Origin of the sequence: Rhodopirellula islandica, from assembly GCF_001027925.1 — a bacterium.
GTDB lineage: Bacteria > Planctomycetota > Planctomycetia > Pirellulales > Pirellulaceae > Rhodopirellula > Rhodopirellula islandica.
In genome coordinates this window covers 1-57671 of the sequence record NZ_LECT01000007.1, presented here as the reverse complement: position 1 = coordinate 57671, position 57671 = coordinate 1, and the positions used below count along the sequence as shown (strand labels likewise).

The window sequence follows — 57671 nt, the reverse complement described above, 5'->3', positions numbered from 1 at the left end:
CAAGCCCATGTTTGATTGTCACGAACCCCAAAGGTCGTTCGACCAACTTGAGGTTCTTCATTTTGTTCTGTGGTGACCGGGTCACCACACTTTCCCATCAGCCGTTGTGGCTGACGAGGCCTTGTTGGCCAGGGATGCAAAACGGGCCGGCTGCAGAAAAGCCGTTCCAATTGTTGTTTGTTGTGTAAGTGCAGGAAAAGAGGTTGTTGTTGTGAGTGTTCAAAAAGTTCGCGTGGAGCGAAAAATTGGTGATTCGGTACTGTCGTTCGAGACAGGGCACATCGCCAAACAAGCCGCCGGCAGTGTGCTGGTTCAATATGGCGAAACCGTTGTGCTGGTTGCAGCCGCATCGGGCACGCCGCGTCCGGGAATCGATTTCTTCCCTTTGATGTGTGACTACCGCGAGCGTTTGGCTGCGGCTGGTAAATTCCCGGGTGGCTTCCTGAAACGCGAAGGCCGTCCAAGCACCAAAGAGATCCTCAGCTCGCGTTTGATGGATCGCCCGATCCGCCCCCTGTGGCCCGAAGGCTACAAAGATGAAGTTCAAGTCCAAGCTTGCGTGATCGCCAGCGACTTGCAAAACGATGGCGACGTGTTGGCCATGATCGGTGGAGCCACCGCTCTGCACATCAGCCCCCTGCCATTCAAAGGCCCTCTGGGCAGCGTTCGTGTTGGCAAGGTCGACGGCAAATTGGTCGCCTTCCCAACCGCTGATCAACTCGAACAAAGCGAGTTGGACATGATCGTCAGCGGCAGCCGTGACATGGTTGCCATGATCGAAGGCTTCGCCAACGAAATGCCTGAAGACGAGATGATGGAAGCGATTGGATTCGCTCACGATGTCATCCGCGAAGTCATCGACCTGCAGGAAGAGCTGTACCAAAAGGTCAACCCAGAAAAGACTCCTTACCAAGCTCCCGAAGACGATGGGTTGCTCCAACGTCTGACCGACACCTACTACAACGACTTCAAAGCTGCCCAGCAAACATCGGGCAAGCAGGCTCGCGCCGAAGCCGTTCGTACCGTTCGTGATCGGGCCATGGCAGACGTCATTCCTGATCCCAACGCTTCGGACGCCGTTTGCAGCAACCGCTTCAAATCGGTCTGGCACGACCTCGAAGAAAAGGTCGTTCGTGACCTGATCCTCGCTGGCACCCGACCCGATGGTCGCGACCACAACTCGCTTCGCGCAATCCACTGCGAAACGGACTTGTTGCCACGCGTTCACGGTTCGGCTCTGTTCCAACGCGGCGAAACCCAAGCCCTGATCACGATCGCTTTGGGAACCAGCCGCGACGAACAACGCGTCGATGGTCTGCAAGATGAGTTCAGCAAGAAGTTCATGCTGGACTACAACTTCCCTTCGTACTCGGTTGGCGAATGCCGCCCAATCCGTGGTCCTGGACGTCGCGAAATCGGACACGGTTGCTTGGCTGAACGAAGCGTGTCTCCAGTGCTTCCTTCCGCCGATGACTTCCCCTACACGATTCGCGTGATCAGTGACATCACTGAATCCAACGGCAGCTCCTCGATGGCTTCCGTTTGCGGTGCGACCCTCGGCCTGATGGCTTCCGGTGTGCCAATCAGCAACCCTGTCGCTGGGATCTCAGTCGGCTTGGTCCAAGACGGCCCTGACAACTGGTGCTTGATCACCGACATCCTCGGAACCGAAGATCACTTCGGCGACATGGACTTCAAGATCGCTGGTACCCAAAACGGGATCACCGGCATTCAGTTGGACCTGAAAGTCACAGGAGTCACCAACGACATCATCCGCGCCACGCTGAAACAATCGCGTGAAGCTCGGATCGAAATCCTGAAGAAAATGTTGACGACCATTCCGCGTCCTCGTCGCGAAATCTCGCCAACCGCACCACGCTTGCTTCGCACCAAGATCTCGCCCGACAAGATCGGTGCTTTGATCGGCCCTGGCGGCAAAAACATCCGTGGAATCCAAGAGTCCACCGGTGCGGTCATCGAAGTCGATGATGAAGGCACCGTCTTGGTCGCCAGCAGCAACAAAGAATCGGCGCAAGAAGCCATGCGTCAAGTCGAAGCCTGCACGGCCACCGTTCAGATCGGCAAGATCTACGACGGAACCGTCAGCAGCATCAAAGAGTTCGGTGCGTTCGTTGAAATCCTTCCCGGTCGCGATGGACTTGTTCACATCAGCGAAATGAGTGGCGGATACATCAGCAGCCTGGATCAAGTGATCGCCGTCGGCGATGCCATGAAGGTCCTGGTCATCGATGTCGACGAGCACGATCGCGTGAAGCTCAGCCGTCGCAAAGCTCTCGAAGAGCTGGGCGAAGAAGATCCCTTGGCCACTGAAGGTGAAGGCGGCGGCGACGGAGAAGGTGGCGGCGACGGAGAAGATCGCCCACGTCGTCGACGCGGCAGCAGCAGTGGAAGTGGCGGAAGCGGTGGAGGCGGAGGTCGCGGACGCGGCCCACGTCGAAGCGGCGGCGGACGCGACTGATCACTTCGCTCGCGAAGTCTCACTCAATGAATCTCAAACCCCGGCATCGAATTCGATGCCGGGGTTTTTCATGCGCAGGCCTGAACTCGTACTCCACCACATCGCCCGCGCCCCAGCGAGTCGCCGCCACCCCAAACCACGCCTACCCACACGCAGAGGTCGTGCAGTTTTGAAGGGCTGTGCTCGTCAAGTCTTGCACACCTCGCCCGTTGAAGAGGTCGTGCAGTTTTGAAGTACCGTGTCGCCAAGCGTTTATTATCACCCTCCCTTGGGACGTTCGAAAAATAAATGGTGGCGGGCGTCTGGGGATCGCCCCGGATGGGGCCGTCGTGGGAGTTGGGGGCGTCCCTCGCTCACGCGTCGGGTTGTGATGGGTGGTTGCTGCAGAAACCCGCCAAAACCCAGCACCAGAAAACTGCACGCCCGTTGAAAACGGGAGGGGTCGGAAAGCGAGCGTTCAGCGAGCTTTCCGGGGGAGGGCAATTCACGCCGCGTCCCATGCCCGTCCTTCACCCGCGCGTACGCCTGAACGGCGTCGCTCGACCTGGTATATCGCTCTCCCCAAACTTCGTTTCGGGAGAGGTGCGACCTGTGGAAATCCGCCGAAAAGCGGAGTCAAAAATCGTTTCGCCCTCTCCTTCAGAGAGGACCGAGCACGCGTTCCGCGATGCCTAAACCGATGCGAAAAGGTTCTCTCAATGCCCGGGCGATGACTTCAAGTACGCCATCAAATCCACCAACTCACGCTCAGTCATCAGCTCTAAAAAGTTGTTGGGCATCAACGATCGCTGCGACACCTGCTGGATCTCCACACGGTCGACCGGCACCTCCTGAGTCTTTCCATCCGACGTGGTCAGCCGGATGACCTCGTCATCTTCACTGGCCACCAATCCGACCAACACACGGCCGTCATCCAGCAACAAACTCTGCGTTCGGAACGCTTGATCAATGTTCCGATCCGGAAGCACCACGTCTTCCATCAAACGCTCCACACTTCGCGTGATCGCTCCGTCCAACTGAGGCCCGACCAACATCCCTTCGCCGTGCAGTTGATGACACGTCTGGCACTGCTTCGTGAACACAGCTTTCCCTCTCGCCACATCGCCTTCCAGTTCGCGCACGGACGCCAGCAACACGTTCAGCTTCTCCGTTCTCCCTGCATCAAACACGATCCCTTCCGTCAGCTCTTCCAGCTTGCCTTGCAAGCTTTCATTCAACCGCGGCCCAATCGCTTGCTGAACATCCGGATCGACCAAGACGACTGCGGCGAAGGCCCCCGATTCCATGGCGGAAAACAGTGGATCCATCTCGCCACCGTTTCCAATCCAATCCAGAACCAACTGGCGTTGCTGCGATGCGTTCAGATGCGGCCCTAACTTTCCCAGCGATTCCGTCGCATCCCATTGCTTGCTCAAAACGGTCTCCACCAGCGACTCGGCCAACTCCACCTGCACCAACTCGGTCGCCACAAATTCAGCCAGTGTTCCAACACCAGCCTCCCCGTTCAATTTCGCGAGCGTGTTGGCGACTCGCAATCTCGTCAGCACACCGTGGCGTCTGTCCAACAAGACTTGCTTCAGGTCCCCCTTGAGTTCGCTCAGTTTCAGACGCTCCACCCACCCGAGAATTCGCATCCACTTGGTGGCTGACTCCGAAGGACCAATCCGCTCGGGACTGAATCCTCCAGTCGCCAACCAGGCATAAGCGGTCCCCGAGTCACCGTCGACCACTTCGATGCGAATCGTTCGCTCTGCCAACTCGCGGGTGTCCCAAACGACTCGCCGAGCAACGTCCGACCGAGGTGGTAAAACCTGCTTCAACACTTCACCGGTCTTGGCGGAACGAAGCCGAACCAAGTTCTGCCCAGGGTTGGGCTGGCCTGGAGGAGCGTTGTGGCCCGCCAACCAGAATTCAATCTGCTCCGGCGCTGCAAACCAATCGCTTGCGAAAGTTCCGGTGTAGGACTCCCCAAGCGGAAAGCTGCTCATCAACTCCGCAAACTCATCACGCTCCGCGTTCGAACTTGCCACGGAAATCAAACGCGACTCAGGAGACCAGCTCTGTTCGTCAGTCCCAAACCAAGCCACAGAAACGTCGCCGGTTGCCGTCAAATCATTCCACTCGGACTCGACCAACCCCAACGCCCAGGTTCGAATGGAAGGCGGGACGTTCTCCGATTGAAATCCTCCTGCGTCATGAATCAGCCGCAACCACTCAAACGCCCGGTCCGTGTTGTCACCGGCGACGTGCCTCGCCAATTCCACACATGCTTCCATCTGGGTTGGCTCGGCCAACGACACAGCATGACTCAACAGGGCTTCCTTGGCTGCCTGCTTGTCAGCCTCCTGCGATGCCACCTGCAGATAGGCCAAAATCGGCTCCACCACTTGGCTTCGCTTGATCCCCAGCATGACCGAAGCGGTTTCGGCATCGGGCACTGCTTTCCAAAACGAATCGTCCTCGGGCGTTCGCTGCAACAAATCTCGAACGGCAATGCGAATCGTTTGCCGTCCAACAGAATCCGCTTGATGGACTCCCGCCAAGGCTTCGATCAAACGCACCACGTCCGAAGCGTCCCCCCGCCGGCCGATGCACTCCGCTGCCATCCGCACGACGTGTGCATTGCTGTGGGTCAGGTACCCACGGACTTCTTCCAACGATAGACGCTTGCGATTGGGCTCCAAACTCATCCGGATTTGCGAGACCAGCTGCTGCTCATCACTGAACAAGTCATGCCCCTTGGTTCGTTGGCCCGTGTAGCGAATTTGCCAGATCCGCCCGCTGGTTCGATCACGTCCTGGATGCTCCAGCGGCACCTCGTAGTGCCCGATGATCTTGTTGTAAAAATCAGCCACGTGAATGTTGTTTTCCTCGTCGACTTGAATGTCCACCGGTCGAAACCAAGGATCATCGCTGGTTAAAAAATCGGGCAGAGCCCGGCCTTTCGCGGTCGCACCCACGAACTCGCGTTCGTTCCAATTCAGTCGTGAGGTCATCACGTTGCCGCTCAGGAAGCGACCTCGAAGAGGTACGATCGGCGAATCCGGCGGAAAGTACTGAAGACCTGAAATCGCGGTGCTGCCATGCAAGTGATCCATCATTGGCGGCAAGAACCCAAGCCCATCGTCCGGCCTCCCAAAGCTCGGGTAGCAAGCGCCGGCGACCAATTGACTGATGGGTTTGCTATGACAATCTGCCGAATACCAATTGCCCCATTCATCGCGAGTCATCCCAAACGGATTGACCTGACCCCGCGTGTGCAATTCCACCCGACTTCCATCGGGGCGAAATCGAAAGGTGTTCCCCGAGTGCATCGTGACAACGTGCCCGTCTGCACCCGCGACACGGCTTTGATTGTTGAAACCATGGCAGGCATAAATCCATCCATCACCACCATCCCGCAAAGAATTGATCATTCCGTGCGTGTCGCGTGATGTATCAAACGGCCCCAGAATGACTTCTCGTTCATCGCACTTCCCGTCACCATCGGTGTCACGGAGGTACCAGAGGTTCGGAATGCTAAAGCACAAACACCCCTCCCCGTACGGCAAGATCCCCATCGGAATATTCAACCCATCGGCAAAGGTCGTGATCGAATCGGCGGTTCCATCGGCGTCGGTGTCTGCCAGGATTTTGACTGAGTCAGGACCTTTCTCGTTCGTTGCGACTGGGTAGGGATACGCGACGCTGTCTGTCACCCACAGACGTCCGTCGGAGCCAAACGCCATGTTCAGTGGTTTGGCGATCTGGGGCTCCGACGCAAACAGCCGAATCTCAAAACCAGGCGGCAAATGAAACCCCGCCAACTCCTCTTGTGGTGTGCGATGCTCCGTCGACCTCACCCCTTCGCCGTACACCTCCGCCCGAGTCGCTGGCTCAATGGCGCCCACCGGGACAGCCTGCAGGGGAGTCGAGACCGGATCCAACTCATCTCCGATGGCAGGGTGCATCCCCGTCAAAAAACCACTCAGCAACACGCCCCAAACGATCATGCCCCACACGGCCGCTCGGAACTTCCTCCACTCTCGAACTGGGGTGGAACGCTCGATTCTTCGGCGACGACAAGGGCTCATGGCATTGAACAGTCAAGGGGGCGGATTCCAGCAGAAAACACCATACCCCAACCAAATCATCGGATGGTCGTTTACAATGAGAAACCTTCCAACCTCTCGCCCTACCGCAAGCTCAGATCACGATGCCAAAGTTCATCCTTGTCGCCTTGACCGCCCTTTTGTCGCCTCTGTTCGCAGCGGGCGTTTCTCAAGGAGACGAAGCCACTCAACCGTCCGAGAAGAAACCGCTTCAGGTGCTGCTCGTCGCGGGCGGTTGCTGTCACGACTACACCACCCAAACCAAGATCCTCCAAGAAGGCATTGAAGAGCGAATCAATGCCAAGGTGACGGTGGTCCTCAGTGACAACACGACCACCCGCGCGCGGTTCGACATCTACGAATCGGATGACTGGGCCGATGGGTACGACGTGGTGATTCACGACGAGTGCTCCGCCGATGTCACTGAAAAACCCTACGTCGGTCGCATCCTGAAACAACACCTCGACGGCGTTCCAGCAGTGAACCTTCACTGCGCGATGCACAGCTATCGTTGGGACGACTTCCGCAAACCCGTTCAGGACGGTGCCGACAACGCTGGCTGGTACGAAATGCTCGGACTTCAATCGACCGGTCACGGCCCTCGATTTCCGATCGATATCAAACACCTCGAGCAACACCCCATCACCGCCGGCATGGAAGACTGGACCACGATCGACGAAGAACTCTACAACAACATCCGCGTCTTTGACGGCGCCTCGGCACTGATCCAAGGCGTGCAAGAAACGCAGCCCAACAAGAAACAATTGAAGAAGAACCCCAACGCGAAACCGCAGGAAGCCACCGCCGTGGTTGCTTGGACCAACGAATACGGTCCCAACAAAACCCGGATCTTCAGCACATCGCTCGGTCACCAAAATGAAACCGTCGCCGATGCCCGCTACATGGACCTCGTCTCACGAGGCGTCCTCTGGGCTGCTGGCCAACTCGAGGAAGATGCCACCGCCTCAGGGAAGTGACTTTCTCGATGGTTGAGTTTGAAAATCCGACGTTCCTTGGATGAGCCAACACGATGCTGCGACGTCTCGCTCTAACCTTTCTCGCGTTTGGCATCGGCTCCTTGTCGGTGCAAGCCCAGCAACGCTTCTTAGGCCAAGGCGTGATGTCCGGGGAGGTCACGTCGACCAGCGTGTTGCTGCAAACACGCCTGACAACTCAGGAAGGACTGGACGAAACCGGCGACCTTCCCGGTCAAACGGGAACGGTTCGTTTCGAATGGTCCACCTCCCCCAACTTTGAATCGTCGCAATCAAGCGAACCTCTGTCAGCCAATCGCGACAACGACTTCATCGCTCGCCACAAGGTGTCCTCGCTCAAGCCGGGAACGCGTTACCACTTCCGAGTGCTCGCTTCCTCGCCGGAGGGCGAACAGCCACTGGAACCGATCGGTCATTTTCAAACACTTCCTTCCGAGGTTTCCGAAGCCCCCATTCAGTTCCTGGTCTTCAGCTGCATGAACTACAACAAGTTCCTGCATGGAAACCAAGCCCGAGCCTCAGGTCCGCTGACCGCCACCGACGAAGACAAACGATTGGGCTACCCTGCGCTCGTTCAAATGCGAGAACAGTCCCCCGCTTTCTTCGTTGCCACCGGCGACATCGTTTATTACGACAACCCGTATCGCAATGCCGAGACGTTGCCCGAACTGCGGCAATGCTGGCACGAGCAATTTCGCTTCCCGCGGTTGATTGACTTTTTAAAAGAGGTCCCAGGCTACTGGTCCAAAGACGATCACGACTTTCGCTTCAACGATTCCGACCATGGCAAAGATCGGCTGCCACTTCCTCAAACCGGCATCGACGTTTTTCGAGAGCAGTTGCCAATTGTCCCCGCCGGCGATCAAGAATCGCCGACCTATCGAACGTTTCGTGTCAATCAGCACCTTCAAATTTGGCTGACAGAAGGCCGTGACTACCGCTCGCTCAATCGCATGAAAGACGGTCCCAAGAAAACACTGTGGGGTGAAGAACAAAAGCAATGGCTTCAGGACACACTGAAGGCCAGCGATGCGAAATGGAAACTGTTGATTTCGCCGACTCCATTGGTCGGCCCGGACGACGCCTATAAAAAAGACAACCACGCGAATCTGAAAGGCTTCCGGCACGAAGCAAATGAGTTCTTTGAGTGGTTGGAAACCAACAAAATCGAACGCTTCATGACGATCTGCGGCGATCGTCATTGGCAGTACCACAGCATCCATCCCTCGGGTGTCCAAGAATTTGCTTGCGGCGCCTTGAATGACGAAAACTCGCGAATGGGAGTCCCACCGGGATCGCCCAAAGGGACCGATCCAGAAGCGTTGATCGAGCAGCCATTCCTCTCCCCGGAACCCAGCGGCGGCTTCCTTTCGGTCACCGCGGGCGAGAACCTGTTGATCGAATTCTACAACGACGAAGGCCAGCGACTCTACGAAGCTCGCCCCTGAGCACGACCAATGAGCGTCCCAAACGAGTCCCGAGTTGCTGCGGCCCAGTGCAATCGCACCCGTTTAAAAATAGCTATCTAAAAAACAAACTCGGCTATGGGATTCCGGCCGGCTCAGTGGAAACTAGCTGAACAGAAACGCCTCCTGAAGACGCTTTCGACCCCACTAAGCGATGAGCAGCAGCATGAAATCCCGGATTGTTTTGATGGCGATGTTGGCGTGGACCACGCTCCAACCCGCCTTGGCACAAGCCCCAACCAAGCCTCACCCAGCGACCTTGCCTCACCCCCAGGTTGACCCAGCGCTCGAAACCATCCACGCCACCATCTCGGATGGCCCCTACCAAGCGAACTGGGATTCGCTGGAGAAGTACCAAATCCCACAGTGGTACAAGGATGCAAAATTCGGCATCTTCATCCACTGGGGTGCCTACAGCGTTCCTGCATACGGCAGCGAATGGTACCCACGCCAGATGTACATCAATCGCGACCGCCGTGGCGACAACTTCTTCCAGCATCACGTTGACACTTACGGTCCTCAAAAGACGTTTGGATACAAGGACTTCATCCCGCAATTCAAAGCGGAAAAGTTTGACGCGCAAGAATGGGCGCAACTCTTCAAAGACACGGGAGCCCGCTACGTCATTCCGGTTGCCGAACATCACGATGGGTTCCCGATGTACGACTGTGCGTTCACTCGCTGGGACGCCTCCGAAATGGGCCCCAAACGCGACGTGATTCAAGAACTCTCCGAAGCCGTTCGTGCGGAGGGCATGAAGTTTGGCGTTAGCAGCCACCGTGCCTTCAACTGGATGTTCTACGTCCGTGACGAATCCTTCGACAACGCTGATCCAAAGTTCGCGGACCTCTACGGTCGCCCGATGCCGTTCTTGTTCGAAGACAACGCCTGGGACTACCAGCACAACTTCACACCCCAGGACAAGCAATTCAAAGACGACTGGCTCGCTCGATCTTGCGAATTGGTGGACAAGTATCAACCCGATGTCTTCTGGTTCGACTTTGGCATCACACCCAAGCACAGCGATTCAACCCACGAGAACAATTCGTACGCCGAGCACCTGCAGAAATTCGCGGCTTACTACTACAACAAAACCTCCGGCGATGACTCCGATCTTGGAATCATCAACTACAAATTCAATGCGTTCCCCGAATCCGCTGCGGTGCTGGACAAAGAACGTTCGAAAATGGCCGAGATCCGCAAACCGTTTTGGCAAACCGACACCGCCGTCAGTTCCAGTTCCTGGGGTTACACTCAAAACCAACGCTACAAGACACCTGAGCGCTTGGTGAACGACCTCGTCGACATCGTCAGCAAGAATGGTTGCTTGTTGTTGAATGTTGGCCCCCGCGCCGACGGCACGATCCCAGAAGAGGATCAAGCCATCCTGAAAGCGATCGGCGATTGGTTGAAGGTCAACGGCGAAGCCATCTACGAAACGACCTACTGGAAAACGTTTGGCGAAGGGCCAACTTCGGTCTCCGAAGGCCACGTGTCGGAATCCAAAGACAAACCGTTCACCTCGGAAGACTTGCGATTCACCACCAACAACAACGCATTGTACGTGCATGGCCTGAAGTGGCCTGACAGCAACCAGGTCACAATCAAGACACTGGCCGCAGGCAGCGAACTTTATCCAGAGGAGATCGCGTCAATCGTCTTGCTTGGGGCCGAAGAACCACTGGAATGGGAACGCAACGCATCGGGCGTCACCGTTTCACTTCCCCAGGAAAAAGCGTCGAAATTTGCTTACGTCCTGAAGGTCACCCACTGATGCCCGAGTCGACCGCGTCTCAACCAACTGAAGAGGCGAATGCTGCCTCGATTGGCAACCTGCTTCCGCCAATCGTGTTTGGCACCAGTGCGTTGGGCAACCTCTACCAAGCAATCGACCGCGACACCAAGCGGTCGATCGTTTCAGAATGGTTTGAACATTGTGAGGGCATCGTCGCGGCAGACTCTGCCGGCAAATACGGTGCTGGACTGGCATTGGAATGCATGGCCGATGCTTTGCGGTCACTGCAGGTCAAACCCGCACAAATCCTGATCAGCAATAAACTGGGCTGGCGCCGGGTGCCCCTGAAAACTCCGGAGCCAACCTTTGAACCGGGGGCATGGGTCGGGCTGGAACACGATGCGGTCCAAGACATCAGCTACAACGGAATCCTGCGATGCTGGGAACAAGGCTGCGAGCTGATGGCCCCCTACCGCCCGCAGTTGGTCTCGGTCCATGATCCGGATGAATACTTGGCGGCGGCGTCCAGCAAGGACGATCGAAAACGACGTTGGGACGACATTCTGGGTGCCTACCAAGCCCTCAGCGAATTGCGTGACCGCGGTGAGGTTCTGGCGATCGGGGTGGGCTCGAAAGATTGGCAGGTCTCCGAAGCCTTGACCCGTGACTTCCCTTTGGACTGGGTCATGCTCGCGACCAGCCTCACCGTTCGGAATCATCCGCAACCCTTGCTGGACTTCGTTGAAACGCTGCGGCGACAGAGCATCAGCGTGATCAACTCAGCCGTTTTCCATGCTGGATTCCTAACCGGTGGCAACCACTACGACTACCGAAAGGTCACGGGAGAAACCGCCGAAGACCAAGAGTTGCTCGAATGGCGGCGGCAATTCCAAAGGCACTGCGAACAATTCAATGTTCCCCCGGCCGAAGCCTGTGTGGCCTTTGGCATGTCACCTCCGGGTGTGGTTGCGACCGCGTTGAACAGCAGCCAGCCCAACCGGATCGCTCAGAATGTTCGGCTCGTATCGGCACAACCGCCTGCCGAATTCTGGGCATCGATGAAACACGACGGATTGATCAACGTCTCGTACCCCTTTGTGTGAATCAAGCCGCTATCATTTGCTGGACACTCGCCTTTTGGGAAACGTTTTCTGTCTTGTGGAAGGTTAGCGGATGGGCGTGCTCCCTTCGGCGAACCCTTTGTGGAACACCAGGCAACGGGTGCCACTCCGCCAAAACGAACTCATTGCCGAACGGATACTCACCCCACGCCTCTGAATGAGGCGTGGCGGTTGCTTTCATCGTCCCTCCAACTTCTGCTCAAAAAACTCATGCCCGAACCAACCGTCGCCGAATCGCAAAATTCAGTTGAAGTGGTTCCCAAGAGTTATCTGGTCGCGTTTGTGCTGACGACGTTTTGCTTCGCCCTGTGGGGATTCGCAAACGACATTACCAACCCGCTGGTGGAGGCGTTCGGCCGCATTTTCAATCAGAGTAACTTTGCCAGCTCCTTTGTGCAGTTCGCGTTTTACGGCGGCTACTGCTTCATGGCGTTGCCCGCCGCTTTGTTCATCAAAAAGTTCTCCTACAAAACCGGCCTGTTGGTTGGCCTGGCATTGTATGCCCTGGGCGGATTGGCGTTCATTCCTGCGGCCAGCGTGGGTGAATTCATGCCATTTTTGATCGCGTTCTTCGTGATGACATGCGGCTTGAGTTTCCTTGAAACCAGCGCGAACCCCTACATCCTTTCGATGGGCCCTGCCTCAACGGCGACCCAACGTTTGAATCTGGCTCAATCTTTCAACCCACTCGGATCCATCGTTGGCATCCTGACTGCCAAGTACGCCATCCTTTCCAATATCAATGCATTGGATGGTCCCGAACGAGCGAAGCTACCCGTCGAGCAGTTTGATGCAATGAAGTTCTCGGATCTGGCGATCGTCCGTGGTCCCTACGTGGCGATTGGCTTGGTCATCGTGACCATGTTCGTGTTGATCCTGGTCAAAAAGATGCCGCACAACCAAGATTCCGACACGTCGCTGGACATCGTCGGAACGCTCCGCCGGCTGTTCGCGAACTCACGCTATGTTGGCGGAGTCATTGCCCAAGCCTTTTACGTTGGCGCCCAAATCATGTGCTGGACCTTCACGGCACAGTACGGCAAAGCGGTTTACATGGCTGAAGGGTTGTCCGCCGGAGAGGCAGCCGCGTCCGCTTCGTCGTTCACGCTCTACTCCATGGTGCTGTTTGCTGTGGCCCGATTTGTCTGCACGTTCTTGCTGAAGTATGTCCAACCCGGGGCCTTGCTGTTGGTGTTGGCCACCGGTGCGATGGGGCTGCTGGTTCCCGTGATGCTTGTCGGTGGGCAAACCGGACTTTGGGCCTTGGTCGGCGTTTCGGGCTGCATGTCCTTGATGTTCCCAACGATTTACGGCATCGCCCTGGACCGCGTCGGCGATGATGCCAAATTGGGTGCCGCCGGGTTGGTGATGGCGATCGCCGGCGGATCCATCATGCCGCCGCTGCAAGGCTACTTGATCGACACATGGTCACTCAATTTGTCGTTTGTTCTGCCCCTCGTCTGCTTCGGCGTGATAGCGATTTACGGCTTGTTCACGGCCAAAGCCAAGGCCCCGCTCGAGATTTCGGCCGCTTGAACCAGCCAAACAGGGTTAGAAAATTTCATCTCAGTGTGTGACACTGGAGGGGCAACCTTTTCGGAAATGAGCTGGCAGGGCAGATCGACTCGTTCGACACCCTTGGCCAGCCGTTCCTCCAACCCGCTCACCAAACACGCTGATCATGTCGATCCAATGGTTCCCCGGCCACATGCACAAGGCTCGCCTGGAAATCCAGGCCGCTTTGCCCAAGGTCGACGTGGTGATGGAGATCATCGACGCTCGGATTCCCTATTCGAGCGAAAACCCAATGCTGGCCGAATTTCGCGGCGACAAAGCCAGCTTGAAGGTGCTGACCAAATCGGACTTGGCCGATCCGCGTCTCACCGAGGAGTGGCTGGACGCTCTGAACAGCTCCAGCTCCACCCGCGCTCGCGCGGTCACCACCGATGACGTGCCCACCATTCGGCGATTGAAATCCGCCTTGATCGGGATGTGCCCCCACCGCAAAGGACGCCTAATCAACGCGATGGTGATGGGCATTCCAAACGTTGGCAAATCAACGATCATCAACTTTCTAGCGGGTCGAAAAGTCGCCAAAACGGGCAACACACCCGCCGTCACGCAGCACCAACAAAAAGTCGACATCGGCGACGGTGTGATCCTCTGGGACACCCCCGGAATGCTCTGGCCCAAAGTGCACAACGTCAGCAGTGGGTACCGGTTGGCACTGATCGGTTCGATCAAAGACACCGCGATGGACTACACCGATGTGGGATTCTTCGCCGCCCGATACTTGATGGATCAATACCCTGATCGCCTGGCCCAACGTTTTGGCCTGGAATCCATTGCCGAAACCGAGATGGCCGTGATCGAAGACATCGGTCGTCGGCGAGGCTGCCTGGGCCGGAACAACCGAGTCGACCTGGAACGAGCGTCGCGGATCTTGATCCAAGAGTATCGAACCGGAGGCCTGGGCCAACTCACGCTGGAAACTCCTGCGACAATGCAGCGAGAACGAATCCTCACAGAGAAAGTGGTGGCCGAAGCGGAAGAAGCCGCCCGCCTGAAAGACGAAAAACGCAAGAAACGATTCAAAGCCAAGCAAAAAGCTCAACGCAAGTCGCGAGAAATGGATGCCTCACGACGAGAGCGCCGGCAGTAACCACTGCCGAAACATCATTGCTCGACCAGCATTCCGCCGATTGGTGTCACGACCAAGAACCAGCGAAATGGTTTGGCGACGACTCGCTAGTGGTCTGTGAGGACTTGTTTTTAGGGTAGTGGACGAGGCGACGAGTCCTGAACTGGCGTCAAAACCAAGGACTCGTCGCCTCGTCCACTACGAACAACCCTAACTTTTAACTTTGACAGACCACTAGTTTTTCGCGAACAGTTCGTGGAAGAACACCCGCATGGCGTCCCACGAACGCAGGTCAGCCTTTTCGTTGTAGGCCGCGCCTTTGCTGTTGTCGTTGCCAGCCATTGGCTGCGTGAACGAGTGGACCGCGTGGGCATAAACGTTCATCTGCCAATCGACGTCATGTTCGTTGAACTCCGCGATCATGGCTTCGATTTCGGCCTCAGGAACAAAGGGGTCGTCGGCGCCATGGCAGACCAAAATTTTCGCTTGGATGTTGCCGCCGTCTTCTGGGGTCGGTGAATCCAACCCTCCATGGAAACTGACGATGCCCTGGACGTCCGCGCCACTGCGAGCCAGTTCGATCGCTCCTGTTCCGCCGAAGCAATACCCAATCGCAGCCAACTGATCTGTGGCAACGTTGTCCGCTTTGCGAAGTTGGTCCAACCCCAAATTCAGGCGACGTCGGTAAAGCTCTCGATCACTTTTGTACTTGCCCGCAAACTCAGCCGCCTCGGTCGTGTCCTTCGGCCGATCGCCACGGCCATAGATATCCAGTGCAAAGGCGATGTAGCCCAGTTCAGCCAACTGACGGCAACGCCGACGTTCATAATCCGTCAGCCCCATCCACTGATGGACCACCAACACGCCCGGTTTCCCCGCGTCAGACTGTGTTCCCGCAGGACGAACCTTGGTGTCGAATGCCAGGAACCCTTCCAGCACCACGTCGCCGTCGTTGTAAACAATCGTTTGTGTCTGCACTTCTGCGTTGACGACCGAAGCCGACCCAACCGAACCGGCAAACAGAACTCCAGCGAACAACAACGCCGAATACGAGACTCGAAGGGGACTGGCTTCACAACGTCGGAACAGCATGGAAATTCCTCAACAGGTGCAGTGGGTTTGAAAATCAAACGACACCTGTGATTGTAAAACCAAACCTACCCCGTCGAACAGAACGTGTGGCGAACCGTTCCTGGTCGCTTTAACCTTCAATACCGCCGCACGCGAGCGACCAAGACCATGCCGACACCGGACAACACCACGTTGCCGATCCAAACCCCATACGGCGGCATGTCACCCGCCTTGGCCTGGTCCAGCCCCAACAAATAGAGCGGGTAATAAACCAGAATGGTCGGCAGAAAACACATCCCAAACGTCGTCCAGTAATCACTGGTCTTGGCAAGGATGGCAAGCGGAGCTCCCACCAGCACAAAGAAGAAACAGGTGAACCCTTCCGCCCACCGACGCCATGGCTCCGTCTGCAAACGCGTCAGACGATGGCGACTGGCCTGCAGATTCGACTGAATCAACGCCGATTTTTCACCCCCAATTTCAGAGGGCCGTGAGGTCAACAATGAAAACCCGGTGAACGCGGCCAACTCCCCAATTTTCGCGTGCGTGCGTTCCCGTTGCCGAAGGCGTTCATTCCGAATCAATCGCAACGGCAACTCACTGGGACTCCGCGTTGAAATGTCATCTTCTTCCAACGCGTTGCCCAACGGAATTTCGAAACGATGCTCCCCAGGAATGAATCCCTGCAGAGCTTTGCCACGAATCATTTCGCTGTCGACCAGTTTTAGAACGAGAGACTGCGTCTCTTCGTCCATCATCAACTGACCTTCACTGGCGGTCACGGTGAACGCATCGTCGCCTTTGCCACGCACGGTCACACGCGGCGAAATCATGCGGCGATCCACAATCTCGCGGACATGAATCGAGAAACCATGATCCGAAGTGTACGAGTGATCGGATTCCAACAACCGATAGGCGATGTCTTCGATCGAGAGCAACACGACTCGTTTGACGCCAGGCTTTCCCCACGAAACCGCCATGTCGCTGCAGTACACCGCGACCGGGCTGAGCAAAGCAGCGAACACGATCGCAGGCTGCAGCAACCTCAGTGGTGAGATCCCCGATGCTTTGACCGTGGAAATCTCTCCATCAGCGGCCATCCGTCCATAGACGCAGCAAACCGAAAACAACGCCGTCGCCGGAACCGCGTGCTGCAGTGAAATCGGGATCGCGAAAGGCAACAGTTGCAGGACCGCCATCGGCCCCAAACCCTTGCGAATCAATTCGCGTCCGACCGCAATCAGCAGAATCAGGGTCGTCAACACGAACAGCGCAACGATAAAGATCCGGAGGATCTCGAAGAGAATCGTGCGAGTCAGACGGGTTGGAATCACTGGTTCTGAATCAAGTCGGCGGAAGCGTACTCTTTCAAACTTCAGAAGTAGCAAAACGACGGCGCCGCTGACAGATCAGCTCTGTACACCCTTCATCCCCTCCCACCAGCCTCTCGTCGGCGATCGCTCAGCTTCCTCCCTGGCGGAATTGCGGGCAAATCGCCCCTGCTGTGCGTGAAACGCCATCCACCCCGCTCGTTTCACGCAATTTCTCTCCGCCGCTCTCCCTCGTTTCTGACAAATCCATCGCGAGAGCCGAATAGCCGTGTGCGGTGGGCTTCAACCTTTCCCTTCTTCCAAGCAGAATCTGTTGTCAGATCCAGGTCGATCTCAATTCTGCGATCCACCACAAGCTGGCTCGCAAGTTTCACCGCTCCACCTGGCCGCCACGTCCTTTTCACCTTCCATCTGCATGTATTCAGAAACAGCCGGCACCCGCAAGACTCTCGGTGACGTCGATGTCCTCTATCACGACGGCATCTACCATCTTTTTCATCTCGTCCTTCCCAACCACGACTTCATCGCACACGCCGTCAGTGACAACTGCTTCTCGTGGCGACGTGTCGAGAACGCCTTGTTCATTGGCAACCCCGGCGGATGGGATGATTCCATGCTGTGGACAATGCATGTCAGCCCCAACCCGCACCGGCCCGGATCGTGGCGGATGTTCTACACCGGGCTGTCACGGCGAGACCACGGCGCGAAACAACGACTCGGGATGGCAGAAAGCGATGACCTGTATTGCTGGACGAAGGCCCCCGTTGCGTGGAAAGATCGGCGATCCGCTTTGCCGTACGATCTGCCCGGACGGCCGCCCCAGCCTCCGTTCAAACAAGACATGAAAAGCTGCTTCCCACTCAGTCCCGATCGCGAGCACTACGAGTCAGAGATTGATGAAGCTCGCAACTGGGTTTCCTGGCGAGACCCGTTCTATTACCACGAAAACGGACGCGGCTGGTTGCTGGCGGCAGGCCGAGTCAACCACGGCCCGATTGTTCGCCGCGGCTGTGTGGCGGTGATGGAAGAGGTGGAACCCAACCAGTTCCAACAACGACCTCCACTTCATCATCCCGGCCTGTACGACGACATCGAAGTGCCCAACCTGTTCAAGATCAACGGCGACTACTATCTCGTCGGCAGCATGCGGGAAGATGCCAAGATCCGGTATTGGCACACCGAGAAAATCGGCAAACCATGGCGGACCTACTCCGACAACGTGCTACTGGCCACCGGCAACTACGCCGGCCGAATCACGATTGATGACCATGGTGTTTTGCTTTGGAGCTTCTTCACGCCCGGCGGCGATGATCGGCAAACCGGAAATTTGATGCCACCTCCGAAACGCATCTCAAGATTGCCAAACGGCCAACTGGAAGTCCACACGTTTGAAGGCTTCGACTCCTTGGTCGATCGTTCGATCCAGGTCGAGCAACTCTCCCCCATCAAACCCGTCGCATGCCAGTCCGCTCGGACTTCCAAAGACAACTCATTTGACTTGGATTGCGAGTCTGGTTTCCAGTGCTTTGTTTTGGACGAAAACCTCAGCTGCTTTCGATTGAAATGTCATCTGAAGATGATGGACGAGGGCAAATGCGGTGTTGGGTTTCGACTCGATCGCGAAACGCATGACGGATACTACCTGTCGCTGGATCTGTTCAAAGGTGTCGCTCAATTGCGTGCCTGGGGCAGCGGGCCCGACGGCTCGGGCGAAGAAACGATGCAGTTCCAAAGCCTGCAAGCTGGATACTGGGAACGAGAAATCCGAGGCGAAGTCGAACTGCAATTGATTGCTTACGGCAGCTACATCGAGGTGTCCGTCGGCGGCCATGTGTTGCTCTCATTGGCAGACCAAACGTTCCACCAGGGTGCCGTCGGATTCAACCTGGAAAGCGGCAACCTGCGGGTGTCCCACCTGACTGTCGAGCGTTTCACCCCACCCATCCAATCGGATGAACATCTCGCCAACGGCTGACCCTCGTTTCGCGCGCTTCCTATCCCGAAGCGTGAGGTGGCCTGAGGCTTCTAGCTTCTAGCTTCTAGCTTCTAGCTTCTAGCTTCTAGCTTCTCGTGCTCGTGCTCGTGCTCGTGCTCGCCGTACGATGGGCTTCCAAGCCCGTCGAATGGAAAGCCCGACGCGTGAGCGAGGCACCGCACCACATCCCCACGCCAGCCCCGATTTTGAGATTTGCATTTTGCAATTTGCAATCCACCACTCATCGCTCGCCATCTGTCGCCGCTCCGCGGCTTTCCCGGCATGGGTTTGCAACCAAAACCTCGGATCAAAGCCCCGAGACTGACCGATGTCACCGCTCCGCGGTTGTTCGATCCCCCGGCCCCACACAACCAGTGGCGGAGCGACGGCAGTTGTTGCACCTCGTGATCCAGCATGCCCCCTCACTATTCCCGCCGTTTCGAATCCAGGCTGGCACCCTGGGCTCTGTTTTTGATCTCCGAGGGGAGTCTAAAGCACGAAGCAACTCGCCCTCCCCAGGGTGGGGAACTCAAGTAGTCTCACCCTCCAGTTCTTCGCTCAAAATTCACAGCTGGTCCACTTGGGCTAAACTCTGGATTGCGTAGGTTGATGCCTTGTTTTTCCACGCCCCCTCCTTGCTCGAAATTGCAACATGCCCACCTGTTTTTCCCCCCTCCTGAACAAATCGTTCGCGGCGGGGCTTTTGTGCCTCGTTTCCGCCGCTGGCCTGACAGCCACATCGTCCGCCCATGATGGTGACGAAAGCCACTCGCATGAGCACCCGCCCAACGAAAGCTTCTACACGACTCGAGAGAGTTCGCAGGTTCTGCCGCTGGCCGTGGAAGAAGACGCGTTTCAATTCGTCGTCTACGGTGACCGTACCGGTGGCGTTCCCGCTGGACTGAAGGTGTTGGAACAAGCCGTCCAGGACACCAACTTGTTGTCGCCCGACTTGGTGATGACGGTGGGTGATTTGATCCAAGGGTACAACGAGAAACCCGAGTGGATGCGGCAGATGGCCGAGTACAAAGAGATCATGAACGAACTGGATGTGCGTTGGTTCCCCGTGGCTGGCAACCACGACGTGTACTGGCGTGGCAAAGGTCCCGCACCCCAGGGCCAACACGACTCAAACTACGAAGAACACTTCGGCCCACTTTGGTACACGTTCCGCCACAAGAACGCTGGCTTTGTCGTTCTCTACAGCGACGAGGGGGACCCTGTCACCAACCAAAAGGCATTCAATGTCGGCAAGCTTCAACGGATGAGCGACAAGCAGCTCGAGTTTCTCACCGAAGCCCTGAAGCAACACAAAGACTTGGATCACGTGTTCGTCTTCCTGCACCACCCTCGCTGGATCGGTGGCGGCTACACCGGATCGAACTGGGACGCCGTCCATGGCCTGATGAAGGACGCGGGCAATGTTTCCGCCGTGTTCGCCGGCCACATTCACCACATGCGCTACGATGGCCCCAAAGATGGCATCGAGTACTACACACTGGCGACGACCGGTGGAAACCTATCGGCGGACATCCCCGGTGCGGGTTACCTGCATCACTTGAACGTGGTCACCGTTCGTCCCGATGACATCTCGGTCGCATCGTTGCCAGTTGGCGCGGTCATGGACCCAACCCAATTCACACCCGAGTTTGTAGACGAGATCAATCAAGCTCGCAAAGTACGTCCGATGATCACCGACAGCGAACTTCTATTGAACACCGATGGATCTGCCGCTGGACAAGTCACGGTGACGATCAAGAACCCTTCGCCACGTGACATGGATGTGACCGCGTCGGTCGGAATCGCGTCGCGAGATTGGCTCAGCTCACTGGATCACGACCACTTCACCTTGGCGGCTGGAACCAGCGAAACATTCACGGTGAAACTCCGACGTCTCGCCGACGACACCGCGACCTGGACGATCCCTCGGATCGAACTGGATCGTGTCATCATCGGCGACTCCACTCGCATTGAGCTGCCCAGCGTCTCGACGCCTGTCCAACTGCAATTGGCCGCCGTGCCAGCGGACTACTTCAGCGGTCAGAACAACCAGTGCCTGGAAGTGACCGGCGAGCGTTCCGCGATTCGCGTCGATTCGGAATCACTGGCGTTGCCCGACGGCCCGTTCACGCTGGAAGCTTGGCTGAACCCCAGCCAGACAGAAGGCATGCGTGGCGTGATCGCCAAAACGGAAAGAAGCGAATTCGCGATCTTCTCCGATGAGGGAGTGCCTCAATTTGACGTCAACCTGGACGGCAAGTACTACTCCGCCGGAGCCAAGGACAAACTTGCCGTGAACAAGTGGACTCACGTGGCCGGTATCTTCGATGGTGAAAATGTACGGATCTATGTGGGAGGCAAGCAGCTCGCGTCCGTCGCCGCCAAGGGCACTCGCAAGACCAACACTTACCCGTTGTACGTGGGAGCCGACACGGACAATGCCGGACAACCGACACGACCGTTCCTGGGCAAGATCGACGAGGTTCGGATCACGACCGGTGCTGTTTACACGGAAGACTTCGAACCGGCTCGCCGTCTGAAACCGACCGCCGAAACTCGATTGCTGCTGCACCTGGACCGAACCCTGGGACCCTATGTGCTCGACCACAGTCCCGCCGCGGGAATGGGAACTCTGGGTCCCAATTCGAAGTTCACCGCTCCCTGATTCGCTGAACGGTCGTGACGCAGGCCACGTCTTCGATGTGGCCTGCTGTCCTCGATTGCTGCAACCGTTGCAATCCGAAACAAGAGGTACCAAAGGGAAGGTCCTCTCAATCGAAAATCTCGGTCGAGCATGCTCGGCTGAGATTCGTTGCCCATAGTTTCCGTGGCGATGTGCCCCGATCGCTATTCCACAGCGATTCACACGGCAACTTCAAAGCGACAACCTATGACGACGACTTTCCAACCAAGTGTCGAGAAGTACCTGGCGGCACCTGAAGATCTGGACCAAGCGCTGACCACTCGGGAAGAGACGCTCAACCCGGATGAGATCCTTCGGCGGATCGACGACACACTCGGACTGATTGCCGAAGCAAACCAAATTGCCAGCGGTGCTTCGCCGGTCAAACAAATCGATGTCTCGGTCATCGTTCCCATTCACAATTGCCGGGAATTCATTCCCGAAGTGATTGATCGCATCGAAGAAGTCATGCCTCCGGCAACGGAAACCATCCTGGTCGATGACGGCAGCGTGGATGGAAGTTGGCATTACCTGCGTGGGTTGCCTTTGCGGCCCAACCGCACCATCCTGCGACGACTGCGTCATCATGGCCGCGGTTCCACCATCCGCATGGCTTTGCGTCACACCCGTGGCCACGTCGTTGCCATTCAAGACGCAGACATGGCCTACGACCCAGCCGATCTACTCGGCGCGATCTGGCCCATTCTCGAAGAACAAGCCGATGTCGTTTATGGTTCACGCTCCATGCGTCGCGGCGGATCACACCAAAACAACTTGCGTGGTGGACTGGGCAACCGAATGTGCCGCATCGTCAACCGCTGCCTGACCTCCTGCAGCAACATGACCACCGGACTGCACCTTTCGGATCTCGAAACCGGCCACAAAGTCTTCTTGGGCGATTTGATCCGCTCCTTGCCGTTGACTGAAACCGGACCTGGAATCGACGCCGAGATCACCGCCAAAGTTGCGAAGTCAGCGCTGACGATCATGGAAGTGCCCACGCACTACAACGCTGACCTGCGAGCCCCTGAATACTCCCGCAACGCTCGAACCGCGATGACAACTCTGCGCAGCTTGATCGCTCACCGCAACGGCAGATGAACCACTGCGGGGCGAACAATCACCCCGCCAGTCCTGTGACCTGTGACCTGTGACCTGTGACCCTGAGCCACTTGAATCAAACACTCGGTCCGGGCGGCCGGTTTTGGATGCTGAGTTCATCCTCCGCATCATCGCCACCGTATTCCAACACACTGTGAATGTGGTACGGCGACAAACGAGCTTCGCCTCCCAAGGCGACCAGATGGATCAAGAACGAGCAGCCGACAATTTCAGCGTCGCATTTTTCCAGCAGACGCAAACAGGCTTCCACCGTTCCCCCGGTGGCCAACAGGTCATCCACAATCAACACCCGTTGGCCGGGTTTGATTCCATCCACGTGAATTTGCAACTCGTCGGTGCCGTACTCCAGTTCGTACGCAAAGGAGTGCAAATCGAAGGGCAGCTTGCCCGGTTTTCGGATCGGCACGAACCCCGCGTTGAGCCGCATCGCCAAGGGCGTTCCGAAGATGAATCCTCGAGCTTCGGCGGCCGCGACCACGTCGATCTTCTGGTCGAGAAAAGGCTTCGCCATCTCATCGACCGCCGCATTGAGCGCATCCGGATGAGCGAGCAGGGGAGTGATGTCCCGAAAAAGAATGCCGGGCTTGGGATAATCCGGGATGTCACGAACGTGATGACGCAGATCCATGTGCTGATACGATTTTCGTTGAGAAACAAAGTCCAGCTGATCACACAATATTGATCAACCTGTTTGCCGCATCCTAACGAATCAACACGCACGTCTCACACCGGGCAACCCAATCGCCGCCCGGTCAAACAGCAACTTTCGCTAAATCGGCGTCCGACGAGCGTGCCAAAGCGAGACTCCTTCGAATCAAACCGCTGGATCCACTTCCGGTGTATCGAAAATGCGATTCCATTCAGTCGGCGCAACCACCCCAGAAGCCCCCTCTCGCTCCGCCGCGCGACGGCAAGTGATGCAATCCATCGCGTACGGAATGGCTCGGAGACGGTTCAACGGAATGGGCTTCCCGCAATCTTCACACTCACCAAATCGCCCTTCCTCGAACCTCGCGATCGCTTCTTCGATTGCTAGCAATTCGCGGCTTTCGACCTCAACCAACTGACTGTTCAGTTCGTCCTGGACCGTATCCGCGGCGGCATCCAGAGCGTCGCCGGTTTTCTGATTGTGAAGTTCCTGCAACAGGCTGAGATCGCCCTCCAAAGCCCTTCGAAGCGCATCCCGACGCCGGAGCAACGTGACCCGAAGCTTTTTCAGTGTTTCATCGCGAGACATTATTCACCTCTTTGGCTGGCAAAGTGACCGGAACCGACCCAACTACGGCACTGACTGTGACGCACGCCGAGCCATTCAAGTTCACTCAAATGGAGCGTTCCTAGCTGCACACCGAGTCAAACCCCGGTTTCATTAGGGTAGATCGAGGAAAAGCCTTCCCTTCCACTAAAGGGACCTTTTCTACGTTTTCAGGGCGCCAACGGGGAAGAATTTCCGATTGCACGGGAACCCTGGCTGACGATCCCCCCGGCCGAGGAATCCCCCCTCTTCCAGGCCACAAGCATTCAACCAGACACTTCCCCCCCTGCAAAGTCACCCGGAAGCCGCAAAGTTTGCCAAAACGGACCAAATGCCTTCATGCCCCTGGTCGGTTCAACCGAACTAACAGGAACAAGTGGTTACTCCGAACCGCTTGAACGGAAACGAAGTGAACCGAAACTCGACCGGACCCTCCCCATACAGGTCCGACGCAATCGCTTTCGGGACACTTTGCCGTTCTCAAGAAAGCATTCCCGTGAGAAGGAACTCCGTGGTGGCAACTGACTCCTCGAATACACCAACACACACCGAATCCGACTCCGTCACTGCCTTTGCGGCTCCCGCTCGGTCGGAGGTGTCGAATCGCTCCACAGGCGAAGGAACCGCGACGAGTTGGTTGAACCAGCCGCGTCACGCGGCGTCTTCCGAAGTGGATTCCACTGGCAGACCCTCATCCGGCCCATCGCACAGCAAACCGCTGGGCGATCATGGCACCATGTGGAATCAAGACGGCGCGATTGAGTTTCGAGTGCGATGCAAAGATCATCCCACGCGACGATTGCGACTCGCTGGCGCTCGCTACACGCTTGGCAATGGAGTGGGATGCTCGATCCGCCTCGACGATCCAACCCTCCGTCCACTTCATGCGGTCCTGATTCGAGATGCGCACCGCATCCTCATTCGGGCCTACTCGATCCCGTTGCTGATCAACAACGTTCGTGTCACCGAGGGGATTCTGCAACAAGGCGACGTGCTCGGCCTTGGCAACTATGAATTCGAACTGGTTCAAGCCAAGTTGGCTGAGGCCAGCAAACCCACGGCGCACCGCTTCGCTGAATCGGTGCCTCGCCTGGCATCCGGCACACCAGCCTCGATGTTTGATTCCAACGTTGAATTCCAAAAGGAAGCGGCGCGTTGGCACAAGCTCAAAGAAGAAGCGGAACAACACGACCAATGGGTGCGTGAACGACAAGACGAATTGCAACGGCAATCCGAACAGCTCGAATCCCAATTCAAAGCGTTGCGGGAACGCGAGGACGAAATTCGTTCTCAAGAAACCGCCGCGGTCGAACTGCACGCCGAATTCCAAGTTCGTCATCGCGAGCTGACCGATCGTCAAAACCAGCTTGCCACTCAACAACAACAGTTGGAAACGCAACGCGAAGAATGGCACACGCAACAGCAGCGTTTACAGGGTCGCGACGAGCAATACCGAACCCAAATCGAAGAACTGCTGCAGGAAAAAGAATCCCTCTTCGAACGTGAACGCGACAGCGAACGTCGACTCACTGAAACTCGCCAGCAATTGAAAGCATCGCAAAGCCAAGCCGATGCTGCCGCGGAAGCGGTGACCCAAATGCGCACGAAGTTTGCCTCGCTCAATGAACAGTTGCTCGCCCTTGGTGAACAACAAGAATCACTGCAGTCGATGGGAATGGAACGCGTCGAAGAACACGCTCGCCAATGCAACGAGCTGTCAACGGCACGCGACGAAGCCATTGCCCAACGAGAACGAGCCAACCAAGAACGCGACGAGGCACTCGACCAAAAGGCCAGCAGCGATGCCAAGGCCAGTGAGAGTCAGAAACGTTGCGATGACCTGCTCAAGACCGAGGAATCTCTCCGACAAGAGATCGAAAGTCTCCAGATCGAGATCTCCGACGCTCGCAAAGAAGCCGAGGCACTGCGTCGTGATTGCCAGCACGCTCGCACCACCATCGGTGAACTCGAGGCACGGGTCCGCGAATCAGAGGATCGTCACGACACCGACCGGACGTCGTGGAGCGATGAGATGGACGCGCTGCGAACCGGCGTGGATGAGCTGACGATCAGCCTTGCACAAGCCGAACAACAACTCGCTCAACTCCGCGAAGACAACGACAAACTTCGCGAAACTTTGTTGGTCACGGAAGAGCAACGCGACGAGTTCAAAGCCAAGTACAATTCGTCTGAAAAACAGCGTCTCCGCGCCGAGCGAGAAGTTTCAGAAACTCGTCAGTTGTTCGACCGCTCCAATCGGGACCATGACGACACGCTCGATCAAATCGAACGACTCGAAGAGGAAACCCGCCAACTGATCAGCGGGAAATCCGTCGACGAACCCAAAGACGCCCCCTCCAACTTCCGACTGGGTCTGCTTTCAGCCGCAGCAACTTCGACCGAAGATGACGACTCGTTGGAAGAGGCCCCCGAGTCCTCCATCGCTCGCGACGACGAAGCGACACCGCTCGAAGCCAGCGACATCGCTGAGGAACCAGACGTGTCCTCGCCAACCGCGGACGCAGTGGGACTGCACATTGCCAGTGAAACAGACCCAGAATCCGTGGGATCACCGTCCACGTCCGACGCCCATGGGGCCGACGAACTGATCGACGAAGCCCTGAGCATGGTCCACGACTCCGAAACGGATCGACTGCTGCAAGAGGCCGAAGAAAAGGCTGCCAGCTGGAGCACCCCGATCGCCGAAGAAACCGTCGAACAAGAATCCGACGAGGATGCTTGGCCAACCTATGACAGTGCTCAAGCGAAGGGATTCGACGACGCCGAGTCAAACGTTTCGATCGCGGATCCTGTCGGACTTGCCACACCAGAACCGCTGGCGGACGATCCCTCGTCACCTGGGTGGCCCGAAGAATCTGAATCGCTGTTGCTGCCAGAAGACAGGCTCGCCGACCAACCGACTCAAGAAGCGTTTCGTTCGACCAACGAAATCAACGACTTGCCTGAAGCGAATCACGACAATGAGATCCGCAACGAAAACGCAACCGTTGCCGCTGATCCGGAATTGGACACCGACGCTTCCGCCAATCCCTGGACCGACGCTGAGGATTCCAACGAGGATGCCGGCGTTCAACAGTTCGCTGCTGAATTCACGGCCGCCGCCCAAGAAGAAGCCGACCAAATTCGCGAAGCTCGACTGTCTCAGGAATGGACTTCCGAAAACCCCGCCTCTGAGAACGCATTTGAGACCGACGACGAACCAAACTCGATGGTTCAAGAAGTGGAAGCAGAACTGAATGCGGCCACCATGGGCTTCGATCTCGATGCGGAATCGCAAACCGAGAACCCCTGGGCAACCGTTGATCTGGACCGTTCCTTCGACGACCAGGAATCATCAACCAGCGGATTCACCTCGATCAATTCGGCCGAAGAGGTTGATGACGTCGATGACGTTGAGACCCCATCACCACTCAGTTTGGCTGACCAACTGATTCGTGATCTCAACGCGGAAAAAAGTGGCAGCGAGAGTGAAGAGCAGCCTCGCCACGAAGACGACATGGCGGACACCGGCACCCAAATGTGGGACGGCCAAACCGATTATGCAGCGAATTTGGATTCGGACGTTGCCCAATTCGAACCTGCGAACCTCGATGAAACGGACGATGTAGCAGAACCGAACCAAGAGGCACTCGAAGCCTCCGGCACACAATCCTATTCCTGGGATCAGCCAGAGTCGGATGAGTCCTTTGACGTCGCCGAAGAATATGAGTCGACGCTCGCGGACGTTGAAGTCGAACCCGTCGGCATCGAACTGCCAAGCACCGAAGAGACCACGACGGAAACGGTCGTCGCATCGGACTCCGATGAACCAGATGACGACTCCATCGAAGCCTACATGAACCGGCTCCTGCAACGCGTCCAGAAGCAATCCGGCACCGACTCCGAACCGGAGACGCCCAAATCACCGAAGACTGTCGCGAAGCCAGTTGTGTCGCAGCTTCCCGTCGCAGAAACCATCGAATCGGAACTAGAGACCATCACCCCGGTCGACCCGGATGCTCCATTGATCCCTCGGTCACAGGCCCCCGAACGAAACAGCAATCTCTCCGCGATGAGAGAACTGGCAAACGAAAGTGCCCGCAGTGCTGTCGAACGAAGTGCCAAGTCACAAACACACAGTTCTCGTGTGCAAGCGATGGTCAAGTTCATGCAAGCGGCTGTGGCCATCATCTGCGGCATCGCCGCGGTGGCCTTCGTCGCGCAAGGCATGCTGAAGATCGTCGCCGCTGTGGCTGCTCTCTTGATCGCAGTCATCTGCGTGAAAGAAGGCATGACGCTGTTGTCCGTCGCACGCAACCGCTCGACCAAGCCGAGCAAGAAAACGCAACCGGAAACCGTCGACGCTGAAATCGTTGAATGAGCTCGACTGACGGGCAGGAGTTTGCTTGGCAAACGAACGCCGACTGCCTCCAAAACTCAATCGCTCGTCGACGGATACACGGCGACTCGAACAGGTCGCTGCTGCATGGCGAATTCGAACGCTTGATCCACATCGGCGAGTGAAAAACGCTTCCCCACCAAGGACTCAAAGGGAAAGCGTTGGTGGTTGCGTTCCAAAAACTGCAGACCACTGTCGAGATCTCGCGGCAGATAGTTGTGCAAACCGCGAAGGGTCAGCATTCGGCGAACCACCTGCTCCGGATACAGAGCCACCGGATCTGACGGGAACACAGATCCCACCAACATCACGCATCCACCGAGTCGCACGGATTCCAAACAAGCTTCCACAGCGGTGGTGACCCCGGCAAAGTCGATTGCCAGGTCCACTCCACGACCAGCGGTCAATTCCAGCAACCTTGCCTGACGCTGCTCTGCGGAATCGCTGGCAAGCACATCGGTGGCCCCAAACGCCAGAGCCAACTTCGCTCTTTCTTCGTTGGGATCCGCCACCACAATTCGCGCCGCTCCCGCTTCTCTGCATTGGGCCGCCGCGGTCAACCCAAGCATGCCCGCGCCAACAATTAACACGGTTGCACCGTTGACCGCATGGGTCTGACTCACCAACCGAAGCGCCGCCGAAACCGTGGCCGTGGCACAGTTCACCGGTGCGACCACCTCGTTGCTCAAAACCGCAGGGACCGAAAAGATCGGGGTTCCCGCGACCAGCACGCAGTGTTCACTCAGCCCGCCGGTTGGATGCCCACCATTCGCTTCATGGCCGTACTTGAAAAGCGAATCGCACTTCTGATTCAGTTCGTTGTCGCAGTAAAAACAAGCTTCACAGCCCACTGACATCGCCCAGGTGATGCGTTGGCCAATCTGCAATGGGACCCCGTGGTAATCCACCGGCGTGAGTTCACTGCACCACCCCACGACTTCGCCCACGATTTCATGACCGAGCACTCCCCCGTCATGTCCGCAGCGTCGCCCTGAAACCGTGTGCAAGTCGCTGCCACACAGCGTGCAGCAAAGGACGCGCACAAGCACCTGTCCTTCACACAGTGGTTCGAGCAACTTCTTGGCCTGCACGAACCGACGTTGCGTGGTGTCAAACTCCATCGCGATGTTTTGCAGATCGTTGCGCAGATCGGTTTCTGATTTCATTTCACTCATGGTCGTCCCAGCCGAAAAAGGCATAACACTTCGGCTTCATTGGCATACGGATTCGACAAACAGTGCTCCACTTCACTATCGAAATACAAGCTGTCGCCTTTCAAGAGATTGAACTCCTGCTCGCCGTAGAGAAACCGCACCCGTCCTTTCAACACCATCAGAAATTCTTCGCCTTCATGCGTTCGCGGTTCACGTTCTTCCCCACTGGGGACCTTCAACAAGAACGGGTCCATCGTCCGATGAGCCCGTTCACTGGCAAGTGAAAAATACTGCGTCGTCGAATCCGGATCTCGCTGAATGAGTTTCCGCTCGCTGCGCCGAACACAAACGATTTGAGGACGGTCATCCAAACCTTCCAACAAACTCGCGGTCGAGACACCCAGGGCGGACGCCAGCTCAGCGAGCGCTGGAAGCGAGGGCGTGATCCGAAAATTCTCGACTCGCGACAGCCAGCTTTTCGTTTGACCACTTTGCTGCGCCACCTCGTCCAAGGTCATCCCACTGTCCAGACGGAGTTGCCGGAGACGCTGTGCTAACTCCACCAAATTCATCCCTGCCCCCCTGATCGCGTCAATGTGAGAATCAGGTGAAGAATCCTCGTTGCGTGTTGACTGTCAAGCAACATTGTTGCACCATCGCGAAGTCGCGTCCAGCTTTGGAGCGTCGCCCAACATTGGCTTCTTTCAATCTTCACAATCCCTTGTGTGACTTCATGGCCATGACCACGGATGCTTCCCTGAATGGGCAGGCAACGATCACACAAGATGACTTGGCGACACAGGCAGACGTGCTCAAAGGAGGCCCGCTCACGCGTTGGTTGTCGAACGCCAACCCGACCACCTTTTCGATCTACTGCATCATTGCGGCGTTTGGCACCTACTTCTGCATGTATGCCTTTCGCAAGCCCTTCACTGCGGCCACCTATGACGGCATGCTTGCGTTCGGTGTGGGCTACAAAACAATCCTGATCACTGCGCAAGTCGCCGGGTACACCCTGTCAAAGTTCATTGGCATCAAGGTGGTCTCTGAAATGCCACCACGCTATCGGGCGATCTCAATCGTGGCCTTGATCGCAATCGCAGAACTCGCGTTGTTCCTGTTTGCCATCACACCGGTCCCATGGAATTTCGTCTGGCTGTTTGTCAACGGTCTGCCACTGGGAATGGTCTTTGGAATGGTGCTTGGATTCTTGGAAGGACGCGCCGTCACCGAAGCACTCTCCGCCGGATTGTGTGCCAGTTTCATTCTCTCATCGGGCTTTGTGAAATCCGTCGGCCGCACTCTGATCGAAAGCTATCAAGTCGAGACGTTTTGGATGCCCGCCATCACCGGTCTGATCTTTCTGCTGCCGCTGTTTCTGTTTGTTTGGATGCTGTCGCAGATCCCAGCCCCCTCATTCGCAGATGAACAATTGCGTTCCAAACGTTCGCCGATGAACGGTCAACAACGACGTGCCTTCTGGCGACGGCATGCCTTGGGGTTGACCGGCCTGCTGACGATCTACGTGCTGCTAACAGTCATTCGTAGTTTGCGAGACGACTTCGCAATCGAAATCTGGACGGAACTGGGTGTCCAGAACGAACCCACCGTTTTCGCACGCTCCGAATTCTGGGTGATGATCGGAGTGGTTGCCATCTCCGGACTGACCAGTCTGATCCGAGACAATCGCACCGCCTTTCTTTCTTCGATCGGACTCCTGGCGACCGGATTCGTGATCGTGGTGGCCGCGGTGGCCGGGCAAGCCCTCGGGAAGCTGTCGCCCATGGCATTCATGGTGACGCTGGGGTTTGGCATGTACGTCCCCTACGTGGCCTTTCACACCACCGTGTTTGAACGCATGATCGCGGCCCTCAAAGAATCCGGCAATATTGGCTATCTCATGTATTTGGCCGATGCCCTCGGCTACCTCGGGTACATCGGCGTGATGCTGTATCGCAATTCAGTCACCTCCGACCAGAACTTTCTCTCGTTGATGAACTACACATCCGTGATCGTTGCTGGGTTGGCCAGCGTCATCACCCTCTTCCTCTGCGCCCACTACACGACCAAAATCCCACGCCAGTCTCGTGACGCCGCCGTCGCGGATTGAAACATGACCATCCCAACTCATTCCATGCTTCCCAATGAACGCTGACAGCACCGGCCCCCGACATTCCGACTTGCTGATCATCGGCGCGGGTGCCCTCGGCAGCTTTTACGCCTACCACGCGTTGCAGCGAGGACTGCGTGTCACCCTGGTGGAACGAAGTTCGCAACCCAACGGCGCGACCACTCGCAACTTTGGCCAAGTCGTTCCCTCCGGGCTTGATCAGTCTTGGCAGAGCCATGGACGCGAAAGCCTGCGGATCTATCGAGAGCTTCAATCACAAATCGAACTGTCCGTCCGCCAAAACGGAAGCATCTACATCGCCTCGGACGAGGAAGAATGCACGCTGATCGAAGAATTGCACCAGATCAACCAACAGACTGACTACCGCTCGGAATTGCTCACCGCTGAGCAATGCCGAAGCAAATACCCCAACCTCCGATCCGACTACTGTCGCGGCGGACTGTTCTTCCCAGATGAAGTTTCCGTCAACCCGCGGCAGATGATCCATCATTTGCATGACCACCTGCGAACGCAACCGAATTTCGAGTTGCGGTTCGCGACGCTGATTCAGCAGGTGACTCCAGTGAGTGCCGACTTGATTCAAGTCGAGACCTCCACCGGCGAAGCATTGACCGCCAACAAAGTCATCGTCTGCTGTGGAAGTGAATTCCAAACCCTGTTCCCGGATCATTTCCGGCAAAGCGAGATGAAGCTTTGCAAACTGCAAATGCTGAGACTCGCCGCTCAACCAACATCGGTTCTGCCGGGCAACATCCTCACCGGGCTGTCGATCCGCCGCTACGAGAGCTTCTCCGAGTGCCCCTCGTGGAACGCGATCAAAGCCAGCGAAGCCAAAGACACGTTCGCTCAACAGTGGGGACTGCATATCCTGTTCAAACAAGAACCCGATGGCAGCATCATCTTGGGCGACTCCCATGAGTACACTTCCGCTGACCAACCCGACCGACTTGATTTTGATCTCCGATCAGACGTCAACGACGCCATCTTGATGGAGGCGAAGCGTATCATGGACCTTCCATCCTGGGACATCGAAACGTCTTGGTACGGAATCTACAGCCAAACCTCACACCCGTCTGGCATTCACCAGGACACGATTTCCCCGAACGTGCATGTCACCACGGGGATTGGCGGCAAGGGAATGACCAGCAGCGCCGGATTCACACGACACCATCTCACCGAGCTTTACAATGATTGAACTTGTCGTCTTTGACATGGCTGGAACCACCGTGGACGAAAACAATGTCGTCTACAAAACGGTGCGTCAGGCCATCAACGCCGCCGGATACAACTTCACGCAAGAACAAGTCCAATCGGCGGGCGCAGGGAAGGAAAAATCCCAAGCCATTCGGGACGTGCTGGCGTTGGATGGCAACGACCATCCCGACACCGAAGTCCAGTCGATTTTTGCTGACTTCCGAAGGCGACTCGCCGAAGCCTACGACACCCTCGATGTCACGGAACAACCGGGCGCATCCGAGACCTTTCGCGAGCTTCATTCACGCGGAATCAAAGTCGTCCTCAACACCGGCTACGATCGCCCGACTGCCGAAAAGCTGGTTCACAAAATTGGCTGGGTCGTCGGGCAGGACTTCGACGCGCTGGTCACCGCCAGCGATGTTGAAACCGGGCGTCCGGGGCCCGACATGATCTACCTCGCCATGGCACTGACGCAAGTCACCGATGCATCCGCCGTCGTCAAAATCGGTGACTCGCGCATCGACATCGAAGAAGGGCAGAACGCAAACTGTGGAATGGCTCTGGGCATCACGACCGGTGCCCAACCCGAAAACGAATTGCTGCAATCCAATCCGACCGCGGTGATCCATCACCTCCGTGACCTGCTCCAGTTGGTCGACCAAACCAGCCAACTCTCCAGGTAAAACGGACGCTCATCCTTCTCGAAGAAGCAGGTTGGCAGGAATGATTGGGTCCAACCACGTGAGCCGATTGGGCGTGAGCCCGGTTGTGCGAGGAAACCGTGGCGAACGCCGAGCGGCTCACATCCCCGATGACTTCTGCGCGCCTGCTGAGGAGCTCGATGCCCGGCGTTTCCATCTCTTGCCTCCGAAGAGGTCGAGCGGCGAGGGGATTGCGATCAAGCATGTGAGGCGTTCAGGTCTGCCGCCAAACACCAACACAGCTGAATTCGCCTGGCCACTCAGTTTGCTTTTTCTCGCAAACGCCGGGCAAGGTACTTCGCCGTCTCGTCGGCGATCACGTTGTATCCCGCGAGGTTCGGATGTCGATCCGAATACCACCCTGGAAGCCCACCTAAAATTGCATCGAGCTCATTCCCCATCACCTCGACACGATCCCCATGCACAAAAGGCTCGACCAGTTCAAGGTACTTTGTCGGCACTTTTCCCAGATCGTAACGGCGATAGTTGAGCGCATTGGGGCCCTTGCTCAGTTCATCTTTGTATCGCGGGTAGATATCGAAAACATCGATGCCTGCCTTGGCCGCCGCGTTTCGAATGAGCCCGTTGATTTCTTCGCTCGCCTCTTCGCTGGAAAACGGGATCACGGTCATCGCGATCAGTTCGGCGTTGGGATGGTCGCTTCGCAATCGCTCGCACAACTCAGCAAAGTGTTTCGGGAAGTTCTCGACAAAGTTTTCAATCTTCGCTCGGTCGTTGATCCCATATCGAATGAAGATGTAATCCAGGCCCGGTAGATCAGCACCATTGCGTTCGTAACGCCCGGAATCCAACAACCGACGAATCGTTTCTCCGCCCTGACTCGAATTGGTCACTTGAAACGGCGGAAGCCCCTCTTCCGCAGCCAACAACTGCTCCAAGACCCGCTCCAGATGTGGCCCCTCTGGTTTCAATCGTCTCGGCACACTGCCCTCGGTGGTGCTATCGCCGAGCAACAGAACCTGATGCATCCCATCGTGCACGGCATGAGCATTCTGCGGCGAGCCAGCGATCGCAACCAAGAACACTCCCACCCACAGAGGAGCGACAAATGAACACCAAGAAGAACAAGGAAGACGCATCGGCGATTGCCCTTTCATGAGAGTGGAATGCATCACCCAATCTTATCGCAATTCCACTGGACGACCGCTTTCGGCGCACCAAGATTTCGGTCAGGAAGTAGATTGGGTTGAATCAATCACAACGAGTGATCTCAACCATCACTTGCCCAACCACTGACGAACCTAAAATGCCACCTCTCGATACGTTGCCAACCGCATGGCGTCTGTTTCCAGTGCTTCTGTTCTTGGTTTGCGATGGAAGCTCGCTTTCGACTGCCGTTGGCGAGGACCAGACCAAGACGTCCGGAGAAACGACCGAGAATGTGAATGTGCTCAGCTACAACATTCACATGTGGCAGATCGGCGTGGATGACTTGGCAACCATCATCCGCCAATCGGGAGCGGACATTGTCGGTTTGAACGAAGCCTGGAACGAGAAAAAAAACGAAGCGATCGCTCAAGAACTGGGATTCAACGCTGTCTACGGCGGGCGTTCGCCAACCGAACCCCACCCCGCGAAAACTCACACGATCAATGGGTTCTACATGCCACAGGTCCTGTTGACGAAGCACAAGGTCATCCATTCCGAAGTCTTCAATGCGCTGGCGGCCAAGGACCACGAACGCTTCGACTCCGACGTCCCGATTCATCGTGGTGGAACCTTGGCCGTGCTCGAAACCGCCAAGGGGAACCGCATCGTCGTTTTCGTCCTGCATCTGCACCCGTGGGGCGAAGGGAGCGACGAAAAAATGACCTCCATGCGGCTGCAAGAGATCGAAGGGATTGCAAAGAAACTCCAACCCTACCAAGACCTCCCGGTGGTCATCCTTGGTGACTTCAACACACAGTCCCATGTCGATGTCGACGGTGGCTGGAAAGTCACCCGTTTCCTTGAAAGCCAGGGCTATGAAGATCTGTACCGAACGACTCGTCCGGATCCCCAGAGCCATCCTGGCCAGACCTTCCGCGACACCCGAATTGACTACATCTTTCACAACCAACACTGTTCCGCCGTCAGCAGCCAAGTGGTCCAAGAAGGCGTCTTCGGGTCGCGAGGCTACGATCAATCCGATCATCTCGCCATTTCCGGTGTTTTAAAAGTGGAGACCTCCACCAAGCCTGCGGTTCATCCTGTGAACTGAGCCACTGTGCTCGCGACAGATGGTTGGAACCCCAGCCCTCAGAAGCGTTGAAGAGGGGATCCATTTTCAGCGCAAGATCACTGCCGCAGCAAACACCGTTGGGAGCCTGCTGGTCTGTCACGACTTATTCTGAGGGTAGTGGGCGAGGCGACCAGTCCTGAACTGGCGTCAAATCCAAGGACTCGTCGCCTCGTCCACTACGATCAACCTTAACTTTTGGCTGTGACAGACCACTACCCGTTTCCCACCGGATCCTTTGCTTGAGGAGCCGTCCCCTCAATCTGCCGGTAGGTCAGGTTGATCCGCTCATCAACCGGTTTCTTTGTCTTGGGGATCTCATGCTTCCAAAATTGCTGCATCGTTCCCGACATGATGATGAGCGTCCCATGACCCACCGGAAAGCTCATCGTTTCCTTTGTCTGGTTGTGCTTGATCCGAAAGTTCCGCGTCGCTCCTAGCGACAAAGATCCAATCACACTTCCCATTTCGGGTTCGTCATCGGCATGCATCCCCATGCTGTCCTGACCGGATCGATAGCGATTGAGCAGGCAGAAATTGTACTCGCCCTGTACCGCTTCGATCTTCTCCTTGATCTCCCGCAGCGTCGGCGTCCACGGAAGTGCGACATTGACTGTTCCAGAGTATCGATAGGTCGCACCGGCATCCCCGTAGGAAGCCGTCAAACGAGGCTGCCTGTGTCCGAAGATCCCCGGCTTCTGCTCCCAATGGCACTCATCCCTGATGGCAACCAAGTAACGATCCGCCAACTCGGAAGGCAGAAAGGACTCGTCGAAATGCAGAACACCTCCATCGGCCAGTGAGATCGTTTGCATTGTTTTGGAGGGAATGCGTTTCATGCCCGCACCTGCCCAAACGCATCAAGAAACGTCTTCGGGGCTTGAGCACCCGACAAAGCGATTTTGTTTTGGACGATGAAGAAAGGAACGCCAGTGACCTGATGCTGCTGAGCTCTTTCGCCAGCTTGAGCGATGACGTCCAGCCCCGCGTCGCTGTGGAGCATGTCGTCCACGAGCTGTCGATCCAGCCCGGCTTCCGCAGCCACCTCCCTCAGCGTTTGCTGACCACCAATGTCCCTGCCTTCGCTGAAGTAAGCCCGGAACAGCCCCTCCACGACCGCGTCCTGACAGCCATGCTGATCGGCGAACCAGATCAGTCGGTGAGCATCCACCGTGTTGGGAGTCCGCTCTGTTTTATCAAAGGCAAAGTGAATCCCCTCGGACTCGCCAACAGCACTGACTTGAGCATCCAGATCCATGGAGCGTTCCCAACTGCCAAATTTCCGAGAGCGATATTCTTTGCGGGGAATGCCTTCTTGGGGCATCGTCGGGTTCAGCTGGAATGGATGCCAGCGAACCAGCACCTCACGCTGGCCGTCCAGCGCGGCAATCGCCTTTTCAAGCCGCCGCTTGCCGATGTAGCACCAGGGGCAGATGACATCCGAAATCACATCGACGGTAACATTCATTGTGGCTCCTGATTCAACGATAGAAGTCGATCCACTTGAACGTGATCGACTTTGGATTGTCGTCCAACAAGGCCTTGGGAAGTTGCATCTCGAAGTACCCTTCGTTCAACGGAATCCTTCTGACGGGTTCCCCATCCTTGTCCAACATACGAATGTCCATCCAGGACGGATGCTTCGCATCCAGCGGCGAATCATCTTTGCTGATTCGCCGCTTGCCATCCTGACTCGAAACGCTCGCTTCAAGCATCCTTTTGCCGTTAATGACTTGAAGTCTCTCCAGCCCTTTCAGGTGCAACCGCAACATCACGCTGGCCGGCCATTGGTCATCACTGCGTTCGACAACCGCCTGACTGATTCCCTTCGGGCTTTGAACTTCGATGACGACGCGGTCCTCTTCAGCCGCGATCTTCACCTTGTCGCGATCGTGCTTGGTCGTGATTCGGAATGCTGGGTCATCGCCGCACGCGGTGACGCAGTTCGTCATCCCCAGCACGACCGGCAAACAAAGGACGGAGACTGCCAGAAGGTTTGAAATGGTGAACACTTCCAATCGTTTCGGTTCCAAGGGATTCTTCATTGCCACGATTCTAACCGGAGCGACCACGAGCAGGATAGAATTGGCGTCCCCCCTTTGGAGATACCAATGACGATTTCACGCCGACAATTCTGCGGAGCTCTCGGAGCCGGCCTCGCCATGTCCAACGCGGACCTGTTCGCGGATCCGACGCCTCCCAAGCCACTCCGAGTGATCGCCTACAACATTTACCGACTCGCGGGATGGCCGAATCAACGTAGCTCGGCGAAGGAAGCGGTTGCCAAAGGGCAGATGGCAAAGCGATTGGCGATGGAACTGGCCCTGCACGATCCCGACATCATCAACTTCTCCGAATCACCCGCGGTGGAATTGACCGAAGAAGTGGCCGAACTTCTCGGAATGAATCATGTTCGATTTCCAAGCGGTGGCAATTGGCCAGGAACGCTGCTGAGTAAGTTCGAGATCACGGAGTCAAAGAACGCCCCCATGCAAGGCGGCAGGCCGAAAGAGTTGTTCACCCGACATTGGGGACAAGCCACGGTGAACGTGTCGGACGACGAACCATTGATCGTGCATTCGGCCCATCTCTTCCCAACCGCCGATCCCACCGTTCGGCTGAGAGAAATTCGAGCGATGATCGAATCGATGAAACCAGATCTGGATGCCGGTCGGTCGATGCTTTTGATCGGCGACCTGAATCACAGTCCCGACACAGATGAATACAAACTTTGGATGGACGCTGGTTGGGTCGACACGTTCACCCAAGTCGGCCAAGGCGAAGGCCCAACCATCAAGTCGGACATTCCCAAGTGGCGGATCGACTACGTCCTGGCCGCTGGACCGATTGCCGATCGAATCGTTGAATCCAGGCCCTTGTTTGAAGGGGCCTTCCGGCTCAACATCAATGACGAGACCTCGTTTGCCTTGAGTGATCATCTTCCACAATTGGCAGTCTTTGAATCGCAATAGACGAACCTCCTCCGAAAATGGCAGAGGCGAAAGTTCCATGGACGGTGGGACGACAATCTCGTCGTTCAAGCACCGAACGACGCCGCGCCAACGAACGACACACTTGGCAGATTCCCTGATCGACGCCAAAGGGCCGTCTCTGAAATCACAGCCGGTGCTTTGGGGGGAGGATCGATGACACCAGCGGAACTTCTCAACGCTGGCACTCGGCAAACGACGCGGAGGCACGTCGTCCCCTTGGAAATCCGCCCCCTCGATCGGCTGTCGAGGGTCATGAACGCGAGGAATCATCGTCAGCTCAATTGTGTGGGGCCGAAAATCCCCTAGGTTTTCTCCGTAAAACCAATTGGATTTGTGGAGTGTATTTGGCATGGACGAAGAATCGGCGGACAAACATGAGCTATTCCTGACGCTATTCACCGCGAATGAGGCGGCGATTCGTGCGTTTGTGCGCCGCTTGGTGCCCACTCGGCAGGACACAGCCGACGTGATGCAGGGGATCACGCTCGTTCTTTGGCGGAAGTTTGACCAACTCGACGATCGCGATGGGTTTCGCAAGTGGGCGTTTCGCGTGGCTCGATATGAATCGCTCGGATGGCTTCGCGACAAGGGTCGTGACCGTCATGTGCTGTCCGAGGACCTGCTTCACTTGGTCGCTGAAGAGGCAACTCGGGATGAATCCTGGCTGGCTGCCCAGCGTGATGCGTTGGATCAATGCCTTGAAAAACTACCTCAACCGAACAGACAACTTGTACTAGCGGCCTATGCGCCGGAAGCCGAGATTCAACAGGTTGCTCAGCGGAGCGGTCGGACGGTGGGCGCGTTTTATCAATGGTTGCACCGGATTCGCTTGCAACTGGTTGAGTGCACCCGACGGACCCTCGGGACGGAGGGACTGTCATGAGTCGCCCTTCCGACAAGCAAACTCTGATTGCAGACTATGCAGCCGGAATCATTGACGCCGATGCCCTCGGCGAGCTTGAACGATCGCTGCGTGTGGATGCAGAGTTCCGACGTGCTTTCATTGAATACCTGAATCTGGACTCAGCCCTATCAGATCTGGCCGCTCTCTCGGATGCCGAATTCGATGCGATCAATTCGGAGCACGCGCCGACTCCGGAAACCCCCGTCGTCCTTCCGTGGTCAGCTTGGCAACCTTTTGGCATTCTGGCTGGCCTCGCTGCTGCCGTGCTCCTGGTCGTGGGAATCGTATGGTTCAAACCAACGGCCGAACCACAATCGACAGCGGCAGCAGTTACGGTGGAGGTCATTTCTCTCGATGCGGCCCAACTGGCTGGTGTCGATCAGACAGTTCGGGTTGGCGACTGGATCGAATGGAATCGCATCCGCCTGGAATCAGGAGCAATCCAGGTTCGATTGGACAATGGTGTTGTCCTCGACTTGTCTGGTCCACTGGACGGCACCCTGGAATCCTCGATGCGTTTGCGACTCGCGCACGGGCGTCTGAATGCGGATGTTGGGGAGTCAGGCCAAGGCTTCACGGTCGTGACCGATCATGGAGAAATCATCGATCTTGGCACTCGTTTCGGCGTCGATGTGTCTGACGACGAAGCGAGCGTGGCTGTCTTTGACGGTGAAGTCAAAGTCGACTCTCAGGGCAATTCCAAAATTGGACGCCCGCTGAACGTCTTCGAAGGCGAAGGGGTCCGTCTTCGCAAAGGTCGCAAGCCGCGTCGACTGTCCGCTGTCTGGTTGTCGCAGGGACCATTCGGTCTTTCCGCGAGCAACGCCTCTTCGATCGTGCTCAATGTCACGGACAATGCGGCGACCGATGGCTTTCACCGCTTCTACGGAATCCTTTCCGGTGGAATGCGTGAAGGAACCATTGCCTACACGACGCATGCTTCCACTCCGCGACCGGACGTTGTTTGGCGAGCCGCGGAAGGCGAAGAGTTCCCTGCCGAATTGCTCGGCGCCGACGTCGTTTGCCCGTTCCACGTCGATCGGCAAGAACAGTCGCTGACCATTTCATTGCAACTTGCAGGATCGGCAGACGTTTACGTCATGCATGACCGACGCAGGCAGCCCGCTGCCTGGCTACAGAACGGATTTCAAAAAACCGAGTGGACGCTTCGCAGCGGACCATGGCGTCCGGTGAGCCCTTTGGCTCAGGGAATCGAACCGGATCAAGCTGGTGACCTCTACGTTCAGTACTCGGTCTGGAAGAAGCGTGTCGATGCAGCGAGCAACGTTGAACTCGGTCCACCCCAGACCGATGGCGATCGAGGAAACAAGGCGATGTACGGCATCGCCGTCAAAGGCATCCCCGGACTGTAATCATTGATGACCACCCAATTCCCCCCACATGAATGTCGCATGACCTGCCACTTCATTCTTTCAACTGGATCGCGAATGTTCCGCCTGTTTGTCTCCTTGATCACGCTGCCAGTTGTGTTGGCTGCTTCCCCCGTGTTGGCTCAGCCAGCCACGTTGCAAGAGATGTTTGAGACGGTCGACGCCAATCAAATTGCCAAAGAATCTCGGCTGCGTGGCGATCCGGAACGCGGGGCGATCGTGTTCTACGCCTCTGCAGCGGCATGCGCGAACTGTCATGTGACTGGCGATGGACAGTCACCGCTTGGACCCGACCTGACGCGATTGGGAGAAAGCATCACTGACGTTCACTTGGTTGAATCACTTCTGCATCCCTCCAAATCCATTCGCAAGGGCTACGAAACAGTCCAACTGCTCACAGCCGATGGTGAAGTTCGAGCGGGAATGCTGGTGTCTGAAGACGACGACAAACTGGTACTCCGCGACGCCACCAATTTAGAAGCCAGTCTCTCGATCGCGAAAGACGACATCGAAGCTCGCAATACCTCCCACGTTTCGATGATGCCCGAGGGCTTGGTCGCAACACTGAACTCCCCGCGGGAGTTCCTCGACTTGATCAGCTACCTGCTTGCGATTCATGAAGATGGCCGCGAGCGAGCTGATGCCCTGAAGCCAACCGCGGAGCAATTGATTCCCAAAGACGACACCATCAACCTGAATCACGCCCAGATCATCCGGCGGGCTGAAAACGGAAAGCTGAAACGCGGCAAACAGATTTACGAGTCCACGTGCTATCAGTGCCATGGCAAAGATGGAAACACGCCCTCGCTGGCAACCGCCCGAGCGTTCGGCACACAGAAGCTGAAGTTCGGTGCCGACCCGCACAGCATGTTCAAAACGCTCTCGCATGGAAACGGCTTGATGGCGGCTGCTTCGGCTCTGTCCCCACGGGAACGTTACGAAGTCGTGGCCTACATTCGTCAGCAGTTCATGAAGGACTCCAACCCGGACTACTTTCCGGTCACACCGAAATACTTGAGTTCGCTGCCCAAGGGCACGGACATGGGAGACTTCAAGCTCGATCCCGATCGCGACTACGGTCCGGCGCTGGCATCGCAACTGGGCCGCGACGTCAACAGCGCGTTGACGGTCAAACTGGGCAACCTCTCGATCGCCTACGACTTACACACGATGGATCAAGCCGCGATTTGGTCCGGCGGTTTTCTGGATGTGGATCAAACTCAACACAAACGCGGCCGAGGTGAAGGGTATCCCAAACCGCGAGGCCAAATGGTTGCGGCGTTGGACCTTTGGCAATGGGGCCATGATGGCTCGCTCGACTATCCCAAAACGGATCTGCTGCCGCGTGGTCCGTTGCCACAGCCTTGGCTGAACTATCACGGTCACTTTCTCTGTGGCGACCAAATCGTATTGAACTATTCCGTCGATGGTCGCGAAATTCTCGAAGTGCCATCCGCGATACCAAATCAAACAGCGATCCGACACACGCTGACAATCCATGGCGGGAAGCCGTTGGTGCTGGCAGTCGGAAAGTCGGGGACTGGGCGTGTCCGCCCCATGCTCAAGGGCGACATCGATGACGTGACGCTTTCGTTGGATGACCAGCAACGATGGGTCGTGAAGATTCCCGCCGGTGAAACGACACGCGTGATCGACATCGTTCGATTCGGGGATGCTGCTGCCGACGCAAAGGATCTAGCACTCTCGGCGATTGATCCCGCCGCGATGACGGCAGGTGGCGACCTGCGCTGGCCAGAAGTCTTTGAAACGATCGGCTACCGTGGTTTTCAATCGGGTGCTTACGCGGTGGACACCATTGCCATCCCGGAATCGACACCTTGGAACACCTGGTTCCGTACTTCAGCGATCGATTTCTTTCCCGATGGCCGAATGGCGGTGGCAACCGTTGGGGGTGACGTGTGGATCGTGTCCGGCATCGACGACGACTTGCTGAATGTTCGATGGAAACGGTTCGCGGGCGGCATGTTCGAACCCTTTGGTATCAAAGTGGTCGACGGGCTGATTTATGTGAATTGCCGAGACCGACTGACGCGTCTGCACGACCTCAACCAGGACGGTGAAGCGGACTTCTATGAAAGCTTTAGCGCCGACACGGACGTTTCCACGTTCTTCCATTCGTTCAACTTCGATCTGCAGACGGACGCGGAAGGCAATTTCTACTACGCCAAAAGCGGTCAGTACACGGACTACAAACTTCCGGGCGCGATCGTCAAAGTTTCAGCCGATGGAAAAAGCCGCGAGGTCATCTGCACCGGACTGCGAACGCCCAATGGAATGGGAATTCTGCCCGATGGTCGGCTGACGGTGAGCGACAACCAAGGCACCTGGATGCCAGCATCGAAGATCAATCTCGTCAAACGGGGTGGCTTTTATGGTTACGTGCAGAACAAAGGTGGCGGTGCATGGGCGCCGGATGGTGGAAAGATCGATCACCGAAAAGTGGTCCCGCCGAAGACCTTCGACCCGCCCCTGATTTGGATGCCGCAGGAGGTCGACAATTCATCGGGCGGCCAAGTCTTCGTGGAAGACGAGCGGTTTGGTCCCTTGGCGGGTCGATTGCTGCACACCAGTTTTGGCCAGGGGCATTTGTTCTATCTGATGACGCAGGAAGTGGACGGTTTGGCGCAAGCCGCCCTGGTTCGGTTCCCGCACGACTTTGGTACCGGCATCATGCGAGGACGCGTCAACCCCGTCGATGGACAACTGTATGTGACGGGTCTGAATGGATGGAACGACAACGGACGTGGCGACCTTGCCGATGGCGGCATCGATCGCGTTCGCCACACCGGCCAGCCCATTCGCATGATCACGCACTGCGAAGTGCATCCCGGCGAACTTCGACTCCAATTCAACTTCCCACTGGATCACGCTGCATCGACTGGCGGATCTGCGTACGTGGCCGAGCAATGGAACTACAAGTGGACCGAGAATTACGGTTCCGACTTCTATCATCCTGAAACGGGTGAAATTGGAAAACAAGACCTGCCGATCGAATCGGTTTCCCTCAGCGAGGATGGCAAAACGCTGTCACTCTGGACACCCAACTTGCGTCCCGTCGATCAATTGCACTTGCATATGGAAGTGCAGGACTCCAACGGCAATCCCTTCAACGAAGACGTCTACTGGACCATCCACGGAATCCCGAACGATTGATCCGCAGGATCTTTCCAGAGCGCACTCCAAAGTGGGATAGGCTTCCAGCGATGTCAAAGCACCCACACCGACAGGCTGGAAGCCGCCCCCATCGAACATTCAACAGGCAGCCAAGTGAACAAGTTCATCATCTTCTGCATCCCTCTGGTTTGGCTTTCAGCAACGCTTGCCAACGCGGCAGATTCTCGACCCAACATCATCGTGTTCTACACGGATGATCACGGCCACGCGGATCTGTCCTGCCAAGGAGTTCTTGACGACATCAAGACGCCCAATGTGGATGCATTGGCAAGGATTGGCGTGTTGGCCCGGCATGGCTACAGCACGGCGCCGCAGTGCGTGCCGTCGCGAGCCGGATTGCTGATCGGAAAGTTCCAATCGAAGTTCGGCGTCGAAGCCAACGGAAAAACGTTGCAGGGATTCGATCGCGAGCTGACGATTGCCGAACGCCTGCAGGATGCGGGGTACATGACCGCGCAATTCGGAAAATGGCACCTCGGACCGGGGCCCAAAATCACCGAGCACGGATTCAAGCACGTGTTCAACCAAAACTCCGCCGCCCCCTTTGCCGCCAACATCAATCTGGATGGCAGCGATCGCGAGATGTCGAGCTTGCATCCCCAGATGTATCACGTCGATGGATGCAGCCGAGCTGCGGCCTCGCTGATCGAACGATACAAAGACGATCCCTTCTTTCTGTATGTCGCGTACCGTGCCCCCCACGTCCCGCTGGACGCGCCGCCAAAGTACCTGAATCGATTCCCGGGCAAGATGCCCGAGCGACGTCGGCAAGCATTGGCAATGCTGTCCGCAGTGGACGATGGTGTCGGACGGATCACCGAGACGCTGGCCGAGAACAATCTGACCGAAAAGACACTGATCTTCTACATCGGCGACAACGGCGCACCACTGAAGATTCACAAGCGTGATGCTCCCGGTGGAGGTCCAGGCTGGGACGGTTCTTTGAACGACCCGCTGAACGGTGAAAAAGGGATGCTCTCCGAAGGCGGCATGCACGTCCCGTTTGTGATCGCTTGGCCCGGAACGATTCCCGCCGGGCAAGTGTTCGAGCACCCGGTCAGCGCTCTGGACGTGGCGGCAACGGCTGCGGATTTGGCGAACATCGAATCGAAACCCGGGGACTTCGACGGCGTCAACTTGATTCCGTATCTCACCGGGAAAACGAACGAACCACCGCATGAATTCCTCGCCTGGCGTTGGGTTGCCCAATCGGCCATTCGCGAAGGTGATTGGAAGCTGCTTCGCGGCGGTGACCGCGAGTATTTGTACAACCTAAAAAATGATCTCGAAGAGCAACACGATCTCGCGGGTGATCACCCAGAGATTGCCGATCGTTTACGCGAAAAGCTATCGGGCTGGGCCAGCCAGCTCGATCCGCCCGGCTTGGCCAACGGCGAGATGTCCAAAGCGGCCACCGACTATTTCGATTTCTATCTCGACGGTAAACCGGCGACACCACGGCCTACAAACCCCATCCCGAAATCCGATTCGGCAGGTTCCCAATCCGGATCCAAGAAGTCAGCGTCTGCATGGATCGTCCGCAACGGCAAAATGGATGTCACTAGCGAGGGTTTGCAGATCGCCCCGCAAAAACCAAGCACGAAGCAAACACCGTTCATCACTCGAAATGGTTTGCGTTTGGCCGGCCCGGTTTCCGTCAACATGGTTGTCAAAACGGCAACGTCCGGTGCGATTGGCCTCTGTTGGCGAAACTTAGCCGACAAGGGTTTCGTCGCGGCCAAGCGAATCAATGTTGGCGTCGAGAAATCGGGCCAGTGGCAAACGATCCAAACCAGTCTGCCCGGTGATTCGCCAATCATTCACGTCCGCGTCCACCTTCCCGCCGGCACCACGTCGATCAAGTCCATCGAACTGAAACCCGCTCACGGGAAAACCGTGACTCTATCTCAATAAGCAGTTCGGCAGGAGTCTTTCAGCTTTTGTTTTTTGGGGGTCGCGTCGTTGCTCCCACGTACAACCGGGGCTAACGCCCAAACGGCTCACTTCGTTGCACCCGATCATTCCTGCCGACCTGCTTAGCTGGGGCTGCTGCCTTGGAAGCGGCTCTTCGCCTGATTACCCCTGAAAACCGCACCCTCGAACCCACGCCTCGCTAACAGGTTGGATCTCTTTATGAATACCCGCTCTCGCAACTGGTTTCCGTGGAAGCTTGCTGCACAATGTCCTGTGCCATCCATCGCCCTCGCCATCGTGCTGCTGTGCGGGTCGACAGCCATGGCCGCGAAACCGAACTTTGTGATCACCATCGCCGATGATCACGGCGTGCATCATTCGTCGGTGTATGGATCCAGCGAGTTCCAAACGCCCAACCTTCAACGAATGGCGGAAGAGGGGATTCGATTCGACAACGCCTATGTCGCATCCCCCGCCTGTGCCCCCAGTCGCGCGGCACTTTTCACGGGTCGAATGCCCTACAGCAACGGCGTCGTTGGCAACCACGAAATCGATCTCAAACCCGGTGTCGTTTCGCTGTTGCCGGCACTGTTGGAACAAGGCTACGAGGTCGTTTTTCATGGCAAGGTTGGGCACGCCGGCAGGAAGCACTTTGGCCAATACGTGCCCGACGGTGTCAAGATTCTCGGCGGCGGCGGTTTGCAACAAACGATGACGCTGGATCAGGTGGAAACGTTTCTGCAGCAACGCCCTGAAGACGCTGCACCACTGGCCCTGTTCCTTGGCTGGACAGACACGCACACCGCGTGGCCGCCCAAAGAGGAGGCCAGAATCGCTCCCGAAGACGTCGTCATTCCGCCCAAGATCTTCGACACGCCCGAAGCCCGAGTGGAAATGACGCGATACGTCGAAGGAGCCGAAGACATCGACCGCCGCGTCGGCCAAACTCGACAACTGATCGCCAAACACCTGGACGTGAACAACACCCTGGTCGTTTACACCTCGGACCATGGGATGCCGTGGCCGTTCGCGAAATGGTCTCTCTACGAATCGGGGATCCGCACCCCTTTGATTGCGGTTTGGCCCGGCAAGATCCAGCCCAGTTCGTCGACCGATGCAATGGTCAGTTGGATCGATCTGATGCCGACCCTGATCGACTTGGCTGGTGGAACATCGCCCTCTGGCATCGACGGACGGTCGTTCGCCAAGGTGTTGTTTGGCGAAACCGACCAACATCGCGATGTGATCTTCGCAACGCACAAAGGGGACAAAGAAAAAAATGTCTACCCGATTCGCAGCGTCCGCGTGGGCAAATGGAAATACATCCGCAACCTGCACCCGGAATTCGCCTACACCACCCACACCGACGTGTGGGCCAAGGAATCCCCGCGTGACCCCAAGCACTGGGCGCATGCCGGCCACCACTGGCAATCGTACATCGAAGCAGCCAAAACGGACCCCAAGGCGGCCGCGTTCCTGCATGACTATCACAGCAGTCCTGCCGAAGAGCTTTATCAAATTGAGCAGGACCCGTACGAACAGAACAACCTTGCGGGATCGCCTGACCACGCTGCGAAGCTAGTGGAACTGCGAGCGATGGTTTCCAAGCGAATGGAAGAAGTCGGCGATGACGGATCGCTCAGCGGACCGCCACAGTTACTGAATGACTTCGCACTGCCACCCACGGCAGGTGACAAGATATTTGACGAGGTTGACGGAACAGTCATCATCGAAATGGAAAGTACGCAGTCGCCGCTGGGCAATTGGAAAAAGCGTACGACGCTGGATCCATTCACCGGCAGCAGCTACCTGGAATTCATGGGCAACAACCCCGGCGTGGGTGCTCCCGATTCACCGCTGAACTACGACTTTCAAATCAACACGCCGGGTGACTATTGGATCTCGATCCGGTCCCACAAACGATTGACGGCCGACGATGGAGTCACCGCACGTAGTGACATGTGCAATGACTGTTACGTTCGTGTCGAGGGAGATTATGTATCCGCGGACCCGACACTGCCGTTGGAATGGCTGCAAAAGGACACGAAGTTCTGGGGGAATGCGGCCGACTTGAACTGGAAAAACTGGTCCAGCAAGGTTGTCGGTGACCACGACATGATCAAAACAGTGCGATACAGGTTTCAGGCGGGCAAGCAATACCGACTGGTTGTATCCGGACGGGCACAGCGTTTCAGTCTGGATCGGATTATCATCACTCGCGTAGGAGACCAGCGATTCAACGAGACGGGCAACGAATCTCGACTGGTGACGACCTGGCAGCAGGCGGAAGTTCAGGAAGTGGGGCAAGACAAATTTGCCGTGTGGCAACCGTTGTCCATCTCTTTCGATGGTCCCAGGGCATCGGAAACCGACGATTCCCCCAACCCGTTTCTCGACTATCGACTGCAGGTTCAGTTCGTTGGGCCCTCGGGACAAACCTATGAGGTGCCCGGCTACTTCGACGGCGATGGAAACGGAGGCAAATCGGGGAACCAGTGGACCGTCAAATTCACTCCGGATGAACAAGGCGCATGGAACTACCAAGCCTCGCTAAGAAGCGGACCCGATGTCGCCGTCTCGTTGATGGACGCCCCGGGTCAGGCCGCGAACCTAAAGCATGCTAGCGGAACGTTGACCGTGCAGCCGCGCGATGATTCGGCATCCGGATTTTCAAAGTGGGGCCGATTGGAATACGTAGGTGGTCACTACCTAAAGTTCCGGGACGGTCCGTATTGGATTCGCGGCGGCGTCGACAGTCCAGAGAACTTCCTTGCCTATGCAGGGTTTGACAACACGCCCGCAAGCCACCGTTACGCCGATCATGCTTCGGATTGGCAAGACGGCGATCCAGACTGGAATGGCGGCAGCGGGAAGCCCATCATCGGTGCGATCAACAGCCTTGCCGACCAGCAGGTCAACAGCCTGTACTTTCTGACGATGAACATCGGTGGCGATGGCGACGACGTGTGGCCCTGGTCGGGAAAGCCAGCACGCAAGGGCAGCCCAACGGACGACAACCGCCACTTCGATCTCAGCAAGCTACGGCAATGGGAAACCGTCTTTGCGCACGCACAGCGAAAAGGGATCCATTTGCACTTTGTATTCAATGAAGCGGAGGAGGCCAACAAGAAAGAGCTCGATGACGGTGAACTTGGTATCGAACGAAAGCTCTACTATCGCGAAATGGTCGCTCGATTCGGTCACCACAATGCGTTGAGCTGGAATCTGTGTGAGGAATACAATCTTGGTTTCGACCTCGGCCCCGAACGAGTTCGTTCGTTTGCCGACTATGTCGGCGCGGTTGATGCCTACGATCATCCCATCACCGTCCACTCCGCGCACGATCCGCTGAAGGAGCTCGAGTTCACCTTCGGTGACCCACGCTTTTCAATGACATCGATTCAACTGAATCAACGCCGGATCGATACGCTGGTCGAAGATTTCCGAACGGCAACCGCCGCCGCTGGTCGTCCATTGCCGATATCCATGGATGAGTTCACGCTAGACGTTGGACAGGATGCCTCATGGAGACCGTTCGATCGTCCCGAGTTGCATCGCCGACAGAAGCTTTGGCCAACCTTGTTATCGGGAGGACAGATCGAATTCATCCTGGAAGACCTGCTGAAGACCGAGTCGTTCAAGACAGCCAATCGTCAAGCACTGTGGAACAGTGTGGCGATCGCACGAACCTTCATGGAAGAACACCTGCCATTCTGGGAGATGTCACCGGCCGATGAATTGGTCGAAGGCGAATCGACTCTGAAGGTCGGGCTGGGTGCGGGAAAATCGTTTCCACTGGACGCTCAGGTTTTCTGCAAACCAGGTCACGTCTACGCGATCTACTATCCAACCGCATCGAAGACGGGGCAACTCGATCTGAGCAGCGATGACGGGAAGTTTCAAGCAAGGTGGTACAACCCCAGAACCGGTCAGTTTGAAGGAACCACTGCGAGCCTGCACGCGGGGAATTGGATCCCGCTCCCCACTGCACCATCAGCCCCCAATCAGGATTGGGTGCTGCTCCTAACCGTTCAAAATGATGAAAGAAGAAACGAACGATGAAAACGACTTGCCTGATAGTTTTTGCACTCATCACAGCGACGTGGATCCCGCAGTCACCGGCACATGCAGAAAAGCCGAACGTGCTGTTCCTGATCGCCGATGACCTGAATACCGCCCTGAGTGGTTTTGGGCACAAGCAGTGCAAGACGCCGAACCTTGATCGGCTCGCTCAGCGAGGTGTGAAGTTCGAGAACATGCACTGTCAGTACCCGGTTTGCGGTGCCTCGCGTGCGTCGATCATGTCCGGCCTGTATCCGTATTCGAATCTGACGCTGGCCAACGACGGCACCTTGCGAGGCAGCATGCCCGACGTGGTGACGCTGTCGCAGACCTTTCGCAACAACGGCTACTACGCGGGACGAGTCAGCAAGATCTACCACATGCGGATCCCGTTTGAGATCATTGACGGAACCGCGGAAAGCGATGATCCCTTCTCATGGGACGAAGCGATCAACATCCAAGCTCCGGAACAAAACGCTCCCGGGGAACGGACGAACTGGTCCCCCAAGAACAACGGGTCGCAGACGTTCACCGGAGTGATCGCATCCGGCGACGACAGCGATCACGCCGATGGGATGGCAGCCGATCGGGCCATCGAGATGCTGGAACAGGTCAAGGACAAACCGTTCTTCCTGGCGGTGGGATTCGTCCGACCGCACGTGCCTCTTGTCGCACCGAAAAAGTATTTCGACCCATACAATCGCGATGAAATGGAAGCACCTGTCGTGCCGGAAAATGACCTGGACGACGTGCCGGGGATCATCCGCGGCTACAAACGCAACAGCACCACGTACGGGGTGACGCCGGAACTGCACCAAGGGCTATTGCAAGCCTACTACGCCAGCGTTTCTTACATGGACGCCCAGGTCGGACGCGTCCTGGATGCACTGGAAGAAAAGGGCTTGGCAGAGAATACGATCGTCGTGTTCACCAGCGATCATGGCTACCTTCTGGGACATCACCACAAGTTCCAAAAGCAACACCTGTTCGAAGAGGCCACGCGAGTGCCGTTGATCATCAGCGTGCCATGGCTCAAAGACCAGCATGGTCGTGGGACCACAAAAATCACGGAACTGGTCGACCTCTACCCGACTCTGGCGGACTTGGCCGGCCTTGCTGCTCCGGACGCTCTTCAGGGAAAAAGCCTGACACCTCTGCTGGTCGATACCGAATCGCCTGCATGGAAGAAGAAGCAGGCATTCACCATCAGCCGCAGCGGCGGGGAATCGATTCGCACAGCGAACTGGCGTTTCACTCAGTGGGGCTTTGGCGAACGAGGTCTGGAACTGTACGACCTGAAAAATGACCCGCATGAATTCACAAACCAAGCAGCCAATCCGGAATACGCCTCGATGGTGAAGAGGTTGCGGGCGCAACTGATCGCAAAACGGGATGCCGCAGGCTTCCAGCAAAATCAGACCGCGATTGAGGAGAAGGTCGGGATGAACAAGCAAAAGAAGTGAACGCGTGAGCCGGCGATCAGATTTCCTCGCTAGGCTGGCACTTGGTTACGAAGATAAGCTGCAGGCACCCCCACTGTTGATTCAGGCGGATTTCGATCTTTCCTATCCGCCGTTTGGGCGTTGGTCCCGCGGACTGTCTCTCAACTTCCGACATTGAGTCGCTGCAACAGGCCGAGAATTTTCTTGCTCAGCGGTGTCAGCTTTGTGCGGCTGAACTGGTCGCCCAGCTTGCGGATCGCTTCGGCTTGCGTTGGATAGGGGTGAATCGCACTTCCAATCTTGCCCAGTCCCAGCCCACCCGTCATGGCCACTGTGATTTCGGAAATCATATCGCCCGCGTTCTCAGCCACGATCGTCGCGCCCACGATCGTGTCAGTCCCCTTCTTGGTATGAACCTTGACGAAGCCTTCGTCTTTGCCTTCCAAGATCGCGCGATCGACTTCGTTGAAATGTTGAACGTAGGTGTCAATTTCGATGCCTGCGTTTTTCGCGTCACTCTCGTACATGCCCACATGCGCGACTTCCGGGGAGGTGTACGTTGCCCAAGGAATCACAAGGTCACTGGCCTTTTTCTTGCCAAACGGACCAACAGCAAACAGAGCATTCTGGATCACAATGCGGGCTTGAAAATCGGCCGTGTGAGTGAATTGGTACTTCGAGCAAACGTCGCCCGCAGCGTAGATGTTCGCGTTGGTCGTCAGCAAATGATCGTTGACCTTCACGCCCTTCTGATCGTATTGAACACCTACGGCTTCCAAGTTGAGGTTTTCGACGTTGGGAGCTCTGCCAACGGCGACCAACAACTGATCGACCGGTTCGTCGTAGCTTAAACCGTGGGCATCAACGGTCAGCCGAATCCCACCCTCGTTGCGAATCTTCAAGTCGTGACCACCGCCGAGGAATTTGACCCCATCCTCGATCATCGCCTGCCGAACAATTTTGGCGGCGTCACGATCTTCGCGAGGCATGATGCCGTGCTCCGATTCGACCAGCAAGACTTCGCTGCCGAGCTGGGCAAACGACTGCGCCATTTCGCAACCGATCGGCCCAGCGCCAATCACCCCCATTCGCCGAGGCAATTCGGTGAGCGAAAAGACGGACTCGTTGGTCAGGTAGTTGACCTCACTCAAACCGTTGATGGGCGGCGCGGCCGCGCGTGCACCCGAGGCGATCACGGCTCGTTTGAACGTGAGCTTCGCTCCACCAACATCGACGGTGTTGGAATCAACAAAGCTTGCCTGTCCAAAGTAAACGTCGACGCCTAGGTCCTTGAATCGCGTGGCCGAATCGTTGTGGCTGATGCCTGCACGAAGCTTCCTCATCCGTTGCATCACCGCCGCAAAGTCAACATCGACGTCCGGCACATTGACTCCAAACTTGCTTGCCGTTTTCGCACTCGCGGCCACGCGAGCCGCGCTGATGATGCCTTTGGAAGGAACGCAACCGACGTTCAAGCAATCACCGCCCATCAAATCTCGTTCGATCAGGGCAACGCGTGCTCCCAATCCGGCTGCACCGGCGGCGGTGACCAAGCCCGCCGTGCCGGCTCCGATCACGACCAAGTGATAGGGCTGCGTGGGCGTTGGGTTGGTCCACTCGGGTGGATGCACGTTCGCCTCGAGGGCTTGGTTGTGTTCGTCGTTGGGTTGTAGCTGGACAAGGTCGGATGTCATGGAAACTCAATTTTCGTAGGTGGTGGAGAGCGGGGTGTGTTGTGTTCGGATGAGGTGCGTTCAAACCACAGGTTCAGCCCCCGCGCGGCCGAAAAACTTCATGCTGAATCGCACGACCAGAGGAAACGCGCCGAGCAAGACAAAGGCGATCACGATCTGAGTCAATTGACTTGGCGTGAAGACGGCACCGATTCCTTTGTCTGCCAGCGTTTGCAAGTCAGGGACGCTGGATCCGGCGTAAACGAAAACGGCGGTGCCAGCCAGCATCCCCAGTTGGCTGACCCACCAGAACGTTCGGGTACGGATCGGTGTCAGCCCCATGACAGCGTTGATAATGAAGAACGGCACTGCCGGAATCAGACGCAGCGTGAACAAGAAAAACGGCCCTTCTTTCTCCAGTGATTGATTGAAGCTTTGCAGACGATCGCCAAATCGCTTTTGAATCGCCTCACGAAACAAGAATCGACTGAGCAAAAAGGCCATGGTCGCTCCTGCGGTCGATGCGAAACTGACCAGCAACAAACCGGGAGCCAGTCCGAAGTACCAACCGTACACCAATGTCAAAACGGCGGCGCCCGGCAACGAAAGCCCGGTCACGACGACATAGACCAAGAACGCAACTCCGTAAACGAGCACCGGATTCTCAGCTTGGAACGCCCGCAACTGGGCCTCCTGTTTGGCCAGACTCTCGAGACTCAGCAGATCGCCGTACTGTGTGTAAGCAACCACCACGACTGCGGCAACGAATAGGAAGACGCCCAGCTTCTTCATCGTCCCGAAATTCTTGTCGCCGGTTTGTGGTTCGATTTCCTTCGCCATGGCCGTTTTCCTTGAAGATGTATCAGCGAGTGTGGCATTTGCCGATTCAAACGTGAACGCAGCAGGCAGGCCGCTTGCTGTACGAACGCATTGATTGAGAGATGACGTCCGAGCGTGACAATCCTTACAAGAACGTATCCTAAGCAGGTAGGCAGCAAGGATCGGGTAGAACCATGTGAGCTGTTTGGGCGTTCGCCCCGGTTGTAGGAGGGAGTAACAAAGCGACCCAAAACAGTTCAATTGCCGAAAGACTCCTGCCGATCTGCATAGGCGACGCAAGTCAGCTTGCCCGAAGGATCGGAGGAGAATGAATCGCGTGAACGTTCTCGACCATGGTTGAATCGGTTTTTCAGCTGATTGGTTGGGGCTCGTCCTCCGTGGCCACCGTTCCCTTTTTACTTTTCCACCAGCTGTCGACCGTCCAGGTATCAAGCTCACGGAGCAACCAGAGCGAGATGCATGCCGCCAACATCGGAAACGCCGCAAAGAACAACAGGTTCGGCTTTTCCCAGGGATTCATGTACTGCTTGTAGCAACTGACGGTTGAAACGGTGTGCAGTATCGTGATCAACCCGTAGGTCCACGTGCGAAGAAATCCACTGAGAAACGACACGACCAAAACCATCTGCACGATGCCCACGCCAACCATCAACGACGCTCCAAGACCAGGCGTCAGATAGTACCGCTCGAAAATGCCTGCAGCGTGTTCCGGATTGAGAAGCTTGTCCAAGGTCCACATCAGGAACACGATCCCAACTCCGATGCGAAGTGTCAGCAAGGAGAATGAAATCCGTCCGGGCAGCTTGTCTTGGTCGTTCATCGTGGTTTCCGATTGAGCCATTCACTGGAGTGTTCCTCCCTCAGAATGCCCGGGGGACGAGTTGCACCGCCTAAGATTTCGCACGCCAACCCCACTCACCGCTGCACCGCTTCGCACATTGACAGCCCCAGTGAAGCGAGCGGGATTGCAAACCACTCAAACTGAGCGTCACCAGCGGCCATAGTCGCCGACGTCAAATTACAGACGGCGGACGACCAAAACGGATGATAACAACCTTGCCCCCGTCGTTTCATCTCGAGAAAGCAATCCACCACTGCTTCACCCTCGTTTCTGAATCCGTGAGCAAACGCGATTGAACGTCGATCCCTTTTCGTGTCCTTCGTTCCTTTCGTGGTTCGAAAACGAACGGCAACCCCTGAAAAACGGACACCACGAAAAACACGAACCACACGAAAGCTCAAGATTCGTTGTTTTCATCAGCTGTCTAAGCAGGTACGCAGGTGTCATCGGGTATGTGAGCCGTTGGCGTTAGCCACGGTTTTCACGCGCAACCGGGGCGAACGCCCAAACGGTTCACATGGTTGTGCCCGATCATTCCTGCCGACCTGCTTGTCTAGCGTGGTTGTTTGTTTTCGACGCTGTTGAGCTTCCAATCGTAAGGCAACCAATTGGGCTGGGGTGTGGTGCCGTTTTCCAGTGCCTCCTTCAGCTCCGCGGAGTAGCTGGCTGCGAACTTTGAAACACTGCCAGCGACCTGTTCAAAATCGCCGCCGTACCAGCTGTAAAGCTTCGTCAGCTGCAATTGGTTGGACGAGGGATCGAAGGTGAACCAGGTTTTGTGTTGATGCACGTACTCGGTCTGCGATTGCAACTGTTCTTCCATTCGTTTGGCCGTGTACGCCTCCTTGCGCAGTGGCGGACACCCCACTGCGGCACAGACCAATGCGAAGTGCACGCGTGGCTCGGCAAACTTGGGTCGAATCTGCTCGTGCTCCATCTGGTTCAAACTCAACTTGCGTCCGCCAAGGTTGCAACGCACTGCGTCCCAGCGATCCGCTTCAGGGATGTCTTGGATCGACTCGATTGGCATGTGATCGAGGATCAGTTTCAAGGTGCAGGCGTTGTAACCGTTGATCAGCAGTGCCAATTTCTCGTCGCGTCCCATCGCGTCAAACGGTGCGGCAGCGACCGCACGGAGGTAGCTGTCCAGGTTTGCCTCGTCTTCCTTCAGGGCGGCGTAGTCGACCCATCCATCGTCGTCGACATGTTTCTTCAGCAAGGAATCAAACGTCGAATGATCCATCGTCGGTCCAGAAACACTGGCGGAATACGCCTCTTGCAATTCGACTTGCGGAGGCCCAAACAGCCTCACCAATTTTTGTTCGATTGCCCCGGCGTTGAGACATGCGAAGGTTGCTGTCCCAACCAGCAGCACGGCGGCGATCGCGATGACCACCGTGCGGCGTGTTTTGGGGGCTGACTGCACGTTCGACGATGCCAGATCGGTCTTCGTTGGGTCCATTTTGGGTGCCTGTGGATGGCGGGGATTGTTGCCCGAGATCGACCTCCGCGATCGCCGCGGTGGTTGTCTTCACGCGATGAATTGACCGAGGCCAAAGCGTCTCGCCGGGGATTGCCGTGCTCCCAGGCCGGAACGCCTGGGCCATGGTTTCGCAGCGAAGTCGCCTCAAGGCATTTCAGTGACATCAGGTCGACGCGTTCGTCAGGCTTTCCTTACAGAACTATTCAGTGCGACTATTCAGTGCGACTATTCAGTGCGACTGTTCAGTGCTGCCACGCTGGAAAGCGTCGAGACCACGTAGGGAACGACGTAGGTCAAGCCAATTTTGAACAGATGACGTGATCCGACTTGGCCGTTGAGAAGGCTGTCCCCATGATTGATGGCTGTCAGCACGGTTCCAACCACGACGCTGTAGACAAGCCCACGACAAACAATGGACCGGGCAAATGCCAGTCGCAACCAATCACGCATTTTGTGCACCCACCGTTTCAGCCACGGAAGAAATCGGATCATCCATCAGTAGAAAAAAAACCAGCCTTGTGAGATTTTAAACAGACGCCTGCCCAGTGCGAGGCGACGAGAGAGACAGACCAAAACGCCAAGGACGCAGCCTAGGCCGCGTTCACCTCCACAAAGAATAGAGCAACAAGTTCATGGTCCGCCAAGAGTTTGAAGCTCATTCAATTTGGGAGGAATGCACGCCAGTGCCGGATGGTGCTACCTGCCAAAATTTGACTGCTGGCACGGACGCAGAACGCACCGGCCATCACCACCACCGCGGCCAAGTCCGAGCAGCAGGCTGCTTTGGCTGAGCAGCAAGACCGAAGCAGTCGCCGACCTTTGCGGTGGTGCATGGGGCGACGGAACAGTTGGGGACAAATGTTCTACTCTGCCCGAGCTTCGCTCGTGGGATACAGGCAGCCAGCGATCAACCTCGATTTTTGGGAACCAAGCAGGACACGAAGAGCACGATCGGGTGTTGCCGTCGCGGTGAAGGCCTGACCCAGCGAAGCGCCGTTCCGGCAATCCAAAGTTGTTTCTCGCGGCATCGCACCTGCGTTGCCGGTCCGGCATTCAATGGCATCAGAGATAGGGGTAGGGAAGTCCGGTTGAGCCGGACTCCCCTCCCTCAGAACCGTACGTGCGGTTCTCCCGCATACGGCTCGCC

General features: G+C 56.7%; 38 protein-coding genes. 22 read left to right on the top strand and 16 right to left on the bottom strand.

Annotated features, from left to right (window positions below):
* Nucleotides 1-211 precede the first annotated feature (211 nt).
* Entirely contained in the window at nucleotides 212-2479 is a 2268-nt protein-coding gene (gene pnp / locus RISK_RS03100; protein WP_047812799.1) for a polyribonucleotide nucleotidyltransferase, read from the top strand.
* 695 nt (nucleotides 2480-3174) lie between these two features.
* Here pnp and RISK_RS03095 read toward each other — a convergent pair.
* A complete protein-coding gene (locus tag RISK_RS03095) occupies nucleotides 3175-6552 on the bottom strand; it encodes a PVC-type heme-binding CxxCH protein (protein ID WP_047812798.1) in 3378 nt (1125 codons plus the stop codon).
* Between the two features lie 122 nt (nucleotides 6553-6674).
* Here RISK_RS03095 and RISK_RS03090 point away from each other — a divergent pair, with 122 nt between their 5' ends.
* From RISK_RS03090 to ylqF, 6 genes are all read left to right on the top strand, one after another.
* A complete protein-coding gene (locus RISK_RS03090; protein ID WP_047812797.1) occupies nucleotides 6675-7547 on the top strand; it encodes a ThuA domain-containing protein in 873 nt (290 codons plus the stop codon).
* Between the two features lie 53 nt (nucleotides 7548-7600).
* Nucleotides 7601-9013 carry an alkaline phosphatase D family protein gene (locus RISK_RS03085; RefSeq protein ID WP_047812796.1) on the top strand — a complete coding sequence of 471 codons (1413 nt, stop codon included), beginning with the start codon at nucleotides 7601-7603 and terminating at the stop codon, nucleotides 9011-9013.
* Nucleotides 9014-9185: 172 nt separating this feature from the next.
* Nucleotides 9186-10805 carry an alpha-L-fucosidase gene (locus RISK_RS03080; protein WP_047812795.1) on the top strand — a complete coding sequence of 540 codons (1620 nt, stop codon included), beginning with the start codon at nucleotides 9186-9188 and terminating at the stop codon, nucleotides 10803-10805.
* Nucleotides 10805-11869 carry an aldo/keto reductase gene (locus RISK_RS03075; RefSeq protein WP_236695982.1) on the top strand — a complete coding sequence of 355 codons (1065 nt, stop codon included), beginning with the start codon at nucleotides 10805-10807 and terminating at the stop codon, nucleotides 11867-11869. Before RISK_RS03080 ends, RISK_RS03075 begins: the two co-directional genes overlap by 1 nt.
* Nucleotides 11870-12097: 228 nt before the next feature.
* Entirely contained in the window at nucleotides 12098-13423 is a 1326-nt protein-coding gene (gene fucP, locus RISK_RS03065; protein WP_047812793.1) for an L-fucose:H+ symporter permease, read from the top strand.
* Between the two features lie 145 nt (nucleotides 13424-13568).
* Nucleotides 13569-14549 (top strand): ribosome biogenesis GTPase YlqF, encoded by a 981-nt coding sequence (gene ylqF, locus RISK_RS03060; protein WP_047812792.1) that lies wholly within the window; start codon nucleotides 13569-13571, stop codon nucleotides 14547-14549.
* Between the two features lie 213 nt (nucleotides 14550-14762).
* Here ylqF and RISK_RS03055 read toward each other — a convergent pair whose 3' ends face one another.
* Nucleotides 14763-15620: a dienelactone hydrolase family protein gene (locus RISK_RS03055; RefSeq protein WP_047812791.1), complete on the bottom strand. Its 858-nt coding sequence runs from the start codon at nucleotides 15618-15620 to the stop codon at nucleotides 14763-14765.
* 116 nt (nucleotides 15621-15736) lie between these two features.
* A complete protein-coding gene (locus RISK_RS03050; RefSeq protein WP_047812790.1) occupies nucleotides 15737-16933 on the bottom strand; it encodes an LptF/LptG family permease in 1197 nt (398 codons plus the stop codon).
* A gap of 412 nt (nucleotides 16934-17345) precedes the next feature.
* Between RISK_RS03050 and RISK_RS03045 the strand changes: the two genes are divergently transcribed.
* The 3 genes from RISK_RS03045 to RISK_RS03030 all read left to right on the top strand — a co-directional run bounded on the left by RISK_RS03045 (nucleotide 17346) and on the right by RISK_RS03030 (nucleotide 22689).
* Complete coding sequence (locus RISK_RS03045; RefSeq protein WP_047813004.1) at nucleotides 17346-18905, top strand: glycoside hydrolase family protein; 1560 nt, start codon at nucleotides 17346-17348, stop codon at nucleotides 18903-18905.
* Between the two features lie 652 nt (nucleotides 18906-19557).
* The gene (locus tag RISK_RS03035) at nucleotides 19558-21570 is read left to right on the top strand and encodes a LamG-like jellyroll fold domain-containing protein (protein ID WP_047812788.1); all 2013 of its coding nucleotides are present in this window, start codon (nucleotides 19558-19560) and stop codon (nucleotides 21568-21570) included.
* 225 nt (nucleotides 21571-21795) lie between these two features.
* Nucleotides 21796-22689, top strand: coding sequence for a glycosyltransferase family 2 protein (locus RISK_RS03030; protein WP_047812787.1), 894 nt, complete (start codon nucleotides 21796-21798; stop codon nucleotides 22687-22689).
* 76 nt (nucleotides 22690-22765) lie between these two features.
* Here RISK_RS03030 and RISK_RS03025 read toward each other — a convergent pair whose 3' ends face one another.
* Both RISK_RS03025 and RISK_RS03020 read right to left on the bottom strand, forming a co-directional pair.
* On the bottom strand, nucleotides 22766-23338 hold the full coding sequence (locus RISK_RS03025; protein ID WP_173442605.1) for an adenine phosphoribosyltransferase: 573 nt from the start codon (nucleotides 23336-23338) through the stop codon (nucleotides 22766-22768).
* A gap of 186 nt (nucleotides 23339-23524) precedes the next feature.
* Nucleotides 23525-23947 carry a TraR/DksA family transcriptional regulator gene (locus tag RISK_RS03020; RefSeq protein WP_047812785.1) on the bottom strand — a complete coding sequence of 141 codons (423 nt, stop codon included), beginning with the start codon at nucleotides 23945-23947 and terminating at the stop codon, nucleotides 23525-23527.
* 529 nt (nucleotides 23948-24476) lie between these two features.
* On the opposite strand from RISK_RS03020, the gene RISK_RS03015 reads away from it, so the two are divergent.
* Nucleotides 24477-28346 carry an FHA domain-containing protein gene (locus RISK_RS03015; RefSeq protein WP_047812784.1) on the top strand — a complete coding sequence of 1290 codons (3870 nt, stop codon included), beginning with the start codon at nucleotides 24477-24479 and terminating at the stop codon, nucleotides 28344-28346.
* Nucleotides 28347-28402: 56 nt separating this feature from the next.
* Here the strand turns inward: RISK_RS03015 and RISK_RS03010 are convergent, their stop codons facing one another.
* Together RISK_RS03010 and RISK_RS03005 are read right to left on the bottom strand one after the other, a co-directional pair.
* Entirely contained in the window at nucleotides 28403-29530 is a 1128-nt protein-coding gene (locus RISK_RS03010; protein ID WP_236695980.1) for a zinc-binding dehydrogenase, read from the bottom strand.
* 5 nt (nucleotides 29531-29535) lie between these two features.
* Nucleotides 29536-30090 (bottom strand): helix-turn-helix domain-containing protein, encoded by a 555-nt coding sequence (locus RISK_RS03005; protein WP_047812782.1) that lies wholly within the window; start codon nucleotides 30088-30090, stop codon nucleotides 29536-29538.
* Between the two features lie 167 nt (nucleotides 30091-30257).
* On the opposite strand from RISK_RS03005, the gene RISK_RS03000 reads away from it, so the two are divergent.
* The 3 genes from RISK_RS03000 to RISK_RS02990 are packed head-to-tail and all read left to right on the top strand — an operon-like array spanning nucleotide 30258 to nucleotide 33529.
* Nucleotides 30258-31628, top strand: a complete 1371-nt coding sequence (locus RISK_RS03000; protein WP_236695978.1) for a DUF5690 family protein — start codon at nucleotides 30258-30260, stop codon at nucleotides 31626-31628.
* Between the two features lie 34 nt (nucleotides 31629-31662).
* Nucleotides 31663-32844, top strand: a complete 1182-nt coding sequence (locus RISK_RS02995) for a TIGR03364 family FAD-dependent oxidoreductase (protein WP_047812781.1) — start codon at nucleotides 31663-31665, stop codon at nucleotides 32842-32844.
* Nucleotides 32837-33529, top strand: coding sequence for a phosphonatase-like hydrolase (locus RISK_RS02990; RefSeq protein WP_047812780.1), 693 nt, complete (start codon nucleotides 32837-32839; stop codon nucleotides 33527-33529). Before RISK_RS02995 ends, RISK_RS02990 begins: the two co-directional genes overlap by 8 nt.
* A 278-nt stretch (nucleotides 33530-33807) precedes the next feature.
* Here the strand turns inward: RISK_RS02990 and RISK_RS02985 are convergent, their stop codons facing one another.
* Nucleotides 33808-34680, bottom strand: a complete 873-nt coding sequence (locus RISK_RS02985; protein ID WP_201778924.1) for an SGNH/GDSL hydrolase family protein — start codon at nucleotides 34678-34680, stop codon at nucleotides 33808-33810.
* A 134-nt stretch (nucleotides 34681-34814) separates the two neighbouring features.
* On the opposite strand from RISK_RS02985, the gene RISK_RS02980 reads away from it, so the two are divergent.
* A complete protein-coding gene (locus RISK_RS02980) occupies nucleotides 34815-35768 on the top strand; it encodes an endonuclease/exonuclease/phosphatase family protein (protein ID WP_150122473.1) in 954 nt (317 codons plus the stop codon).
* Nucleotides 35769-36001: 233 nt separating this feature from the next.
* Here the strand turns inward: RISK_RS02980 and RISK_RS02975 are convergent, their stop codons facing one another.
* From RISK_RS02975 to RISK_RS02965, 3 genes are read right to left on the bottom strand one after another with little or no spacing between them, the layout of a single operon-like run.
* Nucleotides 36002-36625: an alpha-ketoglutarate-dependent dioxygenase AlkB family protein gene (locus RISK_RS02975; protein WP_047812777.1), complete on the bottom strand. Its 624-nt coding sequence runs from the start codon at nucleotides 36623-36625 to the stop codon at nucleotides 36002-36004.
* The gene (locus RISK_RS02970; RefSeq protein WP_047812776.1) at nucleotides 36622-37254 is read right to left on the bottom strand and encodes a DsbA family oxidoreductase; all 633 of its coding nucleotides are present in this window, start codon (nucleotides 37252-37254) and stop codon (nucleotides 36622-36624) included. Before RISK_RS02970 ends, RISK_RS02975 begins: the two co-directional genes overlap by 4 nt.
* A gap of 13 nt (nucleotides 37255-37267) precedes the next feature.
* Nucleotides 37268-37831 carry a hypothetical protein gene (locus tag RISK_RS02965; RefSeq protein ID WP_047812775.1) on the bottom strand — a complete coding sequence of 188 codons (564 nt, stop codon included), beginning with the start codon at nucleotides 37829-37831 and terminating at the stop codon, nucleotides 37268-37270.
* Nucleotides 37832-37897: 66 nt separating this feature from the next.
* Between RISK_RS02965 and RISK_RS02960 the strand changes: the two genes are divergently transcribed.
* From RISK_RS02960 to RISK_RS02925, 7 genes are all read left to right on the top strand, one after another.
* A complete protein-coding gene (locus tag RISK_RS02960) occupies nucleotides 37898-38758 on the top strand; it encodes an endonuclease/exonuclease/phosphatase family protein (protein WP_047812774.1) in 861 nt (286 codons plus the stop codon).
* A 370-nt stretch (nucleotides 38759-39128) separates the two neighbouring features.
* A complete protein-coding gene (locus tag RISK_RS02955; protein ID WP_047812773.1) occupies nucleotides 39129-39662 on the top strand; it encodes a sigma-70 family RNA polymerase sigma factor in 534 nt (177 codons plus the stop codon).
* Nucleotides 39659-41056, top strand: a complete 1398-nt coding sequence (locus tag RISK_RS02950; RefSeq protein WP_047812772.1) for a FecR family protein — start codon at nucleotides 39659-39661, stop codon at nucleotides 41054-41056. Before RISK_RS02955 ends, RISK_RS02950 begins: the two co-directional genes overlap by 4 nt.
* 75 nt (nucleotides 41057-41131) lie before the next feature.
* Complete coding sequence (locus RISK_RS02945; protein ID WP_053061048.1) at nucleotides 41132-44248, top strand: DUF6797 domain-containing protein; 3117 nt, start codon at nucleotides 41132-41134, stop codon at nucleotides 44246-44248.
* Between the two features lie 114 nt (nucleotides 44249-44362).
* Nucleotides 44363-46183 (top strand): sulfatase family protein, encoded by a 1821-nt coding sequence (locus tag RISK_RS02940; RefSeq protein ID WP_047812770.1) that lies wholly within the window; start codon nucleotides 44363-44365, stop codon nucleotides 46181-46183.
* Between the two features lie 219 nt (nucleotides 46184-46402).
* Entirely contained in the window at nucleotides 46403-50245 is a 3843-nt protein-coding gene (locus RISK_RS28955; RefSeq protein ID WP_083434745.1) for a sulfatase-like hydrolase/transferase, read from the top strand.
* On the top strand, nucleotides 50242-51708 hold the full coding sequence (locus RISK_RS02925) for a sulfatase (RefSeq protein WP_047812769.1): 1467 nt from the start codon (nucleotides 50242-50244) through the stop codon (nucleotides 51706-51708). Before RISK_RS28955 ends, RISK_RS02925 begins: the two co-directional genes overlap by 4 nt.
* A gap of 140 nt (nucleotides 51709-51848) precedes the next feature.
* Here RISK_RS02925 and RISK_RS02920 read toward each other — a convergent pair whose 3' ends face one another.
* The 5 genes from RISK_RS02920 to nrtS all read right to left on the bottom strand — a co-directional run bounded on the left by RISK_RS02920 (nucleotide 51849) and on the right by nrtS (nucleotide 57016).
* On the bottom strand, nucleotides 51849-53381 hold the full coding sequence (locus tag RISK_RS02920) for a mercuric reductase (RefSeq protein WP_047812768.1): 1533 nt from the start codon (nucleotides 53379-53381) through the stop codon (nucleotides 51849-51851).
* A gap of 60 nt (nucleotides 53382-53441) precedes the next feature.
* The gene (locus RISK_RS02915; RefSeq protein ID WP_201778923.1) at nucleotides 53442-54200 is read right to left on the bottom strand and encodes a TVP38/TMEM64 family protein; all 759 of its coding nucleotides are present in this window, start codon (nucleotides 54198-54200) and stop codon (nucleotides 53442-53444) included.
* A 349-nt stretch (nucleotides 54201-54549) separates the two neighbouring features.
* On the bottom strand, nucleotides 54550-55041 hold the full coding sequence (locus RISK_RS02910) for a DoxX family protein (protein WP_063838429.1): 492 nt from the start codon (nucleotides 55039-55041) through the stop codon (nucleotides 54550-54552).
* A 553-nt stretch (nucleotides 55042-55594) separates the two neighbouring features.
* Nucleotides 55595-56503, bottom strand: coding sequence for a DUF547 domain-containing protein (locus RISK_RS02900; RefSeq protein ID WP_053061047.1), 909 nt, complete (start codon nucleotides 56501-56503; stop codon nucleotides 55595-55597).
* Between the two features lie 246 nt (nucleotides 56504-56749).
* On the bottom strand, nucleotides 56750-57016 hold the full coding sequence (gene nrtS, locus RISK_RS02895) for a nitrate/nitrite transporter NrtS (protein ID WP_236695977.1): 267 nt from the start codon (nucleotides 57014-57016) through the stop codon (nucleotides 56750-56752).
* Nucleotides 57017-57671: the final 655 nt, after the last annotated feature.

Coding starts and splice junctions, on each gene's coding strand:
- RISK_RS02965 (WP_047812775.1), bottom strand. CDS start 37,831: ATGAAGAATCCCTTGGAACCGAAACGATTGGAAGTGTTCACCATTTCA.
- RISK_RS03045 (WP_047813004.1), top strand. CDS start 17,346: ATGTATTCAGAAACAGCCGGCACCCGCAAGACTCTCGGTGACGTCGAT.
- RISK_RS02950 (WP_047812772.1), top strand. CDS start 39,659: ATGAGTCGCCCTTCCGACAAGCAAACTCTGATTGCAGACTATGCAGCC.
- RISK_RS03010 (WP_236695980.1), bottom strand. CDS start 29,530: ATGAAATCAGAAACCGATCTGCGCAACGATCTGCAAAACATCGCGATG.
- RISK_RS03035 (WP_047812788.1), top strand. CDS start 19,558: ATGCCCACCTGTTTTTCCCCCCTCCTGAACAAATCGTTCGCGGCGGGG.
- RISK_RS02920 (WP_047812768.1), bottom strand. CDS start 53,381: ATGACATCCGACCTTGTCCAGCTACAACCCAACGACGAACACAACCAA.
- RISK_RS02970 (WP_047812776.1), bottom strand. CDS start 37,254: ATGAATGTTACCGTCGATGTGATTTCGGATGTCATCTGCCCCTGGTGC.
- RISK_RS02910 (WP_063838429.1), bottom strand. CDS start 55,041: ATGGCTCAATCGGAAACCACGATGAACGACCAAGACAAGCTGCCCGGA.
- RISK_RS03020 (WP_047812785.1), bottom strand. CDS start 23,947: ATGTCTCGCGATGAAACACTGAAAAAGCTTCGGGTCACGTTGCTCCGG.
- RISK_RS02945 (WP_053061048.1), top strand. CDS start 41,132: ATGTTCCGCCTGTTTGTCTCCTTGATCACGCTGCCAGTTGTGTTGGCT.
- RISK_RS03000 (WP_236695978.1), top strand. CDS start 30,258: ATGACCACGGATGCTTCCCTGAATGGGCAGGCAACGATCACACAAGAT.
- fucP (WP_047812793.1), top strand. CDS start 12,098: ATGCCCGAACCAACCGTCGCCGAATCGCAAAATTCAGTTGAAGTGGTT.
- RISK_RS28955 (WP_083434745.1), top strand. CDS start 46,403: ATGAATACCCGCTCTCGCAACTGGTTTCCGTGGAAGCTTGCTGCACAA.
- RISK_RS03095 (WP_047812798.1), bottom strand. CDS start 6,552: ATGAGCCCTTGTCGTCGCCGAAGAATCGAGCGTTCCACCCCAGTTCGA.
- RISK_RS02925 (WP_047812769.1), top strand. CDS start 50,242: ATGAAAACGACTTGCCTGATAGTTTTTGCACTCATCACAGCGACGTGG.
- RISK_RS03025 (WP_173442605.1), bottom strand. CDS start 23,338: ATGGATCTGCGTCATCACGTTCGTGACATCCCGGATTATCCCAAGCCC.
- nrtS (WP_236695977.1), bottom strand. CDS start 57,016: ATGATCCGATTTCTTCCGTGGCTGAAACGGTGGGTGCACAAAATGCGT.
- RISK_RS02990 (WP_047812780.1), top strand. CDS start 32,837: ATGATTGAACTTGTCGTCTTTGACATGGCTGGAACCACCGTGGACGAA.
- RISK_RS02985 (WP_201778924.1), bottom strand. CDS start 34,680: ATGCATTCCACTCTCATGAAAGGGCAATCGCCGATGCGTCTTCCTTGT.
- RISK_RS03055 (WP_047812791.1), bottom strand. CDS start 15,620: ATGCTGTTCCGACGTTGTGAAGCCAGTCCCCTTCGAGTCTCGTATTCG.
- RISK_RS03080 (WP_047812795.1), top strand. CDS start 9,186: ATGAGCAGCAGCATGAAATCCCGGATTGTTTTGATGGCGATGTTGGCG.
- RISK_RS02915 (WP_201778923.1), bottom strand. CDS start 54,200: ATGGCGAAGGAAATCGAACCACAAACCGGCGACAAGAATTTCGGGACG.
- RISK_RS02975 (WP_047812777.1), bottom strand. CDS start 36,625: ATGAAACGCATTCCCTCCAAAACAATGCAAACGATCTCACTGGCCGAT.
- RISK_RS02955 (WP_047812773.1), top strand. CDS start 39,129: ATGGACGAAGAATCGGCGGACAAACATGAGCTATTCCTGACGCTATTC.
- RISK_RS03005 (WP_047812782.1), bottom strand. CDS start 30,090: ATGAATTTGGTGGAGTTAGCACAGCGTCTCCGGCAACTCCGTCTGGAC.
- RISK_RS03085 (WP_047812796.1), top strand. CDS start 7,601: ATGCTGCGACGTCTCGCTCTAACCTTTCTCGCGTTTGGCATCGGCTCC.
- RISK_RS02980 (WP_150122473.1), top strand. CDS start 34,815: ATGCCACCTCTCGATACGTTGCCAACCGCATGGCGTCTGTTTCCAGTG.
- RISK_RS02900 (WP_053061047.1), bottom strand. CDS start 56,503: ATGGACCCAACGAAGACCGATCTGGCATCGTCGAACGTGCAGTCAGCC.
- ylqF (WP_047812792.1), top strand. CDS start 13,569: ATGTCGATCCAATGGTTCCCCGGCCACATGCACAAGGCTCGCCTGGAA.
- RISK_RS02995 (WP_047812781.1), top strand. CDS start 31,663: ATGAACGCTGACAGCACCGGCCCCCGACATTCCGACTTGCTGATCATC.
- RISK_RS03030 (WP_047812787.1), top strand. CDS start 21,796: ATGACGACGACTTTCCAACCAAGTGTCGAGAAGTACCTGGCGGCACCT.
- RISK_RS03075 (WP_236695982.1), top strand. CDS start 10,805: ATGCCCGAGTCGACCGCGTCTCAACCAACTGAAGAGGCGAATGCTGCC.
- RISK_RS02960 (WP_047812774.1), top strand. CDS start 37,898: ATGACGATTTCACGCCGACAATTCTGCGGAGCTCTCGGAGCCGGCCTC.
- RISK_RS03090 (WP_047812797.1), top strand. CDS start 6,675: ATGCCAAAGTTCATCCTTGTCGCCTTGACCGCCCTTTTGTCGCCTCTG.